Origin of the sequence: Arthrobacter sp. NPDC080031 (assembly GCF_040702485.1) — a bacterium.
Classification (GTDB): domain Bacteria; phylum Actinomycetota; class Actinomycetes; order Actinomycetales; family Micrococcaceae; genus Arthrobacter.
Genome location: NZ_JBFBLA010000025.1, coordinates 1 through 56,441, shown reverse-complemented (window position 1 = coordinate 56,441; position 56,441 = coordinate 1). Strand labels below are relative to the sequence as shown.

General features: G+C 64.0%; 56 protein-coding genes (1 of these 56 running past the window's edge). 27 read left to right on the top strand and 29 right to left on the bottom strand.

Translation table 11 applies throughout. The features are described 5' to 3' along the window. A protein-coding gene (locus AB0323_RS18960) for a DUF3375 family protein (RefSeq protein WP_366178703.1) crosses the window boundary here: on the bottom strand, positions 1–718 show its 5' end (the start). It extends 740 nt beyond the left edge of the window; the window shows 718 of its 1,458 coding nt (coding positions 1–718); it begins with the start codon at positions 716–718; the stop codon falls past the left edge of the window. A gap of 243 nt (positions 719–961) precedes the next feature. Between AB0323_RS18960 and AB0323_RS18955 the strand changes: the two genes are divergently transcribed. Beyond that, positions 962–1,264, top strand: a complete 303-nt coding sequence (locus AB0323_RS18955) for a hypothetical protein (protein WP_234754482.1) — start codon at positions 962–964, stop codon at positions 1,262–1,264. A gap of 64 nt (positions 1,265–1,328) precedes the next feature. Beyond that, positions 1,329–3,281 carry an acyl-CoA dehydrogenase family protein gene (locus AB0323_RS18950; RefSeq protein ID WP_366178702.1) on the top strand — a complete coding sequence of 651 codons (1,953 nt, stop codon included), beginning with the start codon at positions 1,329–1,331 and terminating at the stop codon, positions 3,279–3,281. A 33-nt stretch (positions 3,282–3,314) separates the two neighbouring features. Here AB0323_RS18950 and AB0323_RS18945 read toward each other — a convergent pair whose 3' ends face one another. Further along, positions 3,315–3,719 (bottom strand): YchJ family protein, encoded by a 405-nt coding sequence (locus AB0323_RS18945; RefSeq protein ID WP_366178701.1) that lies wholly within the window; start codon positions 3,717–3,719, stop codon positions 3,315–3,317. A 192-nt stretch (positions 3,720–3,911) separates the two neighbouring features. Between AB0323_RS18945 and AB0323_RS18940 the strand changes: the two genes are divergently transcribed. After that, on the top strand, positions 3,912–4,694 hold the full coding sequence (locus tag AB0323_RS18940; protein WP_366178700.1) for a hypothetical protein: 783 nt from the start codon (positions 3,912–3,914) through the stop codon (positions 4,692–4,694). Positions 4,695–4,721: 27 nt separating this feature from the next. On the opposite strand, the gene AB0323_RS18935 is transcribed toward AB0323_RS18940, so the two are convergent. Next, positions 4,722–5,213 (bottom strand): flavin reductase family protein, encoded by a 492-nt coding sequence (locus tag AB0323_RS18935; RefSeq protein WP_366178699.1) that lies wholly within the window; start codon positions 5,211–5,213, stop codon positions 4,722–4,724. 245 nt (positions 5,214–5,458) lie between these two features. Between AB0323_RS18935 and AB0323_RS18930 the strand changes: the two genes are divergently transcribed. The 3 genes from AB0323_RS18930 to AB0323_RS18920 all read left to right on the top strand — a co-directional run bounded on the left by AB0323_RS18930 (position 5,459) and on the right by AB0323_RS18920 (position 7,714). Then, positions 5,459–6,493, top strand: coding sequence for an aldo/keto reductase (locus AB0323_RS18930; protein ID WP_366178698.1), 1,035 nt, complete (start codon positions 5,459–5,461; stop codon positions 6,491–6,493). A gap of 54 nt (positions 6,494–6,547) precedes the next feature. Continuing rightward, entirely contained in the window at positions 6,548–6,943 is a 396-nt protein-coding gene (locus AB0323_RS18925) for an RNA-binding S4 domain-containing protein (RefSeq protein WP_366178697.1), read from the top strand. Between the two features lie 153 nt (positions 6,944–7,096). Further along, a complete protein-coding gene (locus AB0323_RS18920) occupies positions 7,097–7,714 on the top strand; it encodes a uracil-DNA glycosylase (protein WP_364536437.1) in 618 nt (205 codons plus the stop codon). Between the two features lie 6 nt (positions 7,715–7,720). Here the strand turns inward: AB0323_RS18920 and AB0323_RS18915 are convergent, their stop codons facing one another. Beyond that, positions 7,721–8,737 (bottom strand): glycosyltransferase family 4 protein, encoded by a 1,017-nt coding sequence (locus AB0323_RS18915; protein WP_366178696.1) that lies wholly within the window; start codon positions 8,735–8,737, stop codon positions 7,721–7,723. 134 nt (positions 8,738–8,871) lie between these two features. Here AB0323_RS18915 and AB0323_RS18910 point away from each other — a divergent pair, with 134 nt between their 5' ends. Then, positions 8,872–9,378 carry an anthrone oxygenase family protein gene (locus AB0323_RS18910; RefSeq protein WP_366178695.1) on the top strand — a complete coding sequence of 169 codons (507 nt, stop codon included), beginning with the start codon at positions 8,872–8,874 and terminating at the stop codon, positions 9,376–9,378. Positions 9,379–9,381: 3 nt separating this feature from the next. Here AB0323_RS18910 and AB0323_RS18905 read toward each other — a convergent pair whose 3' ends face one another. After that, positions 9,382–10,005, bottom strand: a complete 624-nt coding sequence (locus AB0323_RS18905; RefSeq protein WP_366178694.1) for a hypothetical protein — start codon at positions 10,003–10,005, stop codon at positions 9,382–9,384. A 65-nt stretch (positions 10,006–10,070) separates the two neighbouring features. Then, positions 10,071–11,222 (bottom strand): Fic family protein, encoded by a 1,152-nt coding sequence (locus tag AB0323_RS18900; RefSeq protein WP_366178693.1) that lies wholly within the window; start codon positions 11,220–11,222, stop codon positions 10,071–10,073. Between the two features lie 191 nt (positions 11,223–11,413). Between AB0323_RS18900 and AB0323_RS18895 the strand changes: the two genes are divergently transcribed. The 5 genes from AB0323_RS18895 (at position 11,414) to AB0323_RS18875 (ending at position 17,260) form a co-directional block, all read left to right on the top strand. Continuing rightward, positions 11,414–12,220 (top strand): FadR/GntR family transcriptional regulator, encoded by an 807-nt coding sequence (locus AB0323_RS18895; RefSeq protein WP_366178692.1) that lies wholly within the window; start codon positions 11,414–11,416, stop codon positions 12,218–12,220. Continuing rightward, entirely contained in the window at positions 12,217–13,275 is a 1,059-nt protein-coding gene (locus tag AB0323_RS18890; protein ID WP_366178691.1) for an asparaginase, read from the top strand. Before AB0323_RS18895 ends, AB0323_RS18890 begins: the two co-directional genes overlap by 4 nt. Positions 13,276–13,321: 46 nt before the next feature. Then, positions 13,322–14,746 (top strand): aspartate ammonia-lyase, encoded by a 1,425-nt coding sequence (gene aspA / locus AB0323_RS18885; RefSeq protein ID WP_366178690.1) that lies wholly within the window; start codon positions 13,322–13,324, stop codon positions 14,744–14,746. Between the two features lie 124 nt (positions 14,747–14,870). After that, complete coding sequence (locus AB0323_RS18880) at positions 14,871–16,388, top strand: amino acid permease (protein WP_366178689.1); 1,518 nt, start codon at positions 14,871–14,873, stop codon at positions 16,386–16,388. Positions 16,389–16,588: 200 nt separating this feature from the next. Next, on the top strand, positions 16,589–17,260 hold the full coding sequence (locus tag AB0323_RS18875) for a FadR/GntR family transcriptional regulator (RefSeq protein ID WP_366178688.1): 672 nt from the start codon (positions 16,589–16,591) through the stop codon (positions 17,258–17,260). Between the two features lie 71 nt (positions 17,261–17,331). On the opposite strand, the gene AB0323_RS18870 is transcribed toward AB0323_RS18875, so the two are convergent. Together AB0323_RS18870 and AB0323_RS18865 are read right to left on the bottom strand one after the other, a co-directional pair. Next, entirely contained in the window at positions 17,332–18,573 is a 1,242-nt protein-coding gene (locus AB0323_RS18870; RefSeq protein WP_366178687.1) for an alpha-L-fucosidase, read from the bottom strand. Then, complete coding sequence (locus AB0323_RS18865) at positions 18,488–19,945, bottom strand: L-fuconate dehydratase (RefSeq protein WP_366178686.1); 1,458 nt, start codon at positions 19,943–19,945, stop codon at positions 18,488–18,490. The genes AB0323_RS18870 and AB0323_RS18865 overlap by 86 nt, the downstream gene beginning before the upstream one ends. A 141-nt stretch (positions 19,946–20,086) precedes the next feature. On the opposite strand from AB0323_RS18865, the gene AB0323_RS18860 reads away from it, so the two are divergent. Continuing rightward, positions 20,087–20,998, top strand: coding sequence for a fumarylacetoacetate hydrolase family protein (locus tag AB0323_RS18860; protein ID WP_366178685.1), 912 nt, complete (start codon positions 20,087–20,089; stop codon positions 20,996–20,998). Between the two features lie 46 nt (positions 20,999–21,044). On the opposite strand, the gene AB0323_RS18855 is transcribed toward AB0323_RS18860, so the two are convergent. After that, positions 21,045–21,665 carry a TetR/AcrR family transcriptional regulator gene (locus tag AB0323_RS18855; RefSeq protein WP_366178684.1) on the bottom strand — a complete coding sequence of 207 codons (621 nt, stop codon included), beginning with the start codon at positions 21,663–21,665 and terminating at the stop codon, positions 21,045–21,047. A 75-nt stretch (positions 21,666–21,740) separates the two neighbouring features. Between AB0323_RS18855 and AB0323_RS18850 the strand changes: the two genes are divergently transcribed. From AB0323_RS18850 to AB0323_RS18815, 8 genes are all read left to right on the top strand, one after another. Beyond that, positions 21,741–22,817 carry an NAD(P)/FAD-dependent oxidoreductase gene (locus AB0323_RS18850; RefSeq protein WP_366178683.1) on the top strand — a complete coding sequence of 359 codons (1,077 nt, stop codon included), beginning with the start codon at positions 21,741–21,743 and terminating at the stop codon, positions 22,815–22,817. Between the two features lie 85 nt (positions 22,818–22,902). After that, a complete protein-coding gene (locus AB0323_RS18845) occupies positions 22,903–24,219 on the top strand; it encodes a GNAT family N-acetyltransferase (RefSeq protein ID WP_364536482.1) in 1,317 nt (438 codons plus the stop codon). A 79-nt stretch (positions 24,220–24,298) separates the two neighbouring features. Next, complete coding sequence (locus tag AB0323_RS18840) at positions 24,299–24,958, top strand: hypothetical protein (protein WP_366178682.1); 660 nt, start codon at positions 24,299–24,301, stop codon at positions 24,956–24,958. A gap of 3 nt (positions 24,959–24,961) precedes the next feature. Then, positions 24,962–26,209 (top strand): low temperature requirement protein A, encoded by a 1,248-nt coding sequence (locus AB0323_RS18835; RefSeq protein WP_366178681.1) that lies wholly within the window; start codon positions 24,962–24,964, stop codon positions 26,207–26,209. Between the two features lie 213 nt (positions 26,210–26,422). Beyond that, a complete protein-coding gene (locus AB0323_RS18830; protein ID WP_364536953.1) occupies positions 26,423–26,662 on the top strand; it encodes a helix-turn-helix transcriptional regulator in 240 nt (79 codons plus the stop codon). Beyond that, a complete protein-coding gene (locus AB0323_RS18825; RefSeq protein ID WP_366178680.1) occupies positions 26,659–27,852 on the top strand; it encodes a HipA domain-containing protein in 1,194 nt (397 codons plus the stop codon). Before AB0323_RS18830 ends, AB0323_RS18825 begins: the two co-directional genes overlap by 4 nt. A 170-nt stretch (positions 27,853–28,022) precedes the next feature. Then, positions 28,023–28,169: a lmo0937 family membrane protein gene (locus tag AB0323_RS18820; RefSeq protein ID WP_364536493.1), complete on the top strand. Its 147-nt coding sequence runs from the start codon at positions 28,023–28,025 to the stop codon at positions 28,167–28,169. Between the two features lie 198 nt (positions 28,170–28,367). After that, positions 28,368–28,910, top strand: a complete 543-nt coding sequence (locus AB0323_RS18815; RefSeq protein ID WP_366178679.1) for a DUF1003 domain-containing protein — start codon at positions 28,368–28,370, stop codon at positions 28,908–28,910. A 27-nt stretch (positions 28,911–28,937) separates the two neighbouring features. Here AB0323_RS18815 and AB0323_RS18810 read toward each other — a convergent pair whose 3' ends face one another. The 12 genes from AB0323_RS18810 to AB0323_RS18755 form a co-directional block, all read right to left on the bottom strand. Continuing rightward, on the bottom strand, positions 28,938–29,471 hold the full coding sequence (locus AB0323_RS18810; RefSeq protein ID WP_366178678.1) for an HD domain-containing protein: 534 nt from the start codon (positions 29,469–29,471) through the stop codon (positions 28,938–28,940). 8 nt (positions 29,472–29,479) lie between these two features. Continuing rightward, positions 29,480–30,607 (bottom strand): serine hydrolase domain-containing protein, encoded by a 1,128-nt coding sequence (locus AB0323_RS18805; RefSeq protein WP_366178677.1) that lies wholly within the window; start codon positions 30,605–30,607, stop codon positions 29,480–29,482. Between the two features lie 26 nt (positions 30,608–30,633). Continuing rightward, complete coding sequence (locus AB0323_RS18800; RefSeq protein ID WP_366178676.1) at positions 30,634–31,647, bottom strand: NADP-dependent oxidoreductase; 1,014 nt, start codon at positions 31,645–31,647, stop codon at positions 30,634–30,636. Continuing rightward, positions 31,648–32,556, bottom strand: coding sequence for a tRNA glutamyl-Q(34) synthetase GluQRS (gene gluQRS, locus AB0323_RS18795; RefSeq protein ID WP_366178675.1), 909 nt, complete (start codon positions 32,554–32,556; stop codon positions 31,648–31,650). It lies immediately after the preceding gene. 651 nt (positions 32,557–33,207) lie between these two features. Further along, a complete protein-coding gene (locus tag AB0323_RS18790; protein WP_364536511.1) occupies positions 33,208–33,798 on the bottom strand; it encodes a helix-turn-helix domain-containing protein in 591 nt (196 codons plus the stop codon). 74 nt (positions 33,799–33,872) lie between these two features. Next, positions 33,873–35,042: an aminotransferase class I/II-fold pyridoxal phosphate-dependent enzyme gene (locus AB0323_RS18785; protein ID WP_366178674.1), complete on the bottom strand. Its 1,170-nt coding sequence runs from the start codon at positions 35,040–35,042 to the stop codon at positions 33,873–33,875. Positions 35,043–35,134: 92 nt separating this feature from the next. After that, positions 35,135–35,947, bottom strand: a complete 813-nt coding sequence (locus AB0323_RS18780) for an SDR family oxidoreductase (RefSeq protein ID WP_366178673.1) — start codon at positions 35,945–35,947, stop codon at positions 35,135–35,137. Positions 35,948–36,059: 112 nt separating this feature from the next. Continuing rightward, entirely contained in the window at positions 36,060–37,100 is a 1,041-nt protein-coding gene (locus AB0323_RS18775) for a biotin-dependent carboxyltransferase family protein (RefSeq protein ID WP_366178672.1), read from the bottom strand. After that, positions 37,087–37,881, bottom strand: coding sequence for a carboxyltransferase domain-containing protein (locus AB0323_RS18770; protein WP_366178671.1), 795 nt, complete (start codon positions 37,879–37,881; stop codon positions 37,087–37,089). Before AB0323_RS18770 ends, AB0323_RS18775 begins: the two co-directional genes overlap by 14 nt. A gap of 48 nt (positions 37,882–37,929) precedes the next feature. Then, positions 37,930–38,733, bottom strand: a complete 804-nt coding sequence (locus AB0323_RS18765) for a 5-oxoprolinase subunit PxpA (protein ID WP_366178670.1) — start codon at positions 38,731–38,733, stop codon at positions 37,930–37,932. A 98-nt stretch (positions 38,734–38,831) separates the two neighbouring features. Next, positions 38,832–40,181, bottom strand: a complete 1,350-nt coding sequence (locus tag AB0323_RS18760) for an MFS transporter (protein WP_364536528.1) — start codon at positions 40,179–40,181, stop codon at positions 38,832–38,834. A gap of 49 nt (positions 40,182–40,230) precedes the next feature. Next, the gene (locus tag AB0323_RS18755) at positions 40,231–40,863 is read right to left on the bottom strand and encodes an RraA family protein (protein ID WP_366178669.1); all 633 of its coding nucleotides are present in this window, start codon (positions 40,861–40,863) and stop codon (positions 40,231–40,233) included. A gap of 266 nt (positions 40,864–41,129) precedes the next feature. Between AB0323_RS18755 and AB0323_RS18750 the strand changes: the two genes are divergently transcribed. Then, positions 41,130–41,588 carry an Lrp/AsnC family transcriptional regulator gene (locus AB0323_RS18750; protein WP_078107285.1) on the top strand — a complete coding sequence of 153 codons (459 nt, stop codon included), beginning with the start codon at positions 41,130–41,132 and terminating at the stop codon, positions 41,586–41,588. A gap of 2 nt (positions 41,589–41,590) precedes the next feature. Here the strand turns inward: AB0323_RS18750 and AB0323_RS18745 are convergent, their stop codons facing one another. Next, entirely contained in the window at positions 41,591–43,366 is a 1,776-nt protein-coding gene (locus AB0323_RS18745; protein ID WP_366178668.1) for a DUF222 domain-containing protein, read from the bottom strand. A 39-nt stretch (positions 43,367–43,405) separates the two neighbouring features. Continuing rightward, positions 43,406–43,861: an Lrp/AsnC family transcriptional regulator gene (locus tag AB0323_RS18740; protein ID WP_078107280.1), complete on the bottom strand. Its 456-nt coding sequence runs from the start codon at positions 43,859–43,861 to the stop codon at positions 43,406–43,408. A 103-nt stretch (positions 43,862–43,964) separates the two neighbouring features. On the opposite strand from AB0323_RS18740, the gene AB0323_RS18735 reads away from it, so the two are divergent. Further along, entirely contained in the window at positions 43,965–44,600 is a 636-nt protein-coding gene (locus tag AB0323_RS18735; RefSeq protein WP_366178667.1) for a LysE family translocator, read from the top strand. 7 nt (positions 44,601–44,607) lie between these two features. On the opposite strand, the gene AB0323_RS18730 is transcribed toward AB0323_RS18735, so the two are convergent. Continuing rightward, complete coding sequence (locus tag AB0323_RS18730) at positions 44,608–45,597, bottom strand: hypothetical protein (RefSeq protein ID WP_366178666.1); 990 nt, start codon at positions 45,595–45,597, stop codon at positions 44,608–44,610. A 198-nt stretch (positions 45,598–45,795) separates the two neighbouring features. Here AB0323_RS18730 and AB0323_RS18725 point away from each other — a divergent pair, with 198 nt between their 5' ends. Further along, the gene (locus AB0323_RS18725; protein ID WP_364536546.1) at positions 45,796–46,266 is read left to right on the top strand and encodes a DUF4383 domain-containing protein; all 471 of its coding nucleotides are present in this window, start codon (positions 45,796–45,798) and stop codon (positions 46,264–46,266) included. 102 nt (positions 46,267–46,368) lie between these two features. Here the strand turns inward: AB0323_RS18725 and AB0323_RS18720 are convergent, their stop codons facing one another. The 5 genes from AB0323_RS18720 to AB0323_RS18700 form a co-directional block, all read right to left on the bottom strand. Then, positions 46,369–47,043: a response regulator transcription factor gene (locus AB0323_RS18720; RefSeq protein ID WP_366178665.1), complete on the bottom strand. Its 675-nt coding sequence runs from the start codon at positions 47,041–47,043 to the stop codon at positions 46,369–46,371. Next, positions 47,036–48,397: a histidine kinase gene (locus AB0323_RS18715; RefSeq protein ID WP_366178664.1), complete on the bottom strand. Its 1,362-nt coding sequence runs from the start codon at positions 48,395–48,397 to the stop codon at positions 47,036–47,038. Before AB0323_RS18715 ends, AB0323_RS18720 begins: the two co-directional genes overlap by 8 nt. Positions 48,398–48,759: 362 nt before the next feature. Next, a complete protein-coding gene (locus AB0323_RS18710; protein ID WP_366178663.1) occupies positions 48,760–49,953 on the bottom strand; it encodes an NADP-dependent malic enzyme in 1,194 nt (397 codons plus the stop codon). Between the two features lie 239 nt (positions 49,954–50,192). Then, positions 50,193–50,795, bottom strand: a complete 603-nt coding sequence (locus tag AB0323_RS18705) for a TetR/AcrR family transcriptional regulator (RefSeq protein ID WP_366178662.1) — start codon at positions 50,793–50,795, stop codon at positions 50,193–50,195. A gap of 121 nt (positions 50,796–50,916) precedes the next feature. Then, positions 50,917–52,236, bottom strand: a complete 1,320-nt coding sequence (locus tag AB0323_RS18700) for an MFS transporter (RefSeq protein ID WP_366178661.1) — start codon at positions 52,234–52,236, stop codon at positions 50,917–50,919. 88 nt (positions 52,237–52,324) lie between these two features. Here AB0323_RS18700 and rraA point away from each other — a divergent pair, with 88 nt between their 5' ends. From rraA to AB0323_RS18685, 3 genes are all read left to right on the top strand, one after another. Further along, positions 52,325–52,807 carry a ribonuclease E activity regulator RraA gene (gene rraA, locus AB0323_RS18695; RefSeq protein WP_366178660.1) on the top strand — a complete coding sequence of 161 codons (483 nt, stop codon included), beginning with the start codon at positions 52,325–52,327 and terminating at the stop codon, positions 52,805–52,807. Between the two features lie 107 nt (positions 52,808–52,914). Then, on the top strand, positions 52,915–54,567 hold the full coding sequence (locus AB0323_RS18690) for an MDR family MFS transporter (protein ID WP_364536558.1): 1,653 nt from the start codon (positions 52,915–52,917) through the stop codon (positions 54,565–54,567). A 264-nt stretch (positions 54,568–54,831) separates the two neighbouring features. Beyond that, complete coding sequence (locus AB0323_RS18685; protein ID WP_366178659.1) at positions 54,832–56,295, top strand: sugar porter family MFS transporter; 1,464 nt, start codon at positions 54,832–54,834, stop codon at positions 56,293–56,295. Positions 56,296–56,441: the final 146 nt, after the last annotated feature.

Genomic DNA, 56,441 nt, shown 5'->3' with positions numbered 1-56,441 from the left:
CCGCCTCCAGGACCTGCGCCATGGTGGCGCCCTTGCTGAGGGACTCCTCGATGATCTGGTTGCGGAGCTCGCCAACCAGCTCTTCGATGCGGTCTCGCATCTTCTTGTAGTCGGCAGGCAGGCTCGCCGCAAGGTCCAGGATGTTCCCGGCTGCTTCGACGGCTTCCTCATCGTCCAAGAGACCGTCGAAGTCGCCCGAGCTGATGTCCTCGATCAGCTGCCGGCGCTCCTGGATTTCCTCTTCAAGGGATTCCAAACGGGCGCTTTGATCAGGGTTCGTCTCATTGGCGAGCTTTTCGACGTCGCCCAGCAGCGTTCCGAGCCGGGAACCATTGAGGGTGGAGCGCTCGCTGGAGAGGCTGTCCAGGAACGCCAGGACGCGCGCGGCCGCCTCGGTGATTTCGTAGACGATCTGGCCGGACTGGCTGCGTCGGGTCAGGAACTGCTTGCGGGTCCATTCGTCGGCAAATGCCTTGCCGCTCGCCTGGCCGCCCAGCCCGGGATCCTGCCTGCGGAGCTGCTCAAGGAAAGCGTCGACGTCGGCATGGAACTCTTCGAGCGGAAGCTGCGGCCTTGTTCGGGTGAAGGAGGCCTGGAGCACCGCGATGACCCATGGCGCCGAGCGCGTGAGGGCCCACGCGGGGCCTTTGGTCAGGAGTTCGAGGTCCCTGAGCCGTGCACTGATGGCATCGGCTGAGGACATTGCTGAGCGGGACACTTACTCTCCTTCAGCTGCCGCGGAACCGTCTGGCAGCGGAAATCCCGAAAACTGCCCCGTACAAGGTTAACGCAGGGTGCGCCGCAACCCTTCCGTGATCTACCTGCCGGTAGGGTTTCGATCGCATATCAACGGCCCCGGCGCCGGTGTCGTTGCTGGCCGAATCGCCGAGGCCGCCCCTAGTGTCGACACCAACGACGCCGACACCGACGTCGGCTTTGGCAGCGTTGCGGAGGGGACCCAATGCAGTTCGACTTGACGACCTTAGACAGCAGCACCTATGTCTTCGCGGGGACACTGATCCTTGGCCTGGTTCTGGCAGCCTTCATCGCGGTAGCGGCGATGGCCGCCCTTGCGTTGCTCGGAGCCGGGAGCCTCGCCTGGTACACCGTGAAGAACGTGCTGGGCGGGCTGGTCCACGGCATCAATTTTGCGTGGGACCAACTGGTCCACCAGGCCGGAAAAGTGGAACTGCCGGTGGAATTCCCATCGCAAACCGCCCCTAGCACAGGTACCTACCCGCGGGTAGCATTGAGGGACAGCTGAAGGGTCCCCCACCCGAGGCGGATCCTGGGCTCGAACCGGCACAACCGGCAAGAGGAGTCCTCCCATGACGTCCGCCACTGATAACAAGAGCAGCGGCGTCACGGCCGCAGAAGCCCGCGCCGTCGCCGAGGCCGCCCGCGACACCGAATGGAACCGCCCGAGTTTCGCCAAGGGATTGTATTTGGGAGACTTCGATCTCGGGCTGATCCACCCCTGGCCCCAGGCAAGAGCCGAAGACGTCCAGCGCGGCGAAGAGTTCATGGCGAAGCTGGCGGAGTTCTGCGGCACCATGTCCGGCCGAACCATCGAACGCGATGCAAAGATCCCGGACGAATACCTCGCCGGCCTCACCGAACTAGGCGTTTTCGGCATGAAGATTCCGCGCGAGTACGGCGGTTTGGGCCTCTCGCTGGTCTATTACGGCAGGGCGCTGGCACTGCTGGGGTCAGTCCACCCGAGCCTCGGCGCGCTGCTGTCGGCCCACCAGTCCATCGGCGTCCCGGAACCGGTCAAAGTCTTCGGCACTCCGGAACAAAAGCAGGAGTACTTGCCGCGTTGCGCGGCCGGCGCCATCACCGCCTTCCTGCTGACAGAGCCCGACGTCGGCAGCGACCCCGCGCGGATGGGTTCCACCGCAGTGCCAAGCGACGACGGCGAGTCTTACCTTTTGGACGGCGTGAAACTTTGGACCACCAACGGCGTGATCGCCGAACTGGTAGTGGTCATGGCGGTGGTGCCTGCGCGCACCAACCCGGATGGAACGGTAGAAAAGGGCGGAATCACGGCGTTCGTCGTGGAAATGGACTCTCCCGGCATCACGGTGGAGAACCGCAACGCCTTCATGGGTCTGCGCGGCATCGAGAACGGCGTGACCCGGTTCCACCAAGTCCGCGTACCGGCCGCCAACCGGCTGGGCCGCGAAGGCCAGGGACTCAAGATCGCGCTCACCACGCTCAACACCGGCCGGCTCTCGATACCCGGGCTGTGCGTGGCGGCGGGCAAGTGGTCGTTGAAGATCGCCCGCGAATGGTCCAATGCCCGCACCCAATGGGGCCGGCCGGTTGGAAAACACGAGGCCGTCGGCAAGAAGATCGCGTTCATCGCCGCCACCACTTTTGCCCTTGAAGCCGTTTTCGAACTGTCTGCCGAGTTGGCCGATGCCGGCCAGAAAGATGTGCGGATCGAGGCCGCGCTAGCCAAGCTTTGGTCCACTGAACTCAGCTACACGGTGGCTGATGAGCTGGTGCAGATCCGCGGTGGCCGTGGATTTGAGACGGCGGACTCCCTGGAGGCCCGCGGGGAACGCGCGGTGGCCGCCGAGCAGTTGCTGAGGGACATGCGCATCAACCGGATCTTCGAGGGCTCGTCCGAGATCATGCGCCTGCTCATCGCCCGTGAAGCCGTCGATGCCCACCTTTCGGCCGCGGGCGAGCTCGCCTCCGCGGACGCAACCCTGCAGGAGAAGGCGCGTGCCGCCGTCGGCGCCTCAGGTTTCTACGCCAAATGGCTCCCTAAGTTGGTGGCCGGAGCCGGCATGGACCCGCGGTCCTACAGTGAGTTTGGGCGTTTGGCCAAGCAATTGCGGTATGTGGAGCGGGCTTCGCGCCGGCTCGCCCGGCAGACGTTCTACGGGATGGGCCGCTGGCAGGCGAGGCTTGAGCACAAACAAGCGTTCCTCGGCAGGATCGTCGATATCGGGGCCGAGCTGTTTGCCATGGCTGCGTGTTGCTCACGGGCCGAAATGCTGCTGCAGACCGCACCGGAGCAAGGCGCTGCCGCGTACGAACTTGCCGAAGCCTATTGCGAGCAGGCCCGGATTCGCGTGGACGGATACTTCGACCAGTTGTGGCGGAACACCGACGACGTCGATCACGAGTTGTCCTCGAACGTCCTCGCGGGCGACTACGCCTGGCTTGAGGCCGGAATCCTTGACCAATCCGAAGGAACGGGGCCGTGGATCGCCGATGCCACCCCGCGTGCTTCGTCGAAGGATAGCCTGCACCGGAAGTACCGCTGAGGCCCACTGCCGGTCGAAGCAGCGGGGACAGGGCTAGCCGGCGTCGCCGTCGAGGTAGTACCAGCGCCGGTCGATCCGCAGGAAGCGGCTGTTTTCGCGCTGGACTCCACGTTCGCCGTCGGAACGGTAGTGCGCCGCGAACTCGACCGTCCCTTCGGTGTCCAAGGGACCGCCCCCATGCGTCGCGAGGATGTCCAGCCGGCGCCATTCAATGTCCGGGTCCAGGTCCAGCGCGGCAGGCCTGGTGTCCGGGTGCCAAGTGCGCAGAAGATAATGGCTGTCAAGGACCACGAACGCCGAGTAGCGCGAACGCATGAGCTGTTCTGCCGTGGGCGCATAGGCGTCTCCACGGTGGAAGCGGCCACAGCACTCGGCGTACGGCTCTCCGGACAAGCACGGGCAGGCGCCTAGGCGGAGGCGGGCCGGATCGAGTGACATTGGTGCCCAATCTGGAAGCGAAGGTGAGAGCTAGGCAACAAATTTTGTCACAGCAGATAACAGCTTCGAAACAACCTCGGCAAGCCGCAGTTTGGCGGATGATTCATTCAGATTTCGACCGTAGTCTAGAAGACATGCCCGCAGACCTTCGGTTGCGGCGCCCACCTCACAACTCTGGCTCGGGGAGGCTACGTGGAGGATCCAACAACACTTGGCCTCAATCTGACCTTTTTTGGAACGCTCGGGCTGGCCTTGTTGATGTTCCTTGGTTTGGGCTTCCTGATGGTTGTCACCTTGGTGCTGGCCGGCGTCGGGAAGCTGCTTTGGATCATCCTGCTCGCGATGGTGGGGATCTTCCCGAAACACGATGCCGTACCGGTTGTGCACTTGCCCCCGCGGCCTCGACGCGCCCCCGCCCCGCCGTCGTATTCCGAGGAATCGACGACGGCGGAAGACGGCTTGCCGGGCACCGGGCCATTCGTCCCGGGGAGACCGCGTCCTGGAATCGTTGTGACCACAAGGTTGCTGTGGTCGGCGTCGTGGGCTGCTGTCCGGAACTTCCCGTGGAAGTCGCTCGTGAACCCACGGGCCTGGCCTAAGCCCGCCCAGATCAAGGCCGGAATCGCAGCCACGGCCACCGCCGTCGCCACAACCCAGGCCAAGGAACATCCCTTCGTGGTTGCGGTGAAGCAGGATCCTCCGGTCCTGAACAGCCAGTGGGCCGCTGCCGTCGCCGAGGCTGACGCCCGGGCCGCAGCGCGGGAGGCTGAACGGGCACGGGAACCTGAACGGGCGCAGGAGCTGTCAGCCGATGAGGAAGCGCCTGCTTCTGACAAGGAACCCGACGAAGGGAACGCCGCGGAGTCGCCCGAGCCTCCCGCGCCGGTCCGCGAACACCGGGGAGACCCCCATGGCGGCAAGGCTGTCTCATCCGGCCGCGTGACCGCCACTGCCGGGGCGCGTCCCCGGGCGTAGCGTCCGCAGTTCCCGGCTGACCCAGGCTCAGGCGGCCAGTTGCCTGAACCCGGCCCCGTGGTAGATGAGGGGCTCGGCGTTGTGGTTGATCTCCACGGACTTCACTTCGAGGACGACGATCGCGTGGTCGCCCGCGGGCGTTTCGGAGACCACTTCGCACTCGAGCACGAGCGCCGCGCCGTCGATCAGCACCGCCCCGGCGTCGCTCGTTGAGGTCGCAAGGCCGGCGAATCGGTCCTGCGTCCGCGAGGAGAGCTGCAGGCACACGGCCTCCTGGCCCTGGGCCAGGATGGAAACACCCAGACGAGGGGCGCGCCGGAGCTTGGGCCATGTGGTGGAGGAGTTCTGCACCGCAAACATGACGAGCGGCGGTTCGAGCGAGACTCCCACTGTGAAGCTCGATGCCACTAGCGCCTCCGGTACGAAGCCGACCATGGCACTGAAAGCCGCCACGCCTGAGGGAAATTGCGCGAACGCCTGCTTGATCGAAGCGGCTCCATCCACCGTTACCTGGGTCATGGCGGGTTCCTTTCTCTGTAGTTTCGTGCCTGCCTTTCTACTAATTCACTGGACGCCGATAACGGCAATATTTGTGTATTCGCGTGTCGATTCAAGTCAATTCTTAATTCGTCACGCGTTGTTTTCATTACCCCGCAATACGAAAAGCGAAGAATTCGTACGTTTTTCGAGTGCAGCGGCCACGACATGTGTAGCGTCGTGTCAATCCATTGCACAGCCTTGATTCTTCACGGAGGAAGCCGGAGATGAGCCTCAGCGAGCTTCGAACCCTGGGACGCACGGGCGCCCTGATCAGCCCCCTTACCCTGGGAACCCTTAATCTTGGGACTGGCTCGGCGCCCACGGGTGCCGAAGAAAGCATCCGCATTGTCCATGCGGCCCTCGACGCCGGCATCACGAGCGTCGATACCGCAGACATCTATTCGCAGGGCGAGGCAGAGGCTATTGTGGGCCGGGCCCTCCATGGCAGGCGGGATGACGTTTTCCTTTCCACCAAGTTCCATGGACAAATGGGCCCGAATCCCGCCCACGCGGGGAATTCCCGGCGCTGGATCATGAAGGCCGTGGAAGGGAGCCTGCACCGCTTGCAGACGGACAGGATCGACCTTTACCAGGCACACCGTCCCGACTACAACACGGACGTCCTGGAAACCATCACGGCCCTCAACGACCTCATCCGGCAGGGCAAGATCCTCTATTACGGAACGTCGGTGTTCACGCCGTCGCAGCTTGTGGAGGCACAGTGGATCGCCACTACGAACCACCTCATTCCGCCAGTGGTGGATCAGGTGCCCTACTCCTTGCTGGTCCGGGCGAATGAGCGCGACGTCTTCGCGATCACGCAGCAGTACAACCTTGGCGTGCTCAGCTATGGACCGCTCGACGGCGGCTGGCTCTCCGGGAACTACCGCGTGGGAGTCCCCCAGCCCGCAAGCTCCCGCGCGTCGGCCGTTCCCGGGCGCTTCGACGTCTCGGCACCTTTCAATAGGAACAAGCTCCTGGCCGCCGATGCCTTGGGCCGCGTCGCCGAGCGGCACGGACTCACCCTCATTCAGCTTGCTGTCGGCTTCGCCCTGAATCATCCGGCCGTCAGCAGCGTGGTTATCGGTCCGCGCACGGAGGACCATCTGGTCGACTACCTCAAGGCCGCGGATGTTGTCCTCAATGAAGCCGTCCTGGATGCCATTGACGACATCGTGTCGCCCGGCACCAACTTCCTGGAGCGGGACGCAGGTACGGTTGTCCCGCACCTTGAATACGCGGAACTTCGACGCCGGTAACCGGCTTTGCGGACAACAGCCCAGGCCGCGCGCCGACTATACTCGTTCGCAATCATGACTAGCCTTCCGACTTCCGCCCAACCATCAAAAAGCGGCAATGTGCGCATTGACGCCTGGCTCTGGGCCATCCGTGCTTACAAAACCCGTTCCGCGGCCACAACCGCTTGCAGGGCCGGACATGTGCGAATCAACGGGAACCCGGTCAAGGCCTCCCAGTCCGTGATTATCGGCGACACCATCCGTGTACGGCAGCCTGGCTTCGAGCGCATCCTTGAAGTGCGGAGGCTCATTGCAAAAAGGGTCGGGGCCGAAGCAGCATCACACTGCTTTACCGATCACACTCCGGAGCGCCCTGCCGCGCCCGCCCTCGGGCTGCCGCAGCGCGACCGCGGCGCAGGACGGCCCACCAAGAAGGACCGGCGCGATATGCAGAAGCTCAGGGGACAGTAGCCCGGCCGACAGGAGGACGGGAAGCCCGCCGCGCGGCCCGGCGTCGGGCAGTTTTGTTCCTCGGCTCTGCAGGAGCGTGAGCGACGCGCAAAGTGACGGCGTAAAGTGGCAAGGGACGCCGATTCTGGACGCCGCGCTGCCGAAGGAGAGAACGTGACCATTGACTGGGACGAAAAAAGGGCCTTGCTACAGGAGCCCAACATTGCTGCCGTGACGCAGCTGTGCGACGAACTGATGGCCAAAAGGCCCGGTTCCACCGTGCCTTACATCGATCCGGTGCATGACGAAGATGAGTGCCGGATCGTCACCCTCCAGACCAGCCCCGGGCGGGCTCCCGCCTCGGGTTTCGTATCGCACCTCAACGACGACGACGCCGCCCGGCGTGCGCAGCTGATCTATGACTCAGCCGATTTGGACGTCCGCTATGTCATGCCGTGGAACTGCTACCCCTGGGTCCGCGACCCGGAACTGCCGCCGGCACTGAGCGCACAGGAGAAGACCGACGGGCTCCGCCCGTTCCGCCAGTTCCTCAAGATCAACAAGCGGGTTTCCGCCGTCGTCGCCCACGGTGCGGAGGCCGCCGCCTTCCTTGCACTCTTTGAGAAGACCTACCACTCGCCGCTCCGGCAGCACGGGATCAAGGTCTACAAAGCCAGCGCGCTCGGTGGGCGGGCGTTTGCCCTGTCCGAGGCGAAGCAGCAGGAACTCCTGGCGAAGAACATCGAAACCTACCGGGACGCGATGCAGCGGGCAGGCATCCAGCACCTTTAGGGCCCCTTACGCCGCAGTGACGGCGCGAAGGACTTCCCGTGCGGTGTCTTCCCATCGCGGCAACACCCTGCTTGCCGCCTCGGCTGCTGCCCGCCATCCCTCCCGCAGGGCAGGGTCGCCAAGCCATCTGCGCAGCAGCTTCTCCAACGATCCGATTCCTGCGGTGAGATCGATCGCTTCACCGGCCCCGTGGGCGCCGAGCGCTTCGACGGCGCCGGTTCCCTTGCGGACGACTACCGGTATGCCGTGAGCCAGGGACTCCTGGACCACCATTCCGAAGGACTCCGAGTGTGAGATCAACAGACTGAGATCAGCGCGGAGCCACTGCTCCTCCAAGGCCTTGCCGGAAAGCTCAGCTGTTGTTTCCACCCGCTTTTGAAGTCCATTCCGGATGATGCGCTCCCGCACGGCGGCGGCGTAGGACGGGTCTGCTTCTGTGGAGCCCACAAGGGCCGCGGTCCACTCCAGGTCCTTGATCCGGGCGAGCGCGTCGACAAAGAAGATCTGGTCCTTATTGGGAAGCAGGGCGCCCACCATAATGAAATGCGGTACCGCAGCCCCTCGTGGACTCGGGCGCGCCTTCGATGGGAGATCCACACCGGGGATCGCCAAGTGCACGTTGCGCAGGCCCAGGCTTCTGGCCGCTTCGGCAGTACGGGGACCGGTGCAGAGAAGACCCGTCGCTGCGCGGAGCGCGCTCATTTCCACTGGATCCTCCCCGGAAGGGGGCATGTGGAGCAGTACCCAGACGCGGCGCCCTGCACTAGTTGCTGTCTCAATCTCCGTGCGCGCGCCCGAGCCAATTAGGCCGTCGACAATGTAGATGGGCGGGGTGCCTCCGGCAAACGCATCGGGAAAGGGACTCCGGTCTTCCCCATTTCCCGAAGGCCGGCCGCCGTCGAACTTGCGCACGGAGACCTCTGCACCCTCCGCGCGGAGTGCCTCAGCCAGCCTCGCGTTATAGACATTTCCCCCGGAACGATGGCGCACATTCGCGGGCAAAACCATACGGATCTCGACCAAGGGTAGTCCTCCATCAGGCCGGTCGTTTTGTCCCTCACGGTCCTCAGACCATGGTGTTGACCATATAGCCCGGGCGGCTCACGCGGAAGGCGGAACACGCGCCCGGCGCTGCGCATCGGCGGTAGATTGTGGGCATGGGACAGACTTCTTCAGACGGTCGGGATATGCTTGCTGGTCGGCTCTTGGGGCTCGCGGAGTTCACCCACGCACACTGGTTTTTCGGCAACCTCTACGAGGCCATCGTCAAAATCCCGGACCGGGTCGCGGCCTCGGAAGCGAGCCGTGAACTCCCTCGAACCCCCTTCGGAGCGGGAAGTCCCGGGCGCTACTACGCACCGATCGCGCCGCTCAGTGCCCCTGCCGCCGTCGCTGCCCTCATCAGCGGATGGAGGCATTCCGAAAGCCGGACTTGGCTGATAGTGGCCGCCGCAAGCTCCGCCACGGGTGCGGCCGCTACGGCGTACCTGCTGCGATCCATCAACCCCAAGCTGTTCTTCAGCCCGCAGCCCCTCGACGAGGCGCGCCGCAAGCCGCTGTTGAAGCGGTGGTACAGGGTCCACGCCCTCAGGCTCACAGCCAGCGCGGTTGCCCTGGCCGCCATCCACCAGGCCCGGACGATCCGGCTGAAAAGCCGTGGATAGGCCTCAGCCGGGACCGCTATCCCGGAGGGTTTGGCGGTTCCTGATCCGCGATTCGCCGAAATCAACTCCCACCCGGCCAATCTCCCAAGCCCCGCGGCCCCTGTACATTGGCCTGCCCACAGCCACATGGGGTACCCAGCGAGGCGAGCGGAATCCAAGGGCAGGGGAGCTGAGGATGAAGTCGTCGATGTTGTCGACAAGCAGTTCATCCAGGAGTTCGTGAAGGGCGTGCACGAGGGAGACCTGATAGTCGCGCACCGACGCGGGGATATCCACTTCCAGTCCGCACACTCCGCCCCCGCCCAGGACGATCAGCCTTTCGGAACTGCCGGAAAAGGCCTCCAGCACAGGCAGCGCCTCAAGCCACGCAACAGTCCTGAGCTGGGCGGACTCGACACCAGTGTTGCCTTTGGTCCAAGCGGCCACATCCCGGCAAAAGTCCTCGAAGACACCCAGGTGCAACAGTGTCATGTGCAATCCCCGCGGCCTGCGCAAGGCAAACACGTAGCGCGCCAACTCCTCATAGTCCGAGGGGCCCGCCCCGATACCGAGGACCGGCACCTCTACCGTGATGGGCGGTGCTGTCTGTCTCGTTGAATCCGATCCCCCGCGCGGACGGTTGGCCATGGGAGCAATTATGCTCCCGCAGCAGTTCTTTCGCCTCACGAATGCCGGTTCGATCGACTGGCCGCCTATTGAGTGTCTCTCAGTATCTGAGGGAGGAATCCCATCTGGTCGAGGCGCCACGTCAGCAACGGGGTCAACTCACTCGGCACCAGGCGGAGGCGGTATGTCCTCCTGCCGTCGCCAATAGGCTCGATAACGCCTCGATCGAGGAGCTTCCGGATGTTCTGGCTACGGGTTGCAGCCGAGCCCGGGAAAGCCGATTCAAGGTCCGCGGCTTTCGCCTCCCCCTTCTTCGCGACGATGAACAGTGCACTTGCTTCATTCACCGTAAACCTCGCTGTCTGCAGTCCTCTTCGCAAAGCGGGCAGTAGAAGTTCTTCCGTTACGAAACCCTGGGTCCCCAACATCGAAAGTTTCCTCATGTCAGCCAAGAGTCCCTCCAGAACATAGGTAGACCACCGGACGAGCGCCGCAGGCTCTAGCGAATCCGCGTCCTCGAGACGTTCGTAGTAGAGACTTCTGTTCTGGCCAAACACTGCAGTAGGGTTCAGCCCGCGGTAGCCGGCGGCGTCAGAGAACCCGTGTCGCCTCATCGCCGCATACGTGAGGAGTCTTCCAACGCGCCCATTTCCGTTCCCAAATGGATGAATCCATACGAAGCGGTGGTGGGCTAAAGCGATCTTCAGCAGTTGAAAGTTCTGCTCGACATCTGCATTGATGAAATCCAGAAGTGAAGTCATGTCACTGTGGACATCACCCGGAGCGGGCGGGCGGTGGGCGGATCCGCTGATGGTGACATCACTCAGCCGGTATGCGCCAGGCGTACGATCGCCCTCACGCTCCAGCCCTTCAACCGATATTCGATGGATTTCCCGAACAAGTCCGTGTGTCAGCGTGGTTCCCGGGCTCACCGTTGCATCGACGAAGGCCGTTGCTTGTTGCAGCTGGACGATCTCTTTAACGCCATCATTTTGCTGCACGTCGCCATAGCGATCGGCCCGTTCCACGCCCGCCACGGCGTCGACAATCGATGTGCGGTTTCCCTCGATACGCGCGCTCATGATGTTCGAAATCAGCTGGAAGAGGTCCTTCAACTGCGAAAAGATCGCAGGATGAGTCGTTCCGTCACCCATGTCACTACGTATCCGTTCTAGCTCAATGATGGCCTTGGCCAGCGGAGAACTGAACAGGAAGTCGGGAAATTCGATGGGCTTCATCGCATCAGGATTTTCGCCAGGGTATTCATAACAATTAAGACTATGCTCCGCTGCGCCCCTAGAAATCAACCAACCCGCCGCCATGAGGGCATCAGATAATTAAATCTGGGACATCCAGCATTTAAGTCGAAGCTCACCCAGCAAGCCACTGAATCTTGACACTGCCCTGTGACCCGTGCCATATTCGTAGTGTGAACCTGTCAGACAGCCGGACAGCCGGACAGGCCGCCACTGGACAGCCAGCCGTCAGCCAGAAAGCTGCGGCTGGCCAGCGCACCGCCACAAGCGGCGCCGTCCCCCGGCCGGCCCAAGCACCCAGGGCATCAAGCCCCCGGCCCCTCGCCCGCTTCAGTGCCGCGGAAGCCGTGTTCAGCGCCATCCGCCAGGACATTGAAGACGGAACCGTGGAAGTGGGGACCAAACTCAGCTCCGAAGCCACCTTGGCCGCGCAGTACGGGGTGAGCCGTTCGGTCATCCGTGAAGCGCTCCGCTCGTGCACTGCGCTTGGGCTGACGGTCACCAAGACCGGCAAAGGCACGTTCGTCGTCGCGGACCGGGTGGCCAATGACCTCGCTCTCGGCCAGTACTCGGCACGGGACCTCAACGAGGCACGCCCGCATATCGAGGTCCCGGCAGCCGGCCTCGCGGCGAAGCGCCGCAGTCCGGAAGACCTCGAACACCTCAAGGAAATTTTCACTTCAATGGCAGCCGAGACCGACCCTGAGACCTGGGTCAGCCTCGACGCCAGTTTCCATTCTGCCATTGCCCGCGCAAGCGGCAACAAAGTCTTCGAAAGCGTTGTGGCAGACATCCGCGAAGCCCTGGCCCATCAATCCGAAACCTTGAACATGGTGGCCGACCGCCAGCATGTCTCAGACGATGAACACCTCCGCATCGTCGAAGCCATCGAAGCCGGCGACGCCTCCGCCGCCGAAGCCGCCATGGCCGACCATCTCAGCGCCGTCAGCGTTGCGTTGGACTCCATCCTCAGCAAATGATCCAGCAACTGAAGGAAGTCATGCCCACCCCGCATGCAACGCACAGTGCTCTGCACGAAAGCGCCGCCACCACCCCGGCAGCAACCAATCCGCCAACCCCGCGCCATGTCCCCCTCGCGGAACAGACCCGCGACGGCCTGGTCGAGAGCATCCACTACGGTTCCCTTATCGCCCTCGGGCCTGACGGCGAAACGCTCCTCCAAGCGGGCGAGCCCGATGCCGCGTTCTACCCGCGGTCCTCGCTCAAACCGCTGCAGGCGGTCGCCATGATCCGCGCGGGGCTCGAGCTTCCGGAGAACCTCCTCGCCCTCACCGCAGCCAGCCACTCCGGCGCCGCAATGCACCTCGACGGCGCCGCACGCATCCTCGAAATGCATGGCCTGGACGAAAACGCGTTGGAAAACAGCACCGACCTCCCCTACGGCACCGCCGAGCGCGAAGCATGGCTCCGCGCCGGCGGCAAGCCCACCCAGCTCGCGCAGAACTGCTCCGGCAAGCACGCGTCCATGGCCGCCACGTGCGTTATCAACGGCTGGCCTGTCCAGGGCTACCTGCACCCCGAGCATCCCCTCCAGTTGCTCGTGAGGGACACCATCACCGAACTCACCGGCGAAGACGCAGCCGCCGTCAGCACGGACGGTTGCGGCACTCCGCTCTTTGCCCACAGCCTGCACGGAATGGCCCGGGCGTATGGCCGCCTGGCGGCAGCGGACAACAAAACAGCAGAAGGCCAAGTAGCCCACGCCATGCGCACCTTCCCCGAGATGGTCGCAGGCGAGGGTCGCGACGTCACGGCCATCATGCGTGCGGTTCCCGGGTTGCTCGCCAAGGACGGCTTCGAAGGCCTCCAGCTCATCGGCCTGCGCAACGGCACCGGCGTCGCCATCAAGATCTCCGACGGCGGCGACCGCGCACGCATGCCCGTCACCGTGCGGGTCCTTGAGGAACTAGGGCTCGACGGCGGCCAGCTCGCCACTCTGGCCAGCGCGCCTGTGTTGGGCGGCGGCCACCCTGTTGGCCTACTCCGTGCTGCGAACTTCCTCGCATCCAACTGACTCCAACTGACGCAGTCAAAGAAGCACAAAAGACCAAAGGACAGCAATGACATCTGCCGTGCACTCCACGACAATTCCAGGGTTCCGCTCGGAACACGATCTCCTCGGCGACCGGGACGTCCCTGCTGATGCCTACTGGGGCGTGCACACGCTGCGTGCCATCGAGAACTTCCCCATCACCGGTCACCCGTTGGCCAGCAACGCCAACCTCGTCAAGGGCCTGGCGGCAGTCAAGCTCGCTGCCGCCCGCGCCAACCGCGAGCTCGGCCTCCTGGACGACGAACGGGCGGACGCCATCGAGCAGGCCTGCCAGGACATTCTGGACGGCAAGCTCCACGAGCAATTCATGGTGGACGTCATCCAGGGCGGTGCCGGCACCAGCTCCAACATGAACGCCAACGAGGTCATCGCCAACCGGGCCCTTGAAATCCTTGGCCACCCCAAGGGCGACTACGCCAGGCTGCACCCGAACGACCACGTCAACTTGAGCCAGTCCACCAACGACGTCTACCCCACCGCCGTCAACCTGGCCACCATTTTCTCAGTCCAAGGCCTCCTTTCGGCCCTCCAGGAACTCCAGGTCGCGTTCGCGGAAAAAGGCCAGGAGTTTCGTACGGTGGTCAAGATGGGCCGCACGCAGTTGCAGGACGCCGTCCCCATGACCCTCGGCCAGGAATTCGGCGGTTACGCAGTGACCGTGGGCGAGGACCGGGCCCGGCTGGCCGAGTCCCAGCTGCTCATCCACGAGATCAACCTCGGTGCCACTGCCATCGGAACCGGCCTGAACGCCCCCGTTGGATACGCCGCAGCAGCCTGCAGGCACCTGGCCGAGATCACGGGCTTGCCGCTGGTCACGTCTGTCGACCTCATCGAGGCCACCCAGGATGTGGGCGCGTTCGTCCACCTCTCGGGCGTTCTCAAGCGCGTCGCCGTCAAGCTTTCCAAGATTTGCAACGACCTCCGCTTGCTGTCCTCCGGACCGCGTGCGGGACTGGGCGAGATCAACCTCCCGGCTGTGCAGTCGGGATCGTCCATCATGCCAGGCAAGATCAATCCGGTGATCCCGGAAGTGGTCAGCCAAGTGGCGTATGAAGTCATCGGCAACGATGTCACAGTCACCATGGCAGCCGAAGCGGGACAGCTCCAGCTGAACGCCTTCGAGCCGATTATCGTACACAGCCTCCACAAGAGCATCTCCCACCTGGAAGCCGCGTGCCGCACACTCACGTCACGTTGCATCCGGGGCATCACCGCGAACACCGAACGCCTGCGCCTCACGGTAGAGCAGTCGATCGGACTCGTCACGGCACTCAATCCGCACATCGGCTACGCCTCCGCAACCGCCATCGCCCAAGAAGCGCTGGCGAGCGGCAAGGGCGTCGCCGAGCTCGTTCTCGAACACGGCTTGCTGACCTCGGAGCAGCTCGATGAGCTCCTCCGTCCAGAACGCCTGGCCAACCTCAGCAACTAGGCTGAGCCGCGCAAAACGTCCGACGACGGCGGCGCTCACCCGCCGCCGTCGGGCCTGAACGCGCGAAAAGACCGGCCGGACGACGAGATCCGGACCCCCAACAGGACACCCCCAAAGGATTCCCATGACCAATGCACCCATCACGGACCACACGGTCCCGCCACAGGCGCACGCCACCGAAAAGCTCCTCCACGCCGAGGACAAGGGCTATCACAAAAGCCTGAAGCCACGCCAGATCCAGATGATCGCGATCGGCGGTGCCATCGGCACCGGCCTGTTCCTGGGTGCCGGCGGCCGCCTCAACGCTGCGGGCCCCTCGCTCGTCATCGCGTACGCGGTCTGCGGCTTCTTTGCCTTCCTGATCCTGCGCGCCCTCGGCGAACTCGTGCTCCACCGCCCGTCGTCCGGCTCCTTCGTCTCTTACGCCCGCGAGTTCTTCGGCGAGAAGGCTGCGTTCGTCTCCGGCTGGTTCTACTGGATCAACTGGGCCACCACCACCATCGTGGACATCACCGCCGCAGCCCTCTACATGAACTTCTTCGGCAAATACGTCCCGTGGATGGGCGTTGTTCCGCAGTGGGCATGGGCCCTGATCGCCTTGGTCGTTGTCCTGGGCTTGAACCTGGTTTCGGTCAAGGTGTTCGGCGAAATGGAGTTCTACTTCGCGCTCATCAAGGTGGCCGCGTTGGCGGCCTTCCTCGTGGTCGGGACCTTCTTCGTTATCTTCGGCACGCCCGTACCGGGCCAGGAGGTCGGCTTCAGCCTCCTCACGGACCACGGCGGCATCTTCCCCAACGGCCTGCTGCCGATGATCATCCTCATGCAGGGTGTGCTGTTCGCCTACGCCTCGATCGAACTCGTGGGCACGGCTGCAGGTGAGACCGAGAACCCCGAGAAGATCATGCCCAAGGCGATCAACTCCGTAGTGTTCCGCATCGCGGTGTTCTATGTCGGCTCCGTCATCTTGCTGGCTCTGCTGCTGCCGTACACCTCGTACGAGAAGGGCGTCAGCCCGTTCGTGACGTTCTTCGGCCACATCGGAATCCAGGGCGTCGACGTGATCATGAATCTCGTGGTCCTCACGGCGGCGTTGTCCTCGCTGAACGCCGGGCTGTACTCCACCGGCCGCATCCTGCGCTCCATGTCGGTGGCTGGTTCGGCTCCGAAGTTCGCCCAGCGGATGAACAAGGCTGGTGTCCCCTACGGCGGCATCGCCATCACCGCCGGCGTCTCCTTGCTCGGTGTTCCGCTGAACTACCTCGTCCCGGCGCAGGCGTTCGAAATCGTGCTCAACATCGCCTCGGTGGGCATCATCGTCACATGGGCCACGATTGTCCTGTGCCAAATGCAGCTCAAGCGCTGGGCCGACAAGGGTTGGCTGAAGCGTCCGTCCTTCCGGATGTTCGGCGCCCCCTACACCGGTTACCTTTCGTTGCTGTTCCTGGTGGGTGTGCTGGTGATGGTGTTCATCGACTCCCCGCTCACCATGCTGGTCACGGCAATTGCCTGCGCCCTCATGGTGGTCGGCTGGTACCTGTGCCGCAAGCAGATCCACGAACTCGCCGCTGCCCGCGACGGCTTCACCGGCAGCTCCCCCGTGATCGCCAACCTGCCGGTTGCCGGTGCAGAGGACAGGATCTAGCACTTTCAGCGCTCGCCCAAAAACTAAGTGCCCGACGGCGGCACCTGCGGTTTCGTTCGCGCGGAACCGCAGGTGCCGCCGTCGTGCGTTGGTCCCCCCAACTGACTCGCATTTGTTGTCGTTTTGGGGCCTCAAAACGACAACAAATGCGAGTCAGTTGGGTGCCCAGACATCGGATCATTCGCCGTTAGGATGTAGCCATGGCTGTCACAGATGAAGCGATCGGCAAGATCAAGGACATGCTGATCCGCGGCGAACTCAAGGCCGGGGACCGCCTTCCTCCGGAAAAGGAGCTAAGCGAGCGGCTCGGCCTCTCGCGAAGCTCCCTGCGCGAAGCCGTCAAAGCCCTCGAACTCATCCGGGTCCTGGACGTGCGGCGTGGGGACGGCACTTATGTCACCAGCCTTGACGCCAAGTTGCTTAACGAGGCCGTGGCGTTCGTCGTTGATCTTCATCAGGACCGTTCCATCCTGGAACTCTTTGAGGTCCGACGAATCCTGGAGCCCGCCACCGCGTTCATCGCGACAGGCAAGATCACTCCAACTGCACTGACGGCCCTGCGCGCCACGATGGACGGGATCGACGAGAACACCGACGTCGAAGAACTCGTGGCCCACGACCTCGAATTCCACGGCATCATCACCCAGGCCGCCGGAAACGACTACCTTGCCGGCCTTCTCGAGGCGCTCTCCGGCAACACCGTCCGGGCCCGCATTTGGCGGGGGCTGACCCAGGAAAAAGCCGTGGCGCACACCCTGGCCGAGCACAAGGCCATCGCGGACGCCTTGGAACGCGGCGACGCCGAGCTGGTCCGGGCGCTCGTGACGGTCCACATCAGCGGCGTCGAGAGCTGGTTACGCCAGGCCCTCTAGCTCGCGCCGATGCTTGGCACGGTACAGGTTGCCGATGCCGGCGGCACCGCAGGGCAACGGTTTCCGGCACCCTACACCCCGGTCTTCAGGAAGAGTTCGACGACGGGCACCGCCACGTCCGGTCGCTGGACGGGCAGCTTCAATGTCAGGGTACCTGCTGGCTGTCCTCCAGGGGTCGTGTTGATTGCTTCCCGGTCCGGTGCGATCTCGAGCATCGCGACTTCGGACGCGTCGTTGAGCAGCTGGGCGTATTCGACCTTGCCGGCGAGATCCGGGAGGTGGACGTATTCGAAGGGCCACGCAAACAGGTGCACATAAAGGCGCTCGCCGCGGCGCGTGTACCGGGCATCGGCGGGCGGGGTCCACGCCGCGGGGCCTGCACCGTAGATGGCCCGGGAATGCAGCTTCATCCAGTTGCCGATGCCGCGGAGGGACTCCACGGCCCTCGGATCGAAATTCCCGCGGGCAGTGGGACCGACGTTGAGGAGCAGGTTTCCGTCCTTGGACACTCCGTCGACCAGCATCCGGATGAGCATGTCCACGGACTTGTAGTCCAGGTTGTCCCGGTCATAGCCCCAGCTGCCGTTCAGCGTCTGGCACGCTTCCCAAGGCACCTCGACGCCGTCCACCACCATGGGACCGGACGGCTGGTACTGCTCGGGCGTGGAGAAGTCGCCGGGAATGTCCAGGCGGTCGTTGACGATGATGCCGGGCTGAAGTTCCCGGACCATATTCAAGAGTTCCACGGAACCCCACGCCTCGCGCCCTTTGCCGCCCCAGATGTTCTTGTGGGCCTCGCTGGAATAGGAGAAGTCGAAGAAGAGGTAGTCGATTTGGCCATAGTTGCTGAGCAGCTCGCGCACCTGGCCATGGAGGTATTCGCGGTAGCGGGCCATGTCGCGGCCCTCGTTGAGCTTCTCGGCGTCGGGGTTGTCCCGTTCGGGGTGGAACCCGTCGATGGTGAAATCCGGGTGGTGCCAGTCAATGAGTGAATGGTAGAAACCTACCTTCAGGCCGAATTCCCGCAGTGCCTCGACGTATTGGGCCACCAAGTCCTGGCCGGACGGAGTCTTGGTGGATTTGTAGTCGGTGAGGGCGGAATCCCAGAGGCAGAAGCCCTCGTGGTGCTTGGTGGTCAGCACCACGTACTTCATGCCTGCGTCCTTCGCGGCACGGGCCCATTCCCGCGGATCGTAGAGATCCGGGTTGAAGCGCTGGAAATACTTCTCATATTCCTCGGAAGGAATGCGTTCGCGGTTCATGACCCACTCGTGCCGGGCCGGCAGGGCATACAGGCCCCAGTGGACAAACATGCCGAACCGGGACTCCGTGAACCAAGGTGCTTGGGCGATCATTGCGGACATCTTCACCACGTGCTTTCAGTTGGACCGCGGCCCACATCGGGCCATCGGGAAATCTGTAATCGGTCAGCGTTCCGCCGACCATTTCGTTGCCGGCCCCGGGTGCGGACGGAGGCCAGTAGCAGCCGTCGTGGACATCGACGGGCGTGACGAAGTGTTCGTGCAGGTGGTCGACGAACTCAATCATCCGACCATTCTTGTCGCCGGAAACTGCCACGAAATCGAACATCGACAGGTGCTGCACGGCCTCGCAGAGACCAACGCCTCCTGCATGCGGGCAGACGCGGACGCCGAACTTCGCGGCAAGGAGGAGGATGGCGATGTTCTCGTTCACTCCTGCCACCCGCGCCGCGTCCAGCTGCAGGACCTGTAGCGACCCGGCCTGCAGCATCTGCTTGAACACCACCCGGTTTTGGACATGCTCACCCGTTGCCACGGGAATCGGCGCCACGCCCCGGGCAATCGCCGCATGGCCCAGGACATCCTCGGGACTGGTGGGTTCCTCGATCCAGGCAATGTCATAGGGAGCCAAGTGCGCCATCCATTCAATGGCTTCCTGAACGTCCCAGCGTTGGTTCGCGTCCAAGGCGATCTTGATGTCCGGGCCTACGGCATCGCGGGCTGTGCGGACGCGCCTGATGTCGCCGTCGAGCGAGGCTCCCACCTTGAGCTTGATCTGCCCGAAGCCGTCGGCAACGGCTTCCTTTGCCAGACACACAAGTTTGTCGTCGCTGTAACCCAACCAGCCCGGCGTCGTGGTGTATGCGGGGTATCCCTCCGCGAGAAGCGCTGCCCTGCGGGCGGCGCGCCCCGGCTCCGCCGTCCGCAATATTCCAAGCGCGTCATCCGGGGTCAGGGCATCGCTGAGGTACCTGAAGTCCACGAGCGCCACGATCTCCTCGGGGCTCATTCCGGATAGCAGTTCCCAGAGCGGGAGCCCGGCCCTCTTGGCCTTGAGGTCCCAAAGCGCGTTGACGACGGCGCCGATCGCCATGTGCATCACACCCTTTTCGGGGCCGAGCCAACGGAGTTGGGAATCGTGGGCGAGGAGCTTCCACGTGCCACCCATGTCGCCGAGAAGCTCCTCGACGTTGCGGCCCAGGACGTTGTGGCGGAGTGCGTGGATCGCCACGGTCTCCACCTCGTTGCCACGCCCGATGGTGAAGACGAAACCGTGGCCCTCGTGGCCATCACCGGCGTCGGTGCGGATCACCAGGTATGCCGCCGAATAGTCCGGATCCGGATTCATGGCATCCGATCCGTCCAGTTCCTGAGAGGTGGGAAAACGGATATCGAAGGTGTCTACCGCGGTGATGACGCTCATTGTGCTCCTTGCTTGGCAGCAGGACTTTACTGGGAAGCGTAAACATCCGATGTCTACATTGTCAATGGGTCACATTTCCGTATTATGGAGAGCAACAGCAGACTAGAGCTCGGATGTTAGAGCCAGCGCACGGAGGAATACATGACCATGAAATTCGCCCGGCTGGGCACTGCCGGAAATGAAAAGCCGGTTGTCATCGCCCAAGACGCCACCGGCACCGAAAAATACTTCAGCCTTGAACCGCTGACGAAGGACATCAACGGAGAGTTCCTCGCCACCGACGGCATCGCACGCACCCGGGAAGCCATTGATACCGGCGATCTGCCCGAAATTTCGGCCGAAGGACTCCGGATCGGTTCCCCCATCGCCCGCCCCGGCAACGTCGTCTGCATCGGCCTCAACTACACCGCCCACGCGGCCGAATCCGGCGCCACACCACCGGAATCCCCCGTGGTGTTCTTGAAGCCGAGCAACACCGTCAGTGGACCGTTCGACGCGGCGCCCATCCCGCCGTCGTCGGAAAAGTACGACTGGGAGGTGGAACTCGGAATCGTCATCGGCCGCGAAGCGTCATACCTTTCCAGTACCGAGGAGGCCGCGGACTGCATCGCGGGCTACGTCGTCGCCAACGACCTCTCGGAGCGCGACTACCAACTGCCCGGAGCCGCAGGCCAGTGGACCAAAGGCAAATCGCTTCCGCAGTCCACTCCGCTCGGTCCGTGGCTGGTTCCCGCGGATGAGCTCGACGCCGGCCACCTCGCATTGCGCACCTGGGTCAATGGGGAGATCCGCCAATCGTCGGACACGTCGGACATGATCTTCGACGCCCTTACCGTGGTCCACCACCTCAGCCAGTACATGGTCCTGGAGCCCGGCGACGTCATTCTCACGGGCACTCCGGAAGGCGTGGCGCTCTCCGGCCGGTTCCCCTACATCCAGCCCGGCGACGTAGTGGAGCTCGAGGTAGAAGGGCTCGGCCGCCAGCGACAAGAGTTCTACCGGGCCCGTTCCGGTTCGCTTGCATCAGTAGGCACTGAGAAGGCCACTCGGTGAGTACCGAACTCGAGGGACTCGTTGCGCTGGGCCGTCAAGAACGGCCTCAGGCGAGTGCCGATTTCAGTGCCGCGTGAATCCAATCCCTGTACCGCTCCGGTTCCCAGCCGAAATCCAGCACGAGTGATTTGTACGTGTCTGGGTGCCCGAGCGACCAGATCACGGCTGCAGCCTGCTCGTCGCTCATGCCCGAGGCCAGCGCTCCGCGTTGCCGCAGCGCAGCCGCGGCTTCGGCATAGTTCCGGAGCCGACGCTCTGCCCGGTCCCTGAGCACCTTGGCCGCCTCGGCGTCTACGGCGGATGCCTGCCTCATGACGCTGAACAATTCACTGCTCCGCGGGTGCACCTCGGCGAACCAGTCGGCCAACACCGCAAAGACCGCCCCGGCGTCGGAGGCTGCGGCGGTCCTTGCGCGCATGACCTCCGTGGCAGACCGCGGGGTGTCCGGGCCTGCGGCGGTTGCATCCACCACGGCTGACAGCAGCGCCGCCTTGTTGCCCACTGAGTTGTAGATGGTCTGGATTGCGACGCCGGCTTGCCCGGCAATCGCCCCGATAGTGGTGGCCACGTACCCGTTGCTCAGAAACAGCTGCCTCGCGGCTTCCACCACGGCAGCCCTGGTTGCGACGGCTTGGGCCACCCGCCTGTCATTGTGCCGAATCTCCACTGGAAAAGAATAGCATTCTACTGACTGGAATGGTATTCTAATGATGCCAGGATTCGCACCTCAGGAGGCTTCGCGATGGACAGCATTGAGCCAGTGGACACAATGGTTATCGGCGCCGGGCAGGCAGGTCTCGCCACAGGATTCCATCTGAAGAAACGCGGCCAGGCCTTCCTGATCTTGGATTCACAGGCCCGCATTGGCGATGTGTGGCGGAACCGTTGGGATTCCTTGCGGCTCTTCACGCCGGCGCAGCACGACGCGCTCCCTGGCCAACCATTTCCCGCAGCTCGCGGCAGTTTTCCAGCCAAAGACGACATGGCCAACTACCTTGAGGACTACGCCAAGAACTGGGAGCTCCCGGTAAGGCACGGTGTCCAGGTCACCGGCGTCGAGCGCGAGGACGGCAAGTTCAAAGTCGAATCAAGCACCGGATCGTTCCTGGCCAAGAACGTGGTTGTCGCAACCGGCGCCAATGCACGGCCGCGGATTCCTGCGGAAGCGGGGGCCCTGGATCCCGCGATCCGCCAACTACACGGAGCGGAGTATTCCAATCCGGACGCTATCCCACCCGGAGATGTCCTTGTGGTCGGTTCCGGGACTTCCGGGGTCGAAATCGCCGTGGAGCTTGCGTCCTCCCACCGCACGTATATCGCCGGCACTCCACCATTCCACGTACCGGGTCCGGTACTGCGCTACGCCGGCGGGCTGTGGTGGTTCATGATCCACCACGCACTGACCCGATCCACACCGATGGGCCGCAAGGTCGCAACCGACTTCACCCAGCACGGCGCGCCGCTGATTCGGACCTCCGTCAAGGAACTCAAGGTCGCAGGCGTGACCCGTCTTCCCCGGCTCGCTGGCACCCGGGACGGCCGACCCCTGCTGCAGGACGGCCGGACGCTACCTGTGGCCACCGTGATATGGGCAAGCGGATACCAGCCCGACTTTGGCTGGATCCGCGGACTTCCCGAGGACGGACACGGCTGGCCCGCCACCTCCCGCGGCGCCGTGGGACAGCTGCCGGGGCTGTTCTTTGTGGGCATGCCCTTCCAATACGGACTGACCTCGGGCCTCGTAGGCGGTGTCGGCCGGGACGCGGAACACGTCGCAGGACTCATCGCGAGCCGGGCCCCCAGGGAGTTAGCGACGTAACGCAACGCCCGCGCAACCCTCCTCCACCCCCGATTCGCCTATGCTCAACACCAGGCAATCGATGGCGATCCACCAAGGAGCAGGCATGAGCAATTGGCGTATCAGGGACTTCCATTCCTCGGACATGGACGGCATCCTGCACCTTTGGGAGTCGCTCAAAGCAGACAACGTGGATCCGGTCTATGCGCTCTCCGAGGTCCTGGCCTCGTGCGAGAAGGACCACGCCGTCGTGGCGGTGCAGGGCGAACAGGTGGTCGGTGCCGCCGTCGGACGTGCGGCCCATGACCAGGGCTGGATTGTCTTCCTGGCCACGCTGCCCGAGTTCCGGGGCCGCGGGATCGGCACCTCGCTGCTGGCCGCCGTCGAGAACCGGATGACCCCGCACGGGCTCAACAAGCTCTCGGCGCTCATGCCGGAGTCCGAGACCCGGGTCGAAGCGTTCCTCGGCCGCGGCTTCCTGCTCAAGCAAAACCTGCATTACTTCGAACGGACCATCCCGGTCCAGCGCCAGGAACTCGAGCCGTTGAGCCAGCTCGGCGGCCGCATCCTGGCCCGGGACCTGTGGGAAAACGTCGCCGGCATGCGGCGCGAAAAGGAACTGCTGGAACGCCGCCTGGTCCTTCCCCTGGCCGAGGCCGACCTCGCCGATCAATTCGGCGTGGTGCCGCCGCGCGCCGTCGTGCTCTTCGGCCCGCCCGGTACCGGCAAGACGACGTTCGCGAAGGCGATTGCGTCCCGGCTCGAGTGGCCGTTCGTGGAGGTGTTTCCTTCGCGGCTGGCCTCCGATCCTAAGGGCCTGGCCGGTGCGTTGCGTGAGACGTTCCTGGAAATCGCCGAGCTGGAGCACGCCGTCGTGTTCATCGACGAGGTGGAAGAGATCGCGTCCCAGCGCTCCGGTGAGCCGCCGTCGCCGCTGCAGGGCGTCACCAACGAACTCCTCAAGATCATCCCGGCATTCCGCGAACAGCCCGGGCGCCTGCTGGTGTGCGCCACCAACTTCATCCGCGCCCTGGACTCCGCCTTCCTGCGCCACGGCCGCTTCGACTACGTGATCCCCATCGGCCTGCCCGACGTCCACGCCCGCGAGGCCATGTGGCAACGCTTCATCCCGGCCAGCGTGGTCGACTCCGTGGACGTGGCGCTGCTGGTGTCACGGACCGAGGGCTTCTCCCCCGCGGACATCGAATACGCGGCACGGAGTGCCTCCCAGCGTGCTTTGGAAAAAGCGGTGTACGACGACGGTGCCGGCGCCTCCAGCGGGGGCGGCGCACCGGCGTCGAACGGTCGCAAGGGACCCGTGACGCAGGACTACCTCGACGCCATCGCCGACACCCGCACCACCGTCAGCGAGGAAGTCCACCGGGACTTCCTCGAGGACATCGACGTACTGGGCCGGGTTTAACGCAACGCGGGGTCACTTACGGCCCATGTTCGGGCCCCGGATGGGCGCTAAGTGACCCCGCGTTGGACAAGGAGGAACCGTGAACCTGTTTCTGACAATCCTGAGCGGCGTCGCCTGGACGACGGTCTACATTTGCGCGATCCGGATCGGGTTTCGCGACAAGACATACGCGATCCCGGCAGCGGCGCTGGGCCTGAACTTCGCGTGGGAGGTCATCTACTCGGTGCATTCGCTCAGCACGAGGCTCTCCGTGCAGGGTGTCATCAACATTGCCTGGGCTTTGGCTGACGTCGCGATTGTCTACACCTTCTTGGCGTTCGGCAGGCGGGAGCTTCCCGGATTTGTCACGCGGCCGCTGTTCATCGGATGGGCGATACTGCTGGGCCTGGCATCTTTCGCCGTGCAGTGGCTGTTCATCGCCGAGTTCGATTGGGATCCCGCATCCCGGTACGCGGCGTTCCTGCAGAATCTCCTCATGTCCGGCTTGTTCATTGCCATGTTCGCGGCCCGCCGCAGCCTGCGGGGCCAATCCCTGGTGATCGCCGTGGCGAAGTGGATCGGGACACTCGCGCCCACCATCACCTTCGGGGTCCTCGAGAGTTCACCGTTCATTCTGGGCATTGGGGTCCTGTGCAGCATCTTCGATCTGACGTATATCGGACTGCTGTTGTGGGCAAAGAGGAACCCGGACGCGCTCTCCAGGGATCGGGACCCGGGGGGCCTCCCGGCGGTACCCTGAACCATGTCCATGAATCCATTGCGCCATGCACTGTCGCGCATGGGCGGCCGTGATCCCCAGGAGCTGAATCGCACGGCCACGCCCCTGGAACTCTTCTTTGACTTGACGTTCGTTATCGCCTTCGGGGTTGCCGGCAGCCAGTTCGCGCACGAGCTGGCCGAAGCCCGTTTCGGCTCCGGGCTGATCGGCTTCACCTTCGCGATGTTCGCCGTCATGTGGGCCTGGATCAACTTCTCGTGGTTTGCCAGCGCCTACGACACTGACGACTGGGTCTTCAGGATTGTCACCATGGTGCAGATGGTAGGTGTGCTCATCCTTGCCATGGGCATCGAACCGATGTTCCAATCGCTCGACGAAGGCCACCGCGTGGACAACTCCACCATGGTGCTGGGTTACATCATCATGCGGTTGGCGTTGGTGTTTCAGTGGCTGCGCGCGGCGAAGCAGGACCCGGAACGCCGAAGCGCTTGCCTCACCTACGCGAGATTCCTGGTGGTGGCGCAGATTGGCTGGGTGGTGGTGCTGATTGTCCACGCAGACATCCTGACGAATTTCCTCATGGCTGCTCCGCTTTTCCTGCTGGAAATGGCGACGCCGACCATCGCCGAGCGCAAAGCCAAGACGCCGTGGCACGCGCACCACATCGCCGAACGCTACGGCCTCCTGGCCATCATCGCCCTGGGCGAGTGCCTGATCGGAGCCATCGAATCCCTCCGGGCGATCGTTGCCCTTCACGGCTGGTCCGTTGACGCCGCCCTCGTGGGTCTCGGCGGTACCGGGCTGGCCTTTGGAATGTGGTGGATCTACTTCATCCTCCCGTCCGGTCACGCCCTGCACCACCAACGGCACCGGGCATTCGTGTTCGGATACGGCCACATGTTCATCTTTGGGTCGATCGCCGCCACCGGTGGCGGACTTCACGTGGCCGCCCTCTTCATCGATCATGCCGCGCACATCAGCGCCACCGTCGTCGTAGCCACCATTGCCGTCCCGGTGGCCCTGTTCAAGGTAACCCTGAGTTCGCTATACGGCTACCTGCTGGGTTTCGACCGGGCTCTCCTCGGAGTCACGGCCCTCGTGGTGGTGTTGCTCTGCGGCAGTGTGGGCTTGGCCGCCCTGGATGTCTCTGTTCCCGTCTGCATGATGGTGATCGTGGCGGCATTGGCTATCTCGATCGTGATCGACGAACGGCGCGGGGCCACACGCCGGGAAGCCGCGTTGGAAAGGCTGAGGGCACGTCCGGCCACCTAGGCGAATTCGTGGGTGTGGGCTCGGGACCGGAGTGCCGGAACGCAGCGAACGGCCCGCACCCACGATGTCGACCTGGACGCACCGGCACGAACGTACCGATTCCTCGCTGCCAATCCTTGATTCGTCTCCCAGAGAGACGGAAAATGGTGAAACCGGCACGAACGTACCGGATGCGCACATGCGCATGTCCCCACAAGACTCAGAAGGGTGGACATGTCCCCCAAGGAATTCACGGAGTCCCTCGGCGCCAAGGTCCGTGCCCGCCGCGCCTCCCTGAGCCTGAGCCAGTCCGACCTCGCAGACCTCGCAGGAGTCTCGGAACGGTTCGTGCGCTTCGTGGAGCAAGGGAAGACCACGGTTCAATTGGAACCACTCCTCGCGGTCCTCGGCACGCTCGGCCTTGAGCTCTTGGTGCAACCCGCGGGCAGCCAGACTGCAAACAGCCGGCCATGACCTTCCACCGCATCGCCGACGTCTACAAGCAGGGAGTCCTGGCTGCGCGCATCGAGCGGCATGAAGGCGGCACCAAGTTCAGCTACCTGCCGCGGTACCTCGAATCAGGCGGTCCGGCCGTCGCCACTACGCTCCCGCTGACAAACGAAGCAGTGTTCACCCCGAGCGGCGCGGTCCCTCCCTACTTCACTGGCCTCCTCCCGGAAGGCCGCCGCCTGAATTCACTACGCCGCGCGGTCAAGGCCAGCGCCGACGACGAACTCGCGCTCCTCATGGGCGCGGGCGGGGACGCCGTGGGCGATGTCCAGACGATCCCCCACGGCGAGCCGCCCACGGAAGGAGGCTCCGCCGTCGTGCTCGATTCGAAACTGCCGCTCGACTTCGACGCGCTGCTCGGCGATTCAGGCCTCATTGATCCTGTGGCGCTGGCGGGTGTACAGGACAAGTTGTCGGCCGGGATGATCTCGCTCCCGGTCGCACAAGCGGGCAAGCGCTTCATCCTCAAACTGAATGCTCCCGAGTTCCCGTTCGTCGTGGAAAACGAATTCCTGATGTTCCGTTATGCGCGCAAGCTGCGGATACCGGTGAGTGCCGTGCAGTTGGTGCACGACGTCGGCGGGCGGGCAGGGCTGCTCGTGGAGCGTTTCGATCGCCTCACCGGAGCCGACGGCACCGCTCTGCGCCTCGCGGTCGAGGACGGAGCCCAAGTGCTGGGACTCTACCCTGCGGACAAGTACAGCGTGCCGTTCGGCGAGGTTTGCCTGGCTTTGGCAGCGCACTGTTCCGCACCCCTCCCGGCCTTGAGAAACCTCGCCATCCAGCTGGCCTTCGCTTGGCTGAGCGGCAACGGCGACCTCCATGCCAAGAACGTGTCGATCGTCCAGTCGCCGCAGGGCGAGTACACCATCGCACCGGTCTACGACATCCCCTCCACAGTGGTCTATGGGGACAAAACGCTCGCGCTGGGCATCGGCGGCAAGAAGAGCGGAATCTCCCGGAAGCACTTCCTTGCCTGGGCCGCGAAGCTCGGGCTGACGGAGCGCGCAGCGGAGGGAGTCCTGGGACTCGCGCTCAAGGCCTCGGGCCCGCTCATAGCAGAGCTCGACGCCGGCGCCTCACCTTTCGGGGCGGTGCAGACGAGGGACTGGGTCAAGGAGCTCAAGCATCGGCGACGGTTGATGAGCGTGTAGCTTTCCCCGAGCCGGGGCCACCAAATCGGAACCTGACTATCGCTTATTGCTTGCCCGTTAACAGGAACCCGATCCTGGCATAAGGTGAGGGCACCACACGGTATCTGCGCGGGTCGCAGAGCGGCGGGGCGCAGAATCAGAATTTCTATTTGTACAAAAGGGAGACTGTTATGTTGCTTTGGATAGCCATCATTATTGCGGTTCTCTGGCTTCTCGGATTCATCGGCAACATCGGTGGCGGGTTCATCCACCTGCTTTTGGTTGTTGCCGTGATCGTTCTGATCTTCCACTTCCTCAGCGGAAGATCGCGCGTATAAACCGCGTATAAACACCAACCGTCATTCCGACACGCGGGCGCCGGGACAGGGCACTGCCCTTGCCCCGGCGCTGCCCGGCTCCGCCCTCACGACCCGCCGCACTTTCCCGAGCGTTCGATCCTAGGTTCACGCGCATGGCAACGCTAGGCTCGCACCCAGAGGCGAGATGGGCTCGCCGCGAGCCAAGGGATTGAACGTATGGCACAGCAAGCCGGACACCAATCGACATCCACGACGGGCACTCTTCCGCATTCACGCTCCTACCTGAGACCCACACGGTTGCTCTCTCAAAGCGAGCGGTCGAAGTTGCATCCATCGGTCCTGGCGGAGGCAGAGCGCCGGGCCGCAAGCATTCAGCTTCGAGTCGCGGATGCGATCACGGCCTTTGCCGGATCGATGAACTTCGTCTACTTGCATGTGTTGCTTTTCGCTGTGTGGATGCTCGTGTTCGAACAGAGTCCGTGGCCGACGTTGACGCTGATCGTCTCGCTCGAAGCGATCTTCCTTTCGACCTTCGTCATGATCGGACAGAACCGTCAAGCGGCTTTCCAGCAGGTGAAGGCAGACCACGACTACAACGCCCAGGAGCAACTGCTCCAGGAGAACACCGACCTGACGCGCGCGATTCACCAGCTCACATCCCAGATCCACCAGCGGGTCCTCGCGGAAGTCACCGCATCCACTACCCGGGAGGCGGCGGCTGTTTCCACCCCGCGGCAGGACGATCCGAGGAAACCGTAGACAGTCGAAACCTGCCGAGTTGAAGCGCTAGTCCGCCAGGCGATCCATCTCGGGCAGCAGATCCGGGTTGACGCGTTGCAGGATGAGGTGGATTTCTCCCCGCGGCACCGCCTTGTAGAGCACTTCCCGGGCGTCTGCGGAGCGCGTGGCGCGCGCCTTGTCCGGCCATTTCGCGGCGAGCGCCCGCACCCGCTCCGGCACGGAGTTGTGGGCGTTGCAGGCGATCTTGACCAAAGTGGCGTCATGGTCCTGTGCGATATGCCGGAGGACGGCTTCATCGTTGTCCGAGTCATCCTGGAATCGGCGCGTCACGCGTTCGATGATGCCCACGGCACGCTCGGAAACACCCATGTCGAGCAGCGCCTGCTTGGTAATCGGCGTGTCCTTGGCGATGTCGTGCAGGTAGCCTGCGATCCGGATGTCGTCATCGAAGTCGGCGAGCGCATCCCCTACTGCCAGCACGTGCTCGCGGTACGGCCGCTTCAGCTTGTCCTTTTGGCGATTGTGCGCCACTTCGGCAAGGACCATGGCTGTTTCAACGGTGAATCTCGGTTCGCTCATGCTTCATCCTACTGAGCCAGTTCGGTGACTGCCTTCCGCACGGCGGCGCTCAGTTCGAGGTTGCGGCATCCGGCTCCGCCCGGCTCGGCCTGTTGCGGCACGTACCCGAAGGCGAGTTCATAGACAGGGTCAGCGAACCCCAAAGATGCGCTGGCGCCGTCGTGCCCGAACGCCCGGTGGCTGCCGTAAGGCGAGCGGGCATGCGATTTCATGAACACGGTCCCAAAGCAGCTCGTCTCGCCGAACACCCGGTCGATGCCGAAGACCTGCTCGGCCGTGACGGTCTGGATGGTCTCTTCACTCAGGAGGGGCGCGACGGCGGGTCGGTCGCGGTCGGCGGCAAGTCCGGTGAGTGCCGCAGCGTAGACGCGGGCCATGCCTTCGGCGCTGGCAACTCCGGCTGCTGAACTCAGGCCTGCTGCGCGGACCTCGCGGAGGTTGGGCAGGTCAAGGATGTCTCCGACGGCCGAGTTTGCCGAAAGGCCGAAATGGCTGGCGGGATCGATCCACGGCTGGGCGGGGTCCGCAGCCCAGCGGAGGGTGGCATAGCGTGGCTCCTCGGATTCAGGCAGTCCCAGGAAGAAGTGGGCGCCCGTGACCGATCGGATGCGTTCTTCGTAGATTTCCTGGAGGGTGGACCCGGTGATCCTGCGGCAAAGCTCCTCCATGAAGACGCCGATGGTCAGCGCGTGGTACCCGAAGGCGGTCCCGGGCTTCCACAGCGGCCGCATCTGTGCCAGCTTGGCGGCGGCCAGCTCGGAGCTGTTGTATTCCGCGAGGGTTAGTCCGCCTTCGACTCCCAGAAGCCCGGCCTGATGGGAGAGCAGCTGGGCCACGGTAATCGTGGCCTTTCCTTCGGCGCCGAATTCCGGCCAGTACTTGACTACTTCGGCGTCGAGGTCCAAGAAGCCGTCCTGGACCAAAAGTGCGATGACGAGCCCGGACACTCCTTTGGAGCAGGAGAAGACACCGGTCACGGAATCCGGACGGCGGTGCGGGCCACCGCTGATGTCCAATACCTTGACGCCGCGGTGGTAGGCGGCGAGCTGGGCCGAATATTCCGCGTCCTCGCTCAGGAATCGGCCAAAGAGTTCGGCGACTGGTTCGAATCCAGGGGCAATCGTCTGTGCATCCACCCGGACAGCTTAACCCCCGCCGCCCCCTAACCGGGGGTGTGCATGGTCACCACGATCTTGCCCTTGGCGCGTCCCTGCTCCAGCGCGGCGAAAGCGTCGCCGATCTTTTCGAGCGGATAGCTGCTGTCCACCACGGGTTTCAGCTTCTCCTCGGAAACCAAGCGGGAGAGGAATTTCAAGTCCTCGCCGCTGGGATGCATGAAAAGGTAACGGTATTTGACGTTCGCTTCCCGGGCACGGCTCCGGATTCCGAGGCTGATCGCCCAGAACAGCGCGGTCGTCCATGCCGGAGCCACAAGGTCTTTCAAGGCCGTCTGCGGTTCGGGCATCCCTGCGATGCTCACCACTTTCGAGCCTGGCTTGAGGATCTTGAACGTCTGGTCCAGCGTCTCCCCGCCCACGAGGTCCAGCGCCGCGTCGAAGCCGCTGAGCACTTCGGCCAGGTTTTCCTTCGTGTAGTCGACGACGGCGTCCGCGCCGAGCCGCCGCACCAACTCTTCTCCCCGGGGAGACGCAGTTGTGGTCACCTCGGCGCCAAAGTATTTGGCCAGCTGGATGGCAAGGGTTCCCACTCCTCCCGCGCCGCCGGAGATGAACAGCTTGGTTCCGGCCTTGACCTTGAGCTCGTCGCGCAATGCCTGCAGCGCGGTGAGGCCCGCCAAGGGAAGACTCGCGGCCTCGGTGTAACTGAGCGACCTTGGCATGAGCGCCACGAGATCCTCGTGGACGGCGGCGTGCTCGGCAAAGGCTCCCAACCGGGTCTTGTCCACGCGGGCAAACACACGGTCTCCCGTGGCAAAGCGGGTGACACCCGGGCCTACAGCTTCCACGATCCCGGCCAGTTCGCTTCCGGCGACCAAGGGCAGCCTTGGCCTGGTGATCACCCGGACTGCGCCTTCGCGTTGCTTGTAGTCCACAGGGTTGAGCCCCGCGGCAAAGACCCTGACCAGGACCTCGCCCGGACCGGCAACCGGCCTGGGGACGTCCTGCAGCTCCATTGCGTCGGCACCGCCGTAGCGGGTCAGCACATAGGCGAGCACTTAAGCCCCTTTCCGGAGGGTTGACTGCTGAATGCCGTTCCATATCCATGGCCCGCGTGGCAATCGGGCCGGATCAAATCTATCCAAGGCCCCATCAAGCGGCCCTCCCGGCAAGCCGAGCGATTCCAGGATCATGTCCCGCACCTCCCCGGCAGAGAGCCCGACGGCGGCAAGCTCGCCGAGCGTCACCGCACCGTCGCGCTTGGCCAGGCGGGCGCCGTCGCGATTCAGTACCAAAGGGACATGGGCGTATTCCGGAACGGCTAAGCCCAACAACGAGGCCAAATAAGCCTGACGGGGTGTGGAGGACAGGAGGTCGTCTCCGCGGACCACTTGGTCCACGCCCTGTTCCGCGTCATCCACCACGACGGCCAGATTGTAGGCCGTGACGCCGTCGTTCCGTCGGAGTACAAAATCATCCACGGCGCCCGTGTATTGTCCGTGCAGCCCGTCCTCCACAGTCCATTCATGCCTGTCGGCGCGAAGCCGGATAGCAGCCGGGCGGGACACACGGCGGATCTCGAGCTCCGCCGTCGAAAGGTTCCTGCACGTCCCCGGATAGGCACCTTGCGGTGCGTGCGGTGCGGACGGCGCGTCCTGGATCTCGCGTCGCGTGCAGAAACATTCATAGGTCAGTCCAGCGTCGGTGAGCCGCGTGATCGCGTCGTTGTACAGTCCGGCACGGTCCGTCTGGCGAACGACGGGGCCGTCCCACGTCACGCCGATGGCTTCAAGGTCGCGGAGTTGGACTTCCTCGGCACCGGCACGCGCACGGTCGAGGTCCTCCACGCGCAGCAAGAACGCGCGGCCCGTGGAACGCGCGAAGAGCCACGCGAGCATGGCCGTGCGCAGATTGCCCACGTGGAGCTCGCCGGAGGGGCTCGGAGCGAAGCGGCCAGCGGAAGTCATGGCACAAGACTATGCGGCGCCGGGCGTGCCTGCAGGATTCCGGCGCGGGTGCGGGAGACTGGGAGAATTGCGTACCGTTAGTTCGCCAAAGAGAGGACCCACGTTGAACTCAGCTCGAGTCAAGGCGACGGTTTCCTTCTGGAGGGCCGAAGAAGGTTGGGGGGAACTTACTCTTGCCGACGGGAAGAAGTGCTTCGGACATTTCTCGGTCATCGAGCAACCAGGCGGATACAGGTCCCTCGAGGCCGGTGATTCGGTGGAGGTCGAGTGGACGGCTGCCTCACAAGATGAATACGACTATGTCGCGGTGTTGATTCAGCCTCTCTGAGAACACAACCACGGCAGCACAAGAGCCCCTCAGCTACCGCAACGCGTTCGGTGGCTCAGGGGCTCTTATGGTGGTGCCGGCGCTCGGCCGGCGGCTTGCGGAAAGACGATGCGTGAACAAGAGTCAATCAGCGGCTGCGTCCTTGCGGGACGATGTTTCGGGTGGCCGGGTGGTGTACCGGGGGATCCGTAGCCTGTGGGGTCCGGCGGTAGCCTTTCCCTTTGTTGCCACTATTTCAACAGGAACACTACAGCTGGCGCAACGGACTCAATCGTCATTGGTCAATCTGACTAATTTGCCGGCAGAAGAAGAACAGCCGATGATCACTTTGCCGGGGTTGGCTCGGCGGCCGCCCAAGCAGCCATCGCACCGCGGAGCGCCGCACAAAGCTTGGTGGACACTTGGTCCTTGTCCAGGCCTACGGTGTTGAGCAGATCGAAAATTTCCCGGGGGTCAAAGAGGATGTTCCACAGGAACATGGCTTCGTCCCCGAGGGGCGGGAGGCCGAGTTCCTCGCAGGCCTCGCGGAGTGGCCGTTCCAAAGCCTCAGCCTGGATGGTCAGGTAGTACGCGCCGGAGCGAAGTCGGGCCAGGTACCCCTCACCCGAGCGGGTGTGGACCATGGAACCGCCATGCTTGATGACGAGACCCACCCAATGCCGGCTGACGCTCTCCAGCAACTCCACTCCGGACGTGGTCTGGGCGACGCTGAAATCGCGCAACTTCTCGCCAACACCAAAACGGAACGCGGCCAGGACGTCCTCCACCGAGGCGAAATGTCGGTAGGCCGTCGCGGGAGAGATCTCTGCTTCACGGGCGATGTCCGTCATGCTCACCGGGCCATTGGCCTTGGCGAAGAGTTTCCCCGCGGCCCGCACCAACTGGCGGCGGTTGCGTTGGGTGTCGCTGCGCATGGGCGCCCCCTTCCGTGTCAGATCCCAGCGTAGCGCCTGAGCGGCAGGCGCAACGCTGGCCACGTCCGCCGCACTCACCGGAGCTCTGCCAGGCCGCCCGCCAAGCGCTCCACACCGGCGGTAATGGCCTCGGAGCTGGCGGCGTAGGACAAGCGCAAGTGGAACTCACCGTTCCGGCCGAACTCGCTGCCGGGACGAACGGCCACGCCGTGGTTGCGAAGGTGGGCCACCATCGCGGACGCCGGCAGCTCGGCGTCGTACTTGGGGAAAAGGTAGAACGCGCCTTCCGGTGAGCTGACCGTAAGTCCCGGAATCCGCCGGAGACCGTTGGCCATGAGCTCCCCGCGCAACGCATAGGAGGCGTGCATGCGTTCGATGTCCGGGCCGCACGTCTTCAGGGCGGTCAACGCCGCGTATTGCACGGCCTGGTTCATGGAACCGTTGAAGGTGTTGTGGATCCGGGCGGCCGAGGCGATGACGTCGGACGGACCCCAGAGGTAGCCGACGCGCCAGCCGGTCATGGCGTAGCTCTTGGAGAAGGTCTGGCAGTAGATGGTCCGGCCGGCCAGGGCTTCGATTTCAAGTGCCGAGGTGAAGGGTTCGGGCGTGTAGACGAGATCACTGTAGGCCTCGTCGGAAAGGATCAGGGTGTCGGTTCCGGCGACCATGTCTGCGAGGGCTTCGAGTTCGCGGCGGGAGTGCACGATGCCGGTCGGGTTGGAGGGGTTGCAGAAGACGAACATCCTGGCACCTTCAAGCGCGGTGGCCAGTGCCTCGAGGTCCCAGTGCAGGTCATCGGCCAGCGGCACCGGCACGGTGATGCCCCCGGCCATGCTCACGAGATCCGCGTACAGGGAATAGGTGGGGTCCGGAATGACCACTTTGTCGCCCGGGTTGACGATGCCAAGGATCGCCGCGGACAGACCGGCCGTGCCGCCCTGCGTGATGAGCACGTCGCCGGGGCTGGCCACTCCGCCGAGGAGCTGGCCGATACGGGCAGCCAGCTCCTCGCGAAGCACCAGCTCGCCGAGCAACGGCGAGTAGTGGGTGAAGCCGTCCTCAAGGGCGCGGGCGGCTGCTTCTCGAACCTGGGCCGGGGTGTCGAAGTCCGGTTCGCCCATGGCCAAGGAGACAAGGTCCCCCTTGGATTGGGGCTGCTGCACCCGCAGCGATGTGCGCTGGATGCGCTGCACCGCCTCTGAGGGCTGGAAATCGGCGACGGCGGTGGCTGGCTCGAGTGTCATGATGGTCCTGATCTGGGTGGTTGCTGAGCTTGTTCTGGGGGCGGGCGACTTGGTGGTTGCCCGGGAGGACGGCGCGTAGAGTCTGCGGGGCTTCATCGCTGCGGCGCCTGGTCTGTAGCTGATTGCTCGGCGGGGGCTCCGGCCCAGCGGCTGATCTCGATGTCGCCGGAGGTATCCCGCTGGATTGTGGGGGCGATGACCAATTCCTGGACGACGGTGCGCTGGGGCAGTGTGGCCACGAGGTGAATGGCTCGGGCCACGTCTTCGGGCTGCACCATGGCATCGCGCTCCTCGGCGCGGGGCGGGCGGGCGCGGTTGTCCAGGATGGGCGTAGCGGTTTCGCCAGGAAGGATGGTCACAGCGCGCAGTCCGTCGTTGCGGAAGGTGTTGTGGAGGTACGTCATGAAATTCCGGACCGCGGCCTTGGCCGCACCATACGGGGCGCCGCCGAGCAAATTCGGGTTCACCGCGGCGAGCGAGGAGACCGTAATGATGGTTCCGGTCTTGCGGGCCAGCATGTCCGGAAGGACTGCCTGGCTGAGCAGGTAGACGGCGTTGAGGTTGACGTCCAGGACGTCATTCCATTCCTGCTGGCTGATCCAGCGGACGTTGAGGACCTTGCTGGAGCTGCCTGCATTGTTGACAAGGATGTCGACCTGGCCGAGATTCCCGTGGACCCAGTCCAGCAGCGCATCGACATCGTCTTTGGAAGTGATGTCCGCGGCGCGGGAAACGGCGCGGCCGCCGTCGGCAACGATTTCCGCGGAGAGTTCCTGCAGCACGTCTTCACGACGCCCCACCAGCACCACCACGGCACCCTCGGCGGCGAGCAGAACCGCCGTCGAGCGTCCCATGCCGGTGCCGGCACCGGTGATGATCGCGAGCTTGCCGTCCAGAAGTCCCATGGTTTTCAGTTCCTTGCGTTCTTTGTGTGAGTCATTTGAGATGTCAATCACATATGAGAAGAGTTTCTCATTTTAGAGGTTGGAGGTCAAGTACTTTCTTCGGGTGGTCGCGTCACACCGCGGCGGGACTCGGCGAGGAGACCGCCGCAAAGTTCGCGGAGACGGGGAGCCCGACGGCGGCGAACAGGGCGTGCACGCGGTCTTCCAGATGCGCCAGGCCGCGCTGCTGTTCCCGGTATTGCTCCACCGCCTGGTCGTTCCTGATCCAGCGGAAGGTCATCTTCCGGCCGGGACTGGCCTGCCCCAGCATGGCGAGGGAAGCTTTGGCCGCGACCGCTACGATCGGGTAGCCGGCAGTCAGGGTCCTTGAGCGGCCCAGGATGATGAGCTCATCGCCATGCGGGATTTCGAAGGCGCCGATCGGCACACCATGGGACACGATTTCCCCGAGTCCCTCCGGATGCACCACTGGCCCGTCCAACCGGAGGCCCACGTGGTTGGATTTGGCACCGACGGTGTACTGGCTGGAGCTGAGCAGTTTCCGGATGCCTGGCGTCCGGTCCGTTTCAGGGCCCTCGACGACATCGATAGTCCACACCTCCGGTCTGAAGTCCGGCACGGGAACCGGCAGCCGGAAGAGCGGCTGGGTCAGGAACGGGTGCGTGAATCCTCGGTACCGGCTGCGGAGGGTGATCTCCTGCCCGGGAGCAAGCTGTTGAGGGAAGCCCATCCGGGATTCCGGCGCGGCGCTGCCCATGAAACGGGCGGTTTCCAGTTCGCCGCTGAAGGCCAGATAGTTCCGCATGCCGCCGCTGGCCTTGGAAACCACAACCCTGGCTCCGGCAGGAAGACAGAGGGGCTCCCACATGGCAACAGGATCCCCGTTGACCGTGACTTCCGCAGGGACTCCGGTCACGGCGCACATCACCTCGTGCGTGGCTGTGAACGCAAAACGTCCGCCCATGATTTCCAGGCACGCGGCCTTGCGGCTATTGCCGACCAGGATGTTGGCCGCGGCCGCGGAGTGCTGGTCCGCCGCGCCTCCGCAAGGGACTCCCATGAACTCGGAATTCTCGCGGCCCAGGTCCTGGAACGTGGACAGCCAGCCTGCTTCACTGACTTTGATGCCGATCGCAAGCTCAGGGAAGGTCATTGTTACCCCCTTCCGCGACATCCGAGGCGGGGCCGTCGGGGGCGGGCCGCAGGAACTGGCCCTCAAGCCGCGACCAACCGTCCTCCGGCACCACTTCGAAACGGACCAGATCCCCTGGCTTGTAGGAGGTGGCCGGATCTTCGCGGATGTCGCAGATGGTGAGCGGAGTCCGGCCGATCACTTTCCAGCCGCTCGGGCCGGGGAACGGTTGGATGATGGCGTTGGTCCCGGCGACCATCACAGAACCGGGTTCCACATTGGTCCGCGGCTCGATGCAGCGGCTGACCTGGCCCGGGAATTGCACGCCGCCCATCATGGGGGCCATGGCCGCGGCCAGCAGGTTGATGGTCAGCACCGAGGATTGGAATTGCTGCAGCACCCCTTCCGGACTCAGTCCCAATTCCTCGGCCACGTCCGGAAGGTCGGGGGAGAATTCCTCGCTGACCACCATCGGGATGACAAAAAGTGATTGCGAGGCGCTAGGTGTCCCAGGTTCCAGGCCGTTACCGGCAACCGCCAAGCGGATGGTCTGGGCCAGTTGTTCGTGGGTCACGGCCAGGCAATCGAACTCGACCAGCAAAGACTCGACGCCGGCCACGATGTCCAATACCCCGCACGGCCGCACCTCCAGCAGCACGTCGCGGAGCCTGCTGCCCGCCGCCCGACGGAAGTCGGCGTCGTCGTGCTTGATCCGGAGCATGAGGGCTGAATCGCCGAACGGCTCGGCTTCCAGTTCGGGTGGGTGGTGCAGCCGCCCTGCGGGTGCTGTGTGCGTGGTCATGAGTCCTGCTCGGTGGTGCGGGTGATGGATCAGGTGTGCTGCTCAGCCTCAGACCGTGGCGAGTCGGGCCTTTTCGGCGAGGACGTCCTGGAGTCCGGTGGCTTTGATGCCCGCCTTGTCCAGGGCCGCACGGAGGGCCGTCCCGTTCTGCAGGACCTGCGGGTGGTCGCCGTGGAGGAGCACGACGTCGGCATCGTGGCCGAGCGGGACCACCTTGCCGGTGACGGCGCGGACGGTCCCCTCGGTGACCACCTGGACCACGCGGCGGCCGATTTCCTCAGGGTTGTGCAGGAGTGCGCCTTCGCTGTTGCGCGAGACGGGCATGCCGTCTTCGCCGTAGCCTCGGTCTGCGAGGAAGACATAGCCGACTTGAAGGCCGCGTTTGCGGGATTCATCGGCCAGGAGACCGTTCTGGCAGATCACAATGTAGGAGGGATCGTAGGCCTTGATGGCGTCCGTGATCGCCCGGGCGTGCTTCGAGTCGGTCTGGGCGATGCTGCCCATCCGGCCATGCGGGGCCACGTGGCTGATCTTGCCGCCGTGGATGCGGGCGAATGCGTCCAGGGCGCCGATCTGGTAGAGCACGTCGGTCCGGATTTCTTCTTCGCTGGCTTCGATGAGGCGGCGGCCAAAGCCAACCAGGTCCGGATATCCGGGATGGGCACCGAGTTCGATGCCGCGTTCCACGCAGGCCTTGACGGTGGCATCCATGACCCTCGGATCGCCGGCATGGAAACCGCAGGCGATGTTGGAGGCAGTGACGAGGCCCAGGAGGGCGTCGTCGTCGCCGATCGTGTAGTTGCCGTAGCTTTCGCCGAGGTCTGCGACGACGGCGACTGAATTGATGCTCAAGGTGACTCCCGCTTCTGTTCGTTACTTGGGGTTCGACGGCGGCGGCTGCCGTTGCGGTGGCTGGCGGCCGCCGCCGTCGGGGTTCTGGTGGTCCGCTACTAGTGCGTCTGCAGGGGCTGGCCTTTGGTTTCCTTCAGGAAGTAGACCGAGACAAGCGTGATGATGGCCGTCCCGATCGAGGCGTAGGCGGGGACCATGCTGTTGCCAGTGGCCTTGATGAGTTCCGTCATGACCAGCGGAGCGCTGCCGCCGAAGATGATGGTGCTGATGCTGAAGCCGATGCTGTACGCGCTGTAGCGGACGGTGGTGGGAAACATTTCGGTCAACACAGTGTGTACGACGGCGGCGTGGCCGGAGAAGGCGATGGCCATGACGACCGTGGCAACGCAGGCAAGCGGCATGTTGCCGGTGGTGATCATGGCAAACATCGGGTACGAAACAACGGCCATGAGCACGGCGGAGAGAGCCAACACGGGCTTGCGGCCGATCCGGTCGGACAGGCGGGCCATGAGCGGGATCGCGATGATGATGGCCACCAGGCTGACGGCAGTGACGAGGAGCGCCTGGAGCATGGTGAAGTTGTTGGCCGCACCCAGCTGGGTCTTCAGGTAGGTGGGCATGTACGCGAACAGGAGGTAGTAGCCGGGGCCGTTCAGTGCGGGGAGGAAGATGGTCAGCGCGATGGCTTTGAGGTGGCGCTTGGACGTGAAGACGGTGCGCAGGGGGTTGCGTTCCACTTCGTTGCGCTCACGGAGTGCCGCGAAGTGCGGGGTATCTTCCATCTTGGAGCGGATGTAGAAGCCGACGTAGCCCAAGGGCAGGGCGAAGAGGAACGGGATGCGCCACGCCCAGGATTGCATGGTCGAGTCGCCGAGGGTGGTGATGAGGCCGGCGGAGAGGGCGCTACCGAAAAGCAGGGCGCAGAAGGAACCGACCGCGATGAAGCTCATGGAGTAGTTCCGGTGCTTGTTGTGGGCGTATTCGCCCACGAACGCCATGGCCCCTGCCACTTCGCCGCCGGCAGAGAATCCCTGAAGGATCCGGAACAGGATCAGCAAGGCCGGAGCGGCCCAGAAGATGACTGAGTACGACGGGATGAGGCCGATGCACGCGGTGGCCCCGGAGATGAGTAGCAGGAGGACGGCGAGCAGGTTCTTGCGGCCCAGCCGGTCACCCAGGAAACCACAGATGACGCTGCCGAAGGGGCGGGCAAGGAAGCTCACCAGGAAGCCGACGTTGGTCAGGAGTAGGGAGCCGACGTCCTTGGAACCCATGATGTTCATGGCCAGGTACGTGGTCAGCAGGCCGTAGATGCCGTAGTCGTACCATTCCACGAAGGAACCCATGGTGCCGGCAAAGGTCGCTTTGCGCACCATCCTGCCGTCAGCGGTTACGACTTTGATTTGAGCGGTGTTCAGTTCCACTGAGTCCGTCGATTGCTTTGTCATGGTGGGTGCTTTCAGTCTATGAGGGGGCTGGAGTGGGAGAAAGCGCTGTTCAGCTGTATTCGCGGGTTATTTCCGCGGTCATCTCGGCCTCGTGCGCGGCCACGGCGATGACTCGTTCCAGGATTTCGGTGGCACGGGCCTGGGGGATGATGACGACTCCGTCGTCATCGGCGGCGACGATGTCGCCTGCCGAGCAGACGATGCCGCCGATTGCTACGGGTTCGCCGATGACTCCCGGGCCGTTCTTGAACGGACCGGCAGGGGTGACTCCGCGAGCAAAGACGGGGAACTTGATTTCGGTGATGGTGGCGCGGTCGCGGATGTAGCCGTCAATGACGGCCCCGGTGGCGCCGGCGGCTTCGAAGCGCTGGGACAGCTGCTCACCCACCAAGGCACGGTGTTCGTGGCCGAAGCCGTTGATCACCACCACGTCACCGGGCTGGATGTAGTTCAGCGCTTCGATGACTGCGGCGTTGTCTCCCGCGGCACCGAGGACGGGGAGGGCCGAGCCGACACAGCGGGCGCCTTCCCAGACCGGGCTGATTCCGCCGTCGACGATTCCGAGCCGCTCCATGGCGTCACCGATGTTTGCCACGGGGAACGGTTCGAAAGCGCGGACCAGTTCGCGGGGCGGCCGGGTCCATGATGCGGTGCGGACGGTCAGTTCGAGTGTTGTTGCCATTTTCTTCGCCTTTGGTTTCTTCCCAGGAGCCGGCGCTTTGGGCGTCGATCGTCTTGAGACGTCAATCACATATGAGAAGAGTTTCGCGTTTTAAATTCATGCCGTCAAGGGTTTCCCGTTACGGGCATGTAAATGATTCGCAACCATGGCTCGCTGGCGATGTGGTTCCATTGATGGCCGCTCGGCAGGGATTGTACGGGAGAATGGGATTCGGTTGGACATTCTGACCAGTCGAACCCTAGACGACCAGGCAGAAAGCGGAAGCGATGCAGGAATTGGATTCAACGGACAAGCGGATCCTTGCCGCGCTCGACGACGACCCCCGGGTGCCGATCATGGTCCTCGCCCAGCGCTTGGGCTTGGCTCGCGGGACCGTCCAGTCGCGCCTTGAGCGCATGTCGGCGTCGGGCGCTTTGCGTCCGAACAGCAGCCGGGTGCTGCCCTCGGCGCTGGGCCGCGGCGTTGCGGCGGCGGTGAGTGCGGAGTTGGATCAAAGCCGGTTGAACGAGGCGATCGCTGCCCTCCGCGACATCCCCGAGGTGCTTGAATGCCATGCGCCAGCCGGGGACACGGACCTCATCATCCGCGTGGTCGCCACAAGCCCCGACGATCTATACCGGGTGTCCGAAGAGATCAGGCTGTGCCCCGGAATCGTGCGCACCTCCACCAGCATGTTCCTGCGCGAGGTGATTCCGTACCGCACAACAGGACTGCTGGGGGCGTGAACTCATACCTGGAAGTAGTGGTTTCTTCGGGGTTTCCGGTGCGGGTCGGTGTGGGGTGGCGGGATGAACCAGGGGATGCCGTTGCGGACCTGGATGTGCCAGTCTTCCTTGTGGATCAGGTGGTGGTGATGGCTGCAGAGCAAGGTCCCGTTCGCGGTGCTGGTGGGCCCGCCCCGGGACCAGTACTCGATGTGGTGGGCCTCGCACCACGGGGCCGGCATGGTGCATCCGGGGAAAGCGCAGCCCTTGTCCCGGGCCGTGATGGCCTTGCGGATATGCGGCGGGAAGACCCGTGAGGCCCGTCCGATGTCCAGGACCTGGCCCTCGCCGCCCAGGACCACGGGGATGATGTCCGCGTCGCAGGCGATCTTCCGCAACGTCCCCGCCGGGACGGGGCCGGTGAACGTGAAGGACCCGGTGCCGCTGAAGGACCCGGGCCGCGAGACTTTGCTGGACTTCGAGGCCTGACCGGACTGTGGATCCGGATCCGGGCTGCCTTGGGGGAAGAGGTCTCGGTGGTCGATGGTGGCCAGGATCTGCGGGCGCTGGCCGCCGGTGGCAGGCAGGGACCCGGTGGCCAGGGCGAGCCGGCAGGCGCCGATCAACCCGTCCAGGAGCTTCTGCGCCCTCGACCGCCGGTCCAGCGCCCCGGCCTTCTCCGCCGCCACGCCGGACGGATCACCGGAGGAATCGGCGAAGCAACCGCCGGATGGTTCCGCGCAGGCAGGAACCGTTCCGCGGGGTGCTGTGTCGCGGGGTGTTGTGTTTTGGGGTTCGGTGTCTTGGGGTGTGCGGGTGCGGGGGTTGGCGGCGGTGTTCATGACGGTGAGCAGGTGTTCGTATTGTTCGGCGGTGGCGAAGATCTCCACGTGCGCGAGCCCGTGCTTGGGACGGCGCAGGAACGCCCCTTGATGGTGGCGCAGGGATTCTTCGGACGGTTCCGGGCCGTCCTGGTCGATCGCCTCGACCCAGCGCCGGGCAACCCTGGCCAGGAAGTCCTGGTCGTTTTCCGCCGCGGTCCGGGCCAGGGCGTGTTCCATTTCCGCGGCCTTCTCCGGGGCGCACAGCGGACGCACCTTCGCCACGGCCATCGTGATGATCCCGGCCGCGCCCGTGCCGATCGTCCCGGACGCCAGCGCCGCGGCGGTTTCCCCGTGCCGGGCAGGGACCGTGTGCCCGGTGAGGCCCCGGCCCGGCAGCAGCTCCCGGGCCAGCGCGAGCCGGCGCCTGGCCTCGGCGGCACTGATCCGCAGCAACGACCGCAGATGCTCGGCCGTGGACCGGAACTCCCCGCTGACACTCCCCTGCACCGCGCCGGAGGCGCTCTCCTCCACCGCGCCGGAGGCTGTGTCCGTCCCGGACTCACTCCCCGCGTCGGCGGTCCAGCCTGTGGTCCAGCCCGGCCCGCTTGCGGGTTCATCGTTCCGGGCCGTGTCCAGCCCGGCTGCGGCGAGCAGCTGCAGATAATCCAGGGCCCGGGAAAGTTCCTCCACCCCGGACGCGAACGCGACAGCCTCTTCGAGACCCAGGCCTCCGACGTCGTCGGCTGCCTTGTCCGTCAGCGACCTCAGCGCCGCCACGGCCCCCTCCAACACGGCCTGCCGCTCGCCCCGGCCGCCAAGGTCGGGTGGATCCAGCAACGCCGGCCCGCCCGGGACCCCGCCCGGGACCCCGCCCGGAACCCCGGCAAGATGCGGAACACGGGCATGCCGGGACACTCCGGAAAGCCCGCGGGACGCAAGGCCCTGCCGCTTGTCGAAGTATCCGATCGCTTCCATGGAAACACTCTGCCAGGAGGCTACGACATTTAACCGAACTCAGACCGGCGGTCCCGCGTTCGACTTCAGGTTCTTCATCACCAACGTCGAATTGAGGCGCTCGACGGCGGGAAGTGCCGAGAGTTGGTCGTCGTAGAAGCGTTGGTAGGCCGGGAGATCGGCGGCGATCACGCGGAGGAGGTAATCCGGCGAGCCGAAGAGCCGCTGGGCCTCGACGATGTTCGGAATGGCCGCTACCCGGTCTTCGAACTCCGACATCGTGGCGCGGTCAGCCTGCCGCAGGGTCACAAAGACTATCGCCTCGAATCCCAAGCCAATCGCACCCGGATCGATGTCCGCCCTGTACCCCCGAATGACACCGGAAGCCTCAAGGTCCCGCAGCCTGCGATGGCAAGGAGCCACCGTCAATCCCACCTTGGCTGCGAGAGCGGTGGCAGTCATTCGGCCATCCTCCTTGAGGTGGCGCAAAATAGTTCTATCTATTCCATCGATCACGCAAATATCTTACCCAAAGCGCGGCAAGCCTGGCTAAAAATGCGAACACTTATGGGCCGATTTTCCATAAAGTTCATAGTGCAACCACCAGCCAGGAGCCACCATGAATCCCCAGCTTTTCATCGCCTTCGTCATTGTCGCCGTCACCTTGGCGTGCACCCCGGGCGTCGATTGGGCGTATTCGATTGCCGCTGGCCTGCGGCAGCGCAGCTTCCTCCCCGCCGTGGCCGGCCTGTGCAGCGGCTATGTGCTCCACACGGCCCTCCTGGTGGCCGGGCTCGCGGCCCTCTTAACGGGAGTTCCGGGGCTTCTTGGCTGGCTGACGATCGCCGGCGCAGTCTACTTGCTGTGGCTCGGAGGGAGCACCATACGCTCGTGGCGAGGCGCAAGCTTCAGTGCGGATGACGCCGTCGGGCAGTCCCGAAACCAGTTGCGCACCTTCCTGCAAGGCCTGGGCACAAGCGGCATCAACCCCAAGGGCCTGCTGTTCTTCCTGGCGCTTGTGCCGCAATTCGTGAGCCCCGAGGCGTCTTTGCCGGTGCCCGTGCAAACAGGCGTGCTGGGTCTTACGTTCGTCCTGTTCGCGGGCATCATTTACACGGCGGTGGCCCTGACCTCGCGAAAGCTGCTGCAGTCCCGACCTTCCGCCGCACGCGTAGTGACCCTGGCGAGCGGGATCATCATGGTGGGGCTCGGGGCTGTTCTGTTGGGCGAACAGTTGCTTCCGCTGCTGCGGTAACGCGGCCCTAGTCGCCCGGCTCGCCGAAGTCCTTGTTCCACATCCGGCGGACCTCGACGTCCCTGCGGATCCCATCGACGGCCTCAAGCTCGGTCTCTTCCGGTTTGCGGCGCGGAGCCCGCTTAGCGACAAGAGGCAGCGGGTTGGGCCGCCGCCTGGCCTCAAGCATCGACAGCGCCCGGTCCGTGAGCGCGTCGTTGCGCAAGGCAAGGCTGGTCTTCTTCCTCCGGAGTACTTCCATGAGAGCGGCCTGTGCCGCCTCCCGCTCCCCCAGCACCCTGAGCGACTGGGCTCGTATCAGCAGCAGCGCCGCCGAGAGGTCATCGGTGTTGCGCAGCCCCTCAGTCCAGGCGACGACGTCGGCGTGCCGCTCTAGCGCCGCCGCCGCGGTGCAGCGGGCCAAGGCGGAGGGCAACGACGGCGGCAAGCTAGCCAGGATGTCCAGGGCTTCCGGCATCTGGCCCGTCTCCCGGAAGCAATGCGAAAGGGCAAGGTATACGGCTTCCTCGCTGAAGAGGACGGAAACGTCAATCCGCTCCGCGACCTCGACCCGCGTGACCACCCTGCGGAGGTAGCTTGAGGAGAACTGGCTAGCGGCGTCGTCGATCCGTATGGACAGGCCCCGTTGCAACAGTTCCGATGCCCGGAGATATCCGCCGTGTTTGTAAACAAGCAGCCCGGCGATCACGTAGCACAGGCCCGCCCAGCCGGGGTAGGTGCGTGCCAAGCTGATGAGGCGGTCCGGTTCCGTGCTGGTGAAGACGGCGTCGTACACCGATTTGGCGGTCTTGCCGGCCAGCCGCTTGAGTCTGGGAGCATCCCCGGCGACGTCGATCCGGCCAGCCGTTTTTCCTCTCAAGACGCCCCAAATCGCACCGCTCAAGCCCTCAGCCAGTCCACCCACCGAGGTGCGGACATGTCCGTTCCGGAACGGCGTGATGTCCCTGGTGTCCGCGAAAATCGCTCCGCGGACCCCGGGAGCCGATGGCTCACTCATGGTTGCCCTGCCATCGCAGGATAAAGCGTCGCAGAAATGGGCATCACAGAACCATGCTAGCCGCGCTTGTCCCGACCGTTCCCCTCTATTTCCGGGGTTTTCGGGAGTAAGATATCCACGTCGGCAGGGTTCCGACTCCTTGCCGCGATGCGGCCCTCCATTTGAAGGGCCGGATTAATATCGTGATCGGGAGGAGCTATGACTACTGCTTCACACCCCGCGCAGCACCACGCAATGGGGCTGACGCTCCACAACACAGCACTCGGTTTGGGCTGGGTTTTCCTGGCTGTTGGCGTCCTGGGATTTATCCCGGGCATCACCAGCAATTATGGCGCCATGACCTTCGCTGGACATGACTCGGGCGCCATGCTTCTTGGAGTTTTCCAAGTATCCATCCTGCATAACATTGTTCACCTGCTATTCGGCGCGGCAGGCCTGTACTTCGCGAGGACTGGAAGGATGGCGCGCGGCTACCTCATCGGTGGCGGCGCAATCTACCTCGTCCTGTGGATCTACGGTCTCATCACTATGTCGAACATGAGCGCTGACTTCGTGCCCATGAACGCCGCGGACGACTGGCTGCACCTGGTTCTCGGTGTTGTGATGGTTGCCCTTGGCCTGTGGCTCGGACGCGACGTAAGGGAGGAGTCGAAGGGCCGCGCCATGTAGTGCACCCTGACTCTGCAGCACTCTGCAGTTGCACGACGGCGACCGTCCCGTTACGGGCGGCCGCCGCCTTTGCGTCCTGGCCGCCCAGCCGTTCCGGGTTGCCTACCCGAGGAGCCTGCGTTCGTAGGCGAACGCCACCAGCTGAAGCCTTGTGCGCAGCCCGAGCTTGCTGAGCACACTGCGCAAGTGGGTTTTCACTGTGGCTTCGGAGACAAACAGGCTTTGCGCCATCTCGGCGTTCCCCAAGCCTTTGGCCGCCAGGAGGAACACATCCCGCTCGCGTGGAGACAGCTCGTCCATCACGGCGAGGTCCGGCCCGGCGACCGGCACCGTCCTCGCCGCGTGCTGGAAGAGTTCGTGAACCGAACCGGGTGCGATCACCGAGTAACCCGAATATACGGTCCGGATGGCAGCCAACAGGAATTCCGGCTCGGCGCTCTTGAGGAGGTAGCCGCTCGCGCCCGCCTGCACGGCTTCAACCACGGCCTGGTCCCTGTTGAAGGTGGTCAGGGCGATGATCTTTGGCCTGTCCGCGCCGGCAGCGTCGGCCTCCTCCGTGATGCGACGTGTGGCCTCGACTCCGTCCAACACGGGCATTCGAAGATCCATCAGCATGACGTCCGGCCGGTGCTTGGCCGCGAGCGCCAAGGCTTGTTCGCCGTCGTCGGCCTCCCAGGCCATGTCCATGTCGGCTTGGCTCTGCACCAGCATGCGTATGCCGGAGCGGAACAAGGGTTGGTCGTCCACCAGGGCAACCGTGATGGGTGTTTCAGCCACGTCCGACGCTTTCCTGCTCAGTGCCCGACGACGGCGAGGCGGCCTCGAGGGCGAGCGCCGGCTCCTGCTCCGGTTCCGTGCCGGACGAAACATCCTCGTCCGCTCCGTTTTCCGGAAGGAGCGCAGCCGGGCGTGAACCATAAGGAATGAAAACCGTCACACGGAACTGCTCGCCGTCGGGCCCGGAACTGAGCCATCCGCCGGCAAGATGCGCACGCTCGCGCATTCCGGGGATGCCGCGGCCCACGCGCCCGGTGGTACCGCCGTCGTCCGTCCCCCCAATCGAAACGGACGCCGGCAATTCCGAAGCAACGTGCATGGTCAGCCCTGGGCCGCTCCAGTCAAAATGAAGGCGCACGGCGGTGCCGCGTCCGCCGTGCTTGAGAGCGTTTGTGAGGCACTCCTGCACAATCCGGAATACTGCGAGTTGTTGACCCGCGCCAAGCTCGACAGGGGTTCCGGTTTCGCTCTGCTGGACCTTGAGGCTCCCCTGGCGCATCCGCTCGACAAGGCGCCCGACATCGGTGAGCCGGGGCTGCGGGGCCACCAGACCGTCGTCGCGCACTCCCTCAATGACGCGCTGGGCGTCCACCAACGCGTGACGGGCCGATACCGCGATGTTTTCCAGGGCGTCGAGCACTGCCTTGGGTTGGTCCTGGCTGAGATAACGGGTGCCGTCGGCTTGCGCCGCGATCACTGCAAGCGAGTGTGCCAGGACATCGTGGAGGTCGCGGGCGATCCGCGTGCGCTCCTGCTCCACGACCAGCTCGACTTCGGTCTCCTTGAGGCTTGCCTGGGCGAGGACCTTGGACTGGAATAGCTTTCCTCGGTCCTCATAAAGAGCCAAGGCAATGCCGACAGCCGCACAGCCGGCCGCGATCAGGATCAAGGTGGAGAAGAGCTGCCAGCCGTAGTAACTCAGGGCGCCCCGGTCTCCCGAATATAGTGGCCTGAACCAGCCAACGCCCTGCCCGTAGCGCCACGACAACATCAAAAAGGTTATGACGGCTGTGAACACGAGGTTGGCTACTCCTGCGATCGACCGCTGCCCGCGGGATCCGGTCCACAGAATGAACGCCAGCGCGATGTACGAACCGATGTAAATTGCCCAATGATTGGGCCAAGGCGCACGGATGAAATGGATCAATTGACCGAGCAAGAGTATGGCGGTCAGCCCGAGCGACACATAGGGTTTCCACACCGCTGTAGCTATAGCCAAAGTCATCAGAACGAGCATCCAGGTGCCGGGCCAATAGTTCAGCCCCGGCCCCATCCTTCCAGCCTCGCCCACGCACCAGAGCGCGAAGAAAATGACGGCCGCCGCGGGGGCGCCCCAATGCCGTGCAACTTTCATTGTCTGTTCCATGTCAGCCACCCTATCCACGGCCAAGGACGCGGCGACGCCGATTCCGCCCTCCAGCGTCCGATCTCCACCCGGAAGCCAGTGGATTCATCCTTGGAGCCAATGCAAGAGGTGAGCGAGCGTTTGTCAAAAGGGGGTTAAAGGTGAGCGAGCGTTTGTCATGCCAAACGCCGGCTCACATATCACGCCCAAAACCCAAACCCCGGCTCACATATCCGGCCCAAAACCCAAACCCTCGCTTACCTACGCTGACGTGGGTCCCTGAGAACGACGGCGGAACAAAGAACGACGGCGACGCTCCCCAGCACGGGAGCGTCGCCGTCGTCGGCTATTCGGGTTGAACGCTTGCGGGCTTATTCAGCGGCCGCGGCAACCGCCGCGGTGACCGCAGGCGCAACGCGGGGATCCAACGGGCTGGGCACGATGTAGTCCGCAGAGAGTTCTTCCTCGGCCAGCGCTGCGATGGCTCGGGCCGCGGCGATCTTCATGGCCGGGGTGATGCGGCGTGCGCCGGCGTCCAAGGCTCCGCGGAAGATCCCGGGGAAGGCCAGCACGTTGTTGATCTGGTTCGGGAAGTCGCTGCGGCCCGTGGCCACGACAGCGGCGTACTTGACGGCGACCTCGGGCAGAACTTCCGGGTCCGGGTTGGACAGGGCGAACACGATCGATTCCTGGTTCATGAGCTTCAAGTGCTCCTCGGCCAGCTTGGACGAGGAAACGCCGATGAACACGTCGGCGCCCTGCAGCGCTTCTGCCGGTCCGCCGGAAAGGGCACGGGGGTTGGTGCGCTGGGCGAAGCGCGCCTTGACGCTTCCTGAATCAGCCACCAGGTCGGCACGCTCGGCGTTGATAATGCCCTTGGAATCCAGAAGGACGACGTCCTTGACGCCCGCGGTCAGCAGGATCTCGGAGACCGCGATGCCTGCGGCACCAGCACCGGAGACCACAACTTTCAGTCCCTCGAGTTCACGGCCGGTCACCTTGGCGGCGTTCGTCAACGCCGCGAGAACCACGACGGCGGTGCCGTGCTGGTCATCGTGCATGACGGGGCAGTCGAGGGCTTCGATGAGACGCTCTTCGAGTTCGAAGCAGCGGGGCGCGGAGATGTCTTCGAGGTTGACGGCACCGAAGCTCGGACGCAGGCGGACCAGGGTCTCGATGATTTCGTCCACGTTGGTGGTATTCAGGACCAAGGGGATCGAGTCGAGATCACCGAAGGCCTTGAAGAGGGCGGATTTTCCTTCCATGACGGGGAGGGAGGCGCTGGGTCCGATGTTGCCAAGGCCCAGGACCGCGGTCCCATCGCTGACGACCACCACGAGCCGCTCGGCCCACGTGTGCGTGCGTGCAAGCTCAGGGTTGGCATGGATGGCGCGGCTCACTTCGGCGACGCCGGGGGTGTAGGCAATGGAAAGGTCCCGCTTGTTCAAAAGCGGTACGGTGCTGGAAACGGAGAGCTTGCCGCCTTCGTGGGCGGTGAAGATTTCCTCTTCGCTCAGCGCCAGGGCAGTCAGATTCTGTTCAGGGGTGATGGTCTCGACGGACACGTCTTTGTCTCCTCAGGCTAGCCGTGAACCCACGGCACAATTCGGGCAGGTGTAGAGGCTTCGGTGCCGGACCATGGGTGGCTGGTCCGCGCTGTGAAACTCCTGCGGATATGGGCTGCTAGCCGCTCGGCTCCTGTCTTCGTAGACAAGAGCTTGATAGGAAGACTAGAGACATCGAGCCATAAACTCATACTTTTGGTCGTAGTGGTCTAGACCAATTACGTTGATTCCCGGAAAAACTACGCGTCCGTAATCAACTTGCAGGCGTTCTTGAGGTCCTTCTCCGCGTCGAATAGTGAGATCCGGCGGCAGTTGACGGACTGGACCAGACCACTGACGACGTGGAGCAGAATCCGGGCCCTCCCGGCGTCACCGATCGCAGCCGCGACCATCTGGGCGGAGAGCGATTCGATATCCCGCAAGAGCACGGGGATGTCGCCATCGCGGGTGTCCCACGTGCGGGAAAGACAGTGTTCGACGGCGGGTTGCATGACCCGCATGTGGAAAATCTCCATTCCGAGTCCGGCCAGTTCCTGCTGGCTGCACCTCGACGATGCCGGCTTGGAGTCGTTGAGTTCCCGGAGTTGCTGCCGGTACACGGCGAGCATCAGATGGACCGTGGAGGGAAAGTAGCGGTAGAGGGTCCCGAGCGGAACGTGGGCCCTGGTGGATACGTCCGAAAGGCTCACGGTATCGAACTGCCGCTGGGCGAATCCCGCGGCAGTCTTCAATATCCGGGCGTAGCGCAATAGCTGTCTCGGCGTGGTGGGAGCTGCTGCCATTTGGGGCAGCCCCGCTGCCAAATCCAGCGAATACGGTTCCAAGGAGTTCGGTTCGGACATTTCCGGCGTTCTGTTGGTGTGGGCTTCGTTCTGGGAGATTGCGCGGCCCCGCAAAGGCCGGGCGCGTCCTGACAATGATACGGCAGCAAGTTGTCAGTTCCCTGAGAACGGATTCGCCGGGCTACGCGACGCCCTTGATCTTCACCACGAACAACGCCCCGAGCAGACCGATGGCAGCCGCGGCCACATACAGCGAGACGTAGCCACCCCAGAACGCCACAAAGGGGTAAGCAATAAGCGGCGCGATCACTTGCGGCAAAGAGTTGGCCACGTTGATAACCCCAAGGTCCCTGCCCCGGTCCAGCGCCGTGGGCAGCACCTGGGTAATGAGGGCGAAGTCGACCGCCAGATACGCACCAAAGCCGATACCGAGCACCGCGGCGCCGGCAATGGCCCCCGTCCACGTGGGCTCGAACCCGAGGATCAAGGCAGCTATCGAAATGACGACGGACGAGACAATGACCAGCGGTTTGCGTTTGCCCATGCGGTCACTGATGGCACCGCCCACCACGCTGGTGATGATCACCATGACGGCATAGAGGCCCGTCAGGACGAGGACCCCGAACTCCGGCTTGAGGCCTTGGGTCTCCTCGAGGTGCACGGCATCCTTGAGGAAGAACAGCAAGTACAACGTGACCATGTGGTTGCCGACATTGACCAGGAACCTCGTCAGCCAGGCCCACGCGAAGTCCGGATATTTGACGGGCGAGATCCAAAAGCCCTTGACGAATGTCCAGAGTTTGAACGCTGGCCTCGCCTCAGGGACGAGCGGGACGTCGTCGTTCTTGAAAAGATAGAGCACGACGCCGGCCAGCAGCCCGGCAGCGCACACGACGTAGCCGAGGGCAAAGTTCCCCGAAACGGCCGACGCGATCACCGCGCCTGCAAGGATCCCCACGGTTTGGCCCATAGCTGCAAGGCCGCCGACCGCGCCGCGCTGCGGCACTGGAACCCGATCCGGAATAGCCGCTGTGATGGCGGCATAGGCTCCATTGCAACCGGCCTGGACAAGGCACCACAGAATCGTCATGACCGCCACATTCGGAGCTCCCGCGAGGGCCACCAATGCTACGGCGCCCAGGATGGCACCGAGGAGCACCCATGGGACCCGCCGTCCGAAGCGGGACGTGGTGCGGTCGCTGAACGCACCGAAAAGGGGGTTCGCCACAAGGGATACCGCAGCACCGCATCCCGTGACCAGGGCAAGAATGGCTTCCTTTTGGACTTCGTCAAAGTGGATGGCCTGCTGCCCGAGCAAAACCTGGATCGGGCCGAAGAAGGCGGCGTTGATGCCCACATTGACGAGCACCACTCCGGTGACCCACAGCGGGCGGACGCGTTGCACGGGCTCGGCGAGCGCCGTCGTCGGGCCTGCCTGCATCCCCATAGGATCCGTCACCGGTCTTTCAGGCAGTGAACCAGGCAGATCGGACAGGCTCATGATGGTGCTCCCCTGCGTCTGGACGTGTGAATTCAGCCTAGCGCCCGCGCGCGTTAGGGTAACTCCAACGGACCGAGGAGGATCAACGATGAACAGCCCAGCGAACCCCATCAACACCGCCGATCTCTACGACGAGCGTGCCGAAGATGTTGAGTCGATATCACTGCAGTTCCAGGACCTCGGCGGCGTGTCCCACTTCAACGGCCCCGTTCGCACGATCAAGTGCTTTGAGGACAATGCACTCGTAAAAACCGTCCTGGCAACCGCCGGCGAAGGCGCCGTGCTGGTGGTGGACGGCTACGGCTCCCTGCGCGCAGCCCTCATGGGAGACATGATTGCCGAGAGCGCCGTGGCGAACGGCTGGGCCGGCGTCGTGATCAATGGGGCCATCCGCGATCGCGTGGCGATCGCGAAGCTGCCGTTGGGCGTCAAGGCCTTGGGAAGCAACCCCAGGAAGAGCTCCAAAGTGGGCCGTGGCGAAGTGGACATCCCGTTGGTGATTGACGGAGTGCACATCGAGCCCGGCAACCTTATCTACTGTGATCCTGACGGGATTCTCGTGGAGCGGTGACATTTTTCTCTCCGATTCGGTAAGACAGGGAATACCGGAGCGATTAGGATAGTTACTGAAAGCAACTATCCTGCTTGGTCCCCTTTTCTTCCACCCTTGGAGAAGCAATGTCCAAAGCCACGCCCGCGCGGGCCGCCGGAGAGGTCCTGACACACCGCCAGACGCTCACCGTCATGGTGGGCCTCATGCTCGGCATGTTCCTGTCCTCCCTGGACCAGACCATCGTGTCCACGTCCATTTACACCATCGCCAACGACCTGGACGGCTTGTCCCTGCAGGCGTGGGCCACTACGGCCTACCTCATCACATCCACGGTGACCACCCCGCTGTACGGCAAGCTCAGCGACATCTTCGGCCGCCGCCCGCTGTACCTCGCCGCGATCCTGATCTTCCTCGCCGGCTCCCTGTACGCCGGTTCGGTGCACTCCATGACCGAACTCGCCATCGCCCGAGGCATCCAGGGTATGGGCGCCGGCGGTCTGCTGGCCCTCGCGCTGACCATCATCGGCGATATCGTTGCCCTGAAGGATCGCGCCAAGTACCAGGGCTACTTCATGTCCGTCTTTGGCGTGTCCTCGGTCCTCGGCCCGGTTGTCGGCGGCGCGTTCGCCGGCTCGGCAAACATCCTCGGATTCGACGGCTGGCGCTGGGTCTTCTTCATCAACCTGCCCATAGGCCTGGCCGCACTCGCCGTAGTGTTCTTCTTCCTCCACCTGCCCGCGAAGCACGTCAAGCAGAAGATCGACTACTGGGGCGCAGGAGCCATTACGCTGGCGATCGTTCCGCTGCTGCTCGTGGCCGAACAAGGCCGCAGCTGGGGCTGGACCTCCGGCAACTCGTGGATCTGCTACGGACTTGGCGTCATCGGCATCATCACGTTCCTGCTGGTTGAGCGGCGTGCCGGCGACTACGCACTGATCCCCCTGCGCCTCTTCGGGAACATCACGTTCGGTTTGTCTTCCCTGCTGAACTTCATCATCGGTATCGGCATGTTCGGTGCCATCGCGATGCTCCCGATGTACCTGCAGCTGGTCAAGGGCCTCACCCCTACTGAGGCGGGCCTCATGATGATCACCTTCACGGTGGGCATCCTCTTCGGTTCCATTACAGCGGGACGGACCATCTCGGCGTCGGGCGTCTTCCGGATCTTCCCGATCCTCGGTACGGGCATCCTGACCGCCGCGGCCATCGTCATGGGCCTGTCCCTCGGCGTCGACACCGGCCTCTGGGTTCCCGGCCTGATCGCCGTATTCTTCGGCATGGGCCTGGGCTTCTGCATGCAGCCGCTCACCCTCGCCATGCAGGTCTCCGTACCGCCGAAGGACATGGGCGTAGGCACGTCCACCGCGGCGTTCTTCCGTTCCATGGGCGGCGCCGTGGGAACCGCGGTGTTCATCTCGATGCTCTTCAGCCTGGCCGCCGACAAGATCGCCTCGGGCATGAAGGACGCCATGGGCAGCGCGGACTACCTCAAGGTGCTCAAGGATCCTGCGGTTGCGGCGGATCCCGCAAACGCCAAGCTGTACGACTTCTTCAAGAACGGCGCCACGAACGATTCGCTCAACGACACCAGCTGGCTGCACCACGCCAACCCGGTGCTCACCCGGCCCATCGTTGAAGGCTTCGCGCAGTCGATCGACACCGTGATGCTGACCGCGGCGGCGTTGACCGGCCTCGCGTTCCTCATCAGCTTCGCCTTGCCGAACAAGAAACTGACGGATCCGAAGGCGGCAGCGAAGGAATCCGTTTCCGCGCACTAAGTTCCTCCTCTTCGACCGCGTCACGGCAGGCAGTCTTTTGGACTGCCTGCCGTTGTGGTTTCCAGTGTTCGCGCTGGGGAGTGCCCGACGGCGGCGCAAAAGTTTGCGTGGCGTGACACGTCCGGTGTGGCCGGCCCGGTTGACTGGAAGTCACGCTGGCAGCGTGCCACACTGTGTAGCGCGAGTGCACCGGCGTCCCCGTCGGACTCAGCTGCCGATGACGACCGCGCCGCACAATCCACTAATTTTCCTCAAGGGAGAGCCATGCCCAATTCCAGCTCCGACAGCCGTTCCGGCGTCCCACGCAAGGTAATTGGCCTGGCCGTTGCCGGAGCTGTGGGCGGTTTCCTCTTCGGCTTCGATTCCTCCGTGGTCAACGGCGCCGTGGATGCGATGAAGGACGAATTCATGCTGAGCGCAGCCGTCACGGGCTTCGCTGTGGCGGTCGCGCTGCTCGGCTGTGCCGCAGGGGCGTATCTTGCGGGCAAGGTGGCGGACCGCTACGGCCGTATCCCGGCCATGAAGCTTGGTGCCGCCCTCTTCCTGGTCAGCTCCATCGGGACTGGCTTGGCCTTCAGCATCTGGGACCTGGTTTTCTGGCGCCTGGTGGGCGGCCTGGGAATCGGCCTCGGGTCGGTGATCGCGCCGGCCTACATCTCGGAAATCTCACCGCGCCAGGTCCGCGGCCGGCTCGCGTCGCTGCAGCAGTTGGCGATCACCACCGGTATTTTCGCGGCCCTCCTGTCCGACGCCGTCCTGGCGACGTCCGCGGGAAGCGCCCACCACGCCTTGTGGCTCGGAATTGAGGCCTGGCGCTGGATGTTCACTGCCTGCGCGCTGCCTGCCGCGATCTATGGCCTGATCGCCTTCCGGCTGCCTGAGTCCCCGCACTTCCTGGTCCTCAACGGCAAGGAAGACACCGCACGAAAGATCTTCGACACCCTGATGCCCGGCGACGACACCGAACGCCACATCCGCGAAATCCGTGACTCCATCAAGCATGACGAGCTCTCCACCAAGAAGGGCTCGCTCCGCGGCAAGGCTTTTGGCCTGCAGCCCGTGGTGTGGATCGGCATCATCTTGTCGGTGCTGCAGCAATTCGTCGGCATCAACGTGATCTTCTACTACTCCACCACCCTTTGGAAGGCAGTCGGCTTCCACGAGCAAGACTCCCTGGCGATCTCCGTGGCAACGTCCGTCACCAACATCCTGGTCACCCTCGTGGCAATCGCCCTCGTGGACCGCGTCGGCCGCCGGCCCATCCTGCTGACGGGCTCGATCGGCATGGCCGTGTCCCTGGGTGCCATGGCACTGGCTTTTTCTTCCGCCAGCGGGACGGGATCTTCGGTGTCCTTAGCCGGCGCCTGGGGTCCGGTGGCCCTGGTAGCCGCAAACGTGTTCGTGGTGAGCTTCGGCGCTTCGTGGGGACCGTTGGTGTGGGTTCTCCTGGGCGAGATCTTCCCCTCACGCATCCGTGCCCGTGCACTCGGCCTGGCCGCCGCGGCCCAGTGGATCGCCAACTTCGCCATCACCTTGAGCTTCCCTATCATGGCGGCCGGTTCGCTGCCGCTGACTTACGGCATGTACGCGCTGTTCGCCGCGGCGTCGTTCTTCTTTGTCATGTTCAAGGTGCCGGAAACCAACGGCATGTCCCTTGAGCAGGCCGACACCTTGTTCGTCCCGAAAGGCTCCCGGCCCGCAGAGCTCGCGATCACCGAACCGAAGTAGCCTCACCTCCCCGGCTACACCCAAGTAGCTCGCAGTTGTTGTCGTTTTGACGGGGCAAAGTCATATGGTCGTAGCAACGCTCTGATTGATGGAGCGTTCTATGGTCAGGTCATTTCCTCAGAGTGCCCGCAACGAGTTTGTGGACT

Coding starts and splice junctions, on each gene's coding strand:
- AB0323_RS18690 (WP_364536558.1), top strand. CDS start 52,915: ATGTCCAAAGCCACGCCCGCGCGGGCCGCCGGAGAGGTCCTGACACAC.
- AB0323_RS18735 (WP_366178667.1), top strand. CDS start 43,965: ATGAATCCCCAGCTTTTCATCGCCTTCGTCATTGTCGCCGTCACCTTG.
- AB0323_RS18950 (WP_366178702.1), top strand. CDS start 1,329: ATGACGTCCGCCACTGATAACAAGAGCAGCGGCGTCACGGCCGCAGAA.
- AB0323_RS18830 (WP_364536953.1), top strand. CDS start 26,423: ATGTCCCCCAAGGAATTCACGGAGTCCCTCGGCGCCAAGGTCCGTGCC.
- AB0323_RS18715 (WP_366178664.1), bottom strand. CDS start 48,397: ATGAAAGTTGCACGGCATTGGGGCGCCCCCGCGGCGGCCGTCATTTTC.
- AB0323_RS18770 (WP_366178671.1), bottom strand. CDS start 37,881: ATGACCACGCACACAGCACCCGCAGGGCGGCTGCACCACCCACCCGAA.
- AB0323_RS18815 (WP_366178679.1), top strand. CDS start 28,368: ATGGCACAGCAAGCCGGACACCAATCGACATCCACGACGGGCACTCTT.
- AB0323_RS18945 (WP_366178701.1), bottom strand. CDS start 3,719: ATGTCACTCGATCCGGCCCGCCTCCGCCTAGGCGCCTGCCCGTGCTTG.
- AB0323_RS18755 (WP_366178669.1), bottom strand. CDS start 40,863: ATGGCAACAACACTCGAACTGACCGTCCGCACCGCATCATGGACCCGG.
- AB0323_RS18790 (WP_364536511.1), bottom strand. CDS start 33,798: ATGCGCAGCGACACCCAACGCAACCGCCGCCAGTTGGTGCGGGCCGCG.
- AB0323_RS18785 (WP_366178674.1), bottom strand. CDS start 35,042: ATGACACTCGAGCCAGCCACCGCCGTCGCCGATTTCCAGCCCTCAGAG.
- AB0323_RS18930 (WP_366178698.1), top strand. CDS start 5,459: ATGAGCCTCAGCGAGCTTCGAACCCTGGGACGCACGGGCGCCCTGATC.
- AB0323_RS18725 (WP_364536546.1), top strand. CDS start 45,796: ATGACTACTGCTTCACACCCCGCGCAGCACCACGCAATGGGGCTGACG.
- AB0323_RS18880 (WP_366178689.1), top strand. CDS start 14,871: ATGACCAATGCACCCATCACGGACCACACGGTCCCGCCACAGGCGCAC.
- rraA (WP_366178660.1), top strand. CDS start 52,325: ATGAACAGCCCAGCGAACCCCATCAACACCGCCGATCTCTACGACGAG.
- AB0323_RS18900 (WP_366178693.1), bottom strand. CDS start 11,222: ATGAAGCCCATCGAATTTCCCGACTTCCTGTTCAGTTCTCCGCTGGCC.
- AB0323_RS18860 (WP_366178685.1), top strand. CDS start 20,087: ATGACCATGAAATTCGCCCGGCTGGGCACTGCCGGAAATGAAAAGCCG.
- AB0323_RS18745 (WP_366178668.1), bottom strand. CDS start 43,366: ATGGAAGCGATCGGATACTTCGACAAGCGGCAGGGCCTTGCGTCCCGC.
- AB0323_RS18935 (WP_366178699.1), bottom strand. CDS start 5,213: ATGACCCAGGTAACGGTGGATGGAGCCGCTTCGATCAAGCAGGCGTTC.
- AB0323_RS18825 (WP_366178680.1), top strand. CDS start 26,659: ATGACCTTCCACCGCATCGCCGACGTCTACAAGCAGGGAGTCCTGGCT.
- gluQRS (WP_366178675.1), bottom strand. CDS start 32,556: ATGACTTCCGCTGGCCGCTTCGCTCCGAGCCCCTCCGGCGAGCTCCAC.
- AB0323_RS18705 (WP_366178662.1), bottom strand. CDS start 50,795: ATGTCCGAACCGAACTCCTTGGAACCGTATTCGCTGGATTTGGCAGCG.
- AB0323_RS18910 (WP_366178695.1), top strand. CDS start 8,872: ATGGGACAGACTTCTTCAGACGGTCGGGATATGCTTGCTGGTCGGCTC.
- AB0323_RS18890 (WP_366178691.1), top strand. CDS start 12,217: ATGATCCAGCAACTGAAGGAAGTCATGCCCACCCCGCATGCAACGCAC.
- AB0323_RS18810 (WP_366178678.1), bottom strand. CDS start 29,471: ATGAGCGAACCGAGATTCACCGTTGAAACAGCCATGGTCCTTGCCGAA.
- AB0323_RS18730 (WP_366178666.1), bottom strand. CDS start 45,597: ATGAGTGAGCCATCGGCTCCCGGGGTCCGCGGAGCGATTTTCGCGGAC.
- AB0323_RS18925 (WP_366178697.1), top strand. CDS start 6,548: ATGACTAGCCTTCCGACTTCCGCCCAACCATCAAAAAGCGGCAATGTG.
- AB0323_RS18685 (WP_366178659.1), top strand. CDS start 54,832: ATGCCCAATTCCAGCTCCGACAGCCGTTCCGGCGTCCCACGCAAGGTA.
- AB0323_RS18750 (WP_078107285.1), top strand. CDS start 41,130: ATGCAGGAATTGGATTCAACGGACAAGCGGATCCTTGCCGCGCTCGAC.
- AB0323_RS18875 (WP_366178688.1), top strand. CDS start 16,589: ATGGCTGTCACAGATGAAGCGATCGGCAAGATCAAGGACATGCTGATC.
- AB0323_RS18870 (WP_366178687.1), bottom strand. CDS start 18,573: ATGTTTGTCCACTGGGGCCTGTATGCCCTGCCGGCCCGGCACGAGTGG.
- AB0323_RS18775 (WP_366178672.1), bottom strand. CDS start 37,100: ATGACCTTCCCTGAGCTTGCGATCGGCATCAAAGTCAGTGAAGCAGGC.
- AB0323_RS18820 (WP_364536493.1), top strand. CDS start 28,023: ATGTTGCTTTGGATAGCCATCATTATTGCGGTTCTCTGGCTTCTCGGA.
- AB0323_RS18905 (WP_366178694.1), bottom strand. CDS start 10,005: ATGGCCAACCGTCCGCGCGGGGGATCGGATTCAACGAGACAGACAGCA.
- AB0323_RS18760 (WP_364536528.1), bottom strand. CDS start 40,181: ATGACAAAGCAATCGACGGACTCAGTGGAACTGAACACCGCTCAAATC.
- aspA (WP_366178690.1), top strand. CDS start 13,322: ATGACATCTGCCGTGCACTCCACGACAATTCCAGGGTTCCGCTCGGAA.
- AB0323_RS18850 (WP_366178683.1), top strand. CDS start 21,741: ATGGACAGCATTGAGCCAGTGGACACAATGGTTATCGGCGCCGGGCAG.
- AB0323_RS18865 (WP_366178686.1), bottom strand. CDS start 19,945: ATGAGCGTCATCACCGCGGTAGACACCTTCGATATCCGTTTTCCCACC.
- AB0323_RS18835 (WP_366178681.1), top strand. CDS start 24,962: ATGTCCATGAATCCATTGCGCCATGCACTGTCGCGCATGGGCGGCCGT.
- AB0323_RS18845 (WP_364536482.1), top strand. CDS start 22,903: ATGAGCAATTGGCGTATCAGGGACTTCCATTCCTCGGACATGGACGGC.
- AB0323_RS18700 (WP_366178661.1), bottom strand. CDS start 52,236: ATGAGCCTGTCCGATCTGCCTGGTTCACTGCCTGAAAGACCGGTGACG.
- AB0323_RS18955 (WP_234754482.1), top strand. CDS start 962: ATGCAGTTCGACTTGACGACCTTAGACAGCAGCACCTATGTCTTCGCG.
- AB0323_RS18780 (WP_366178673.1), bottom strand. CDS start 35,947: ATGGGACTTCTGGACGGCAAGCTCGCGATCATCACCGGTGCCGGCACC.